The organism is Dyadobacter sp. AC419 (assembly GCF_979253085.1).
Map to the genome: position 1 here is coordinate 173,015 of NZ_CEEDCD010000017.1, position 56,545 is coordinate 229,559.

Consider the following 56,545-nt stretch of genomic DNA (forward strand, 5'->3'; position numbering starts at 1 on the left):
TGTGTTCAGTAAAATGTACATTTGAGGCAAATCACCGTTCGTAGTCAGTGATTTTAAAGCATTATAAGCTGATTTGGACACTTCCGCATTCGGGCTTTTCAGCAAAGCAAACACATTACTAAACTTCGAGCTGGCTTCCCGCGAGGCAATTACATCGATGGCCGCAGCCTGAGCGGAAGCAGGAAGCGCGGGCAATGCCGTGGCAAGCTGATTGACAACTCCTTCACCCTTAATGGTTAGCAAGCTGCTCTTAACTACGGCAACTTCCTCCGCATTTCCGGTTTTCAAAACATTGATCAATGCAGGCAAACTTGCCTCTTGCCCGATTTTTCCAGCTGCCCAAATGGCCGCCATTTTCACTTTCGAGTCTTTTGAAGTCAGCGATTTTTGGATGGCAGGCAATGCATCAGTTGATTTTGCATGTCCGAGCATGGTGATAATCTCAGCCTGCACTTCGGGTTTGGCCTTTTTCATTGCATTCAGCCAAGGCGTTGTGCCGTCTGCCATCAGATATCTTTGTCCAAGCTTCAATGCTGCGGCGCGATATTCCGGGTCTGTGCTTTGCAAGGCGCTTACGAGCACGGGAACAGATTCGCGTTTTTTAATGTCTGAATAAATCTTCAACGCAGCCGAGCGCGTGGGGCCTTGCTTAACGTCAGGCGTGGTTTTGAGCAGCGCTAATGCAGCTTTTTCAGATGCGGCAGCATTGCCGTTTTCAGCCAGCCGGGCAATGTATTTAAGATAAACTGCCGTTGCATCGGATTCGTCGTAATCAAAGTTTGCTTTTTGTGCAGCCGCAAGCAAGATCGGCTCAGAAGAAGCCGCGCCAATTTCAGAAAGTGCATATAAACTCACTTTACGCAAGTTCAAATCTGCATTCACTGCAAACTTTTCAATGGCAGAAGCCGATTCTTTGTAACGGCTGCCGCCTAATGCTTCGATGAGCGCAATCTGCGTACTTTCTGGTGCTCCTTCCAATGCCTGCAACAATGCAGCACCAGCGGCAGGAGAGCCGATTCTGGCTAATGTTCTGGATGCGGGACCGGAAAGTCTTTCGTCTTTTAGATAAGTTTTTAAAACCTCAACGGACTCGTCTTTTCCGACCGTTTGCAGTTGGTAAATCAGGAAATTTTTGCTGTCCGGATCGCTTACTTTGGATAATGCTTCACCATATGCCTCGGCGGCTGTTTTGCGGAAATCTTCTTTTCCGGCCTGAGATGCATAATAGGTAAATCCGCCAATGGCATACTGCACTTTCGTGTTGTCGCCTTTGCCCAAAGGCGTAAGCATGGACGCGATCTGAACGAGTCCTGGTTTTCCCAGCTGACCCAGTTCTTCCATGTTTTTCTTCAATGCGGCTTCGTTCTGAGAAGGAAGTTTGGCCAGCAATGCTTTCACCTTTGTCGTGAGCGCGTCATCGCTTTGCGCCCATGCCTGCGAGATCAACATGCAGAGAGCGAGAATGTTATATAAGTTTCTTTTCATTAATGCTTAGGGATGGAAATGAATGAATGCAAATTTTAAATAAGCCCAATTAAATGGTCCAAGGCCCACGCATGGGTTGGTTAATCAGTCGGTTTGCACCTTCATCGTCAATAAATTCCTGCTTTTCGGGATCGAACTTTAAAGAGCGTCCCAGTCGGAGCGCGGCAAGTCCCATGTTCACGATTGTGCACGAACGGTGGCCGTTTTCTTCGTTAAGCGCGAATTTCTTGCGGTTTTTAACTGCATCCACAAAGTCTGTAACCTGCGGTTCTGGATCCGGGAATGCAGCCAACTTTTTCTCCAAGTCAGGAATGTCTGACTGGAAATTGGGATAAAGCTTGCCCTTCGGGCCTTCTATATAAGCCACTTTTTCGTCTTTTGCTTCGCCATCGAGCACGATCTGGCAGCCATCCGCATAAGTGTAAGTGATTCTGCGCCAAGTTCCCACGGCTTCTGTGTGCTGTTGCGGTGCATCCACTTCCACGCTAACCGGACTTGTATCGTCTTTGCCCAAAAAATATTGGATCGGATCAATGTAATGCTGACCCATATCGCCCAATCCGCCGCCGTCATAATCCCAATAACCACGGAATGTCTGGTGCACACGATGCTCGCTGTAAGGCTTGTAAGGCGCAGGACCGAGCCACATTTCGTAGTCAAGTTCTGCCGGAACGGGCATAGGCGCATTGTTTGTGTTGCCAACCCAATAAAATTTCCAGTCAAAACCCGTGTGCTTGCTAACCGTAACTTTCAAAGGCCAGCCCAGCAAGCCGCTTTGAACAAGCTTTTTAATCGGCTTTACGGGCGTCCGCATGCCGTAAAAATTGTCCTGAAAACGGAACCATGTATTTAATCGAAAAACCCTTCCATGCTGCTGCACAGCTTCCACAAGTCGTTTTCCTTCACCAATTGTGCGGGTCATTGGTTTTTCACACCACACATCCTTACCAGCCCTTGCAGCATCCGCTGCAATGATTCCGTGCCAATGCGGCGGCGTTGCCACGTGCACAATGTCCACTTCGGGAAGCTGGATCACTTCACGATAATCGGAAAAGGTTTTAACGCCTTTGTCGACCATGCTAACGGCAATGTCAAGGTGTTTTTTATCAACATCACAAAGTGCAACGACTTTGGTCCCGGCGTAGGGAATGTGGCCGCGACCCATGGAGCCGGTGCCGACAATGGCTTTGGTAAGCTGGTCGCTGGGAGCAATAAAGCCTTTGCCTAAAACGTGGCGCGGGACAATTGAAAAAGTGGCCAGCGTCGCAAGTGAACCTTTGATAAAGGTCCGTCTGGACGCAGAAGAGCCCGTCTTTTCTTTCATTTGTTAAGGATGTTTAGGAATTAAATTATTAAGTGGTTGGTGAATTTATGACAATAATCGAAATGTAGCAAAGCTGCGTTTCCAATGCGGAACATTAGGCAGTATTTACTTTGGAATGAAATAGTGTTTCTCCTTACATTCCTATAATGTGCTTAAAGCGGGATGTTTCCGTGTTTTTTTCTCGGCCGGACGTCGACTTTATTTTCCAGCATTTCAAATGCGCGGATGAGCTTTTCCCGCGTTTGTTCGGGATAAATCACTTCGTCAATATAACCTCGGTTTGCAGCCAGATATGGGTTGGCAAATTTCTCAGTGTAATCGTCAATTTTCTCCTTCAACTTTTCAGCTGGATTTTCTGCCTGCGCAATTTCACGTTTGAAAATGATCTCAGCCGCACCACTTGCACCCATGACCGCAATTTCAGCCGTGGGCCATGCAAAGTTCAGATCTGCACCAATGTGTTTGGAATTCATCACGTCATAAGCGCCACCGTAAGCCTTGCGCGTGATGACCGTAATGCGGGGAACGGTGGCTTCGCAAAATGCGTACAGCAATTTCGCGCCGTTGGTAATGATGGCATTCCATTCCTGATCGGTTCCCGGCAAAAAGCCAGGAACGTCTTCCAACACCAGCAGAGGAACGTTAAAACTATCACAGAATCTGACAAAACGTGCTGCTTTCTGGCTGGAATGAATGTCGAGGACACCCGCCAAAACGGCTGGCTGATTGGCGACAATGCCAATGCTGCGGCCCGCTAATCTTGCAAAACCGACGACAATGTTCTCTGCAAAATTCTGATGGACTTCGTAGAAACTCTCGCTGTCAGCAATTTCCGCAATGACTTCCCGCATGTCGTAAGGCTGGTTTGCATTGTCGGGAATGATGCCATTAAGCGCTGGGCGTGCCTCGTTTGTGGCGGTGTAAGGAAGCCGGGGAGCGTTTTCTTCACAGTTCTGCGGAATGTAGCTCAGCAGTTTTTTGATGCCAAGCAGACATTCAACTTCATTGGGAGAAACAAAATGGGTTATGCCCGACTTGGTCGCATGCGTCATTGCACCGCCTAATTCCTCCGCCGTAACGGTTTCATGTGTAACGGTTTTGACAACATTAGGGCCGGTGACAAACATGTAACTCGTGTTTTCGACCATTGAAATGAAATCCGTAATCGCAGGAGAATATACGGCACCGCCTGCGCAAGGCCCCATTACGGCCGAGATTTGCGGAATAACGCCGGATGCCAATGTGTTTTTGTAAAAAATATCTGCATAACCAGCCAGCGAAAGCACGCCTTCCTGAATCCGCGCGCCGCCTGAATCATTCAATCCGATCAGCGGAGCACCGTTTTTCATGGCCAGATCCATGATTTTGCAAATTTTTTCAGCGTGTGTTTCAGAAAGTGAGCCACCGAAAATGGTAAAATCCTGGGCGAAAATGTAAACCAGCCGGCCATTGACTTTGCCATATCCGGTCACGACGCCGTCGCCCAGATAATGTTCTTTGTCCAGCCCGAAATCTTTGCTCCGGTGCATGACAAACTTCCCGATTTCTTCAAATGTGCCCTTATCGATCAGCACCATAATGCGCTCGCGGGCGGTTAATTTGCCTTTGGCGTGCTGCGCGTCAATCCTTTTTTCACCTCCACCCAAATCGGCCTCAGCATTTTTACTGTCTAAAAGTTCTTTTTTTGAAGTCGAGGAAGATACTGATCCCATGTAATACGGACGATATGGTTACATTTGTTCTTGTAGAGATTATAAATATAGTGTCATTTTACTGATTCGGGAAATTATTGCAACTTATGAGGCAGATCGGATTGTGCGCGTTCATTTTTGCGGGATTGACATTCATTCTGGCAGGAATTGTGAAAGCGCAGCCGACCGGCGGACGAAGTAAACTTGATTTTCTGCAACTGCCTGCCCAGGCCAAAAGCACCGCTATCGGGGCTAATCATCTGACTGTCTCGGGCAACGATCCTGCTCTCTTTCTTCAAAATCCTGCCTTGCTGGATTCTTCCAAAGCCAATAATGTTTCGGTTAATTTAATGCCTTACCTGGCCGATACGCGGTTTGTAAATGCAGCTTATGCACGGCGGGCTGGCAAATCTGCTGGCGCTTGGGCTGTGGGATTGCAATATCTGAATTACGGAACACTGGTTGAAACGGACGACATTGGGAACGTGATAGGGGAATTCAGGGCGGCGGATTATGGAATTGCTGCTGGCTATGGGCATACAATCGGCGCATTTACCGTTGGCGGGACCATAAAATTTGTCGGGTCTTCTGTTCAATCTTATAATGTAAATGGCTTATCGTTTGACTGGGGTGGCGTTTTCAAGCATCCGCGTCAGGATTTGACGGTTGGTTTTGTGGTCAAGAACCTGGGATTTTTGAAACAGAATTATTCGAGCCTCAGTAACCCGACTTTGCCGCTGGATGTCCGCGCAGGCTTAACATTCAAGCCGCAATATATGCCAATTCGGGTTTCGGTTACGGCGCATCATTTGAACCGGTTTGACATGGTTTACAATGATCCGAACCTCTTTTTTACATATGACAACAGCGGCGTGAAGATCCCAAAAAATGTCGGATTGGCTGAGAAGCTAGGTCGCCATCTTTCCCTCGGCGCTGAGGCGCTGATCCATCCCAATTTCAGGGTTATGCTGGGTTACGATCACTTGCGCAGACAAGAACTGCGACTTGCTAACAAAGGCGCGTTAGCAGGGTTTTCCTTCGGCGCATGGTTGCGGATCAAGCGGTTTGAGGTGGGTTATGGCCGGGCACAATATGTCCCCGGTTTTGGCAGCAGCTCCTTGTCAATTGTGATGAATTTGAAAAATGGATTTGTGAAAGAAGCTGTTAATCCGGCTCGTTAAGCAGGTTTGACGCTTATAAAACCACTTTTCCATGATCCAGTCGCAAGGTTTTCGTAACGCAACTCGGAATTTCGTTGGGATAATGTGAAACGTAAATGAGCGTTCTTTCTGGCGTGTCGCAGATTGCGTCGACCACTGCTTTGAAATATTCGATTGCGTCCGCATCCAAGCCCTGGCAAGGCTCGTCCAGAATCAGCAATGGCGGATTTTTAACCAATGCCCTTGCCAGCAAAACCATGCGCTGCTTGCCTTTTGAAAGTTCTGAAAACTTCTTTTCAATCAATTCGTGCACGTGAAGCAGCCGCGCAACTTCGTGGACCCGCTCGATCTGCGAGTCTGTGAGTTTTTTGAAAAAAACACCAGTGGCATCGAAAAAGCCTGAGGCAATGGTTTTAAACACGCTTGTTTCGCGCGGAAAATACAAATGCAGCTCGGGTGAAACATGGCCGATTTTCTGCTTTATGTCCCAAATCGAAGCGCCTATGCCGCCACGTTTCTTATCAAACAGGTCAAAATCGTTGGCAAAGCGCTGCGGGTTATCAGCTGTAATAATGCTGAGCAATGTTGATTTTCCAGATCCATTCGGCCCGGAAAGCGCCCATTTTTCACCTTTTGCAACTTTCCAGTTCACGCCATCCAGGATCTGTTCTTCGAGATAACGCACCTTTATATTTCTCAGATCAATTGCATTTTCAAAATCGCTATGCGCAGGCTGCCCAAATTTTGCCAGTTCTTGCGCATCAGGTTTTAGGTGATGCGATTCGCTGTGGCCTTGCTTTTTATAAGCATTAATGTCTTGAATGTTAGTCACTTGTCCAGCTTCCAATTCTAGCACGTGCGTGATGCAGCCGGGAATTTCAGAAGCTGTTGTAGCCATAATGATCGTGACGCCGGATGCTGCTAACGCGTTTAGCGCATTCCGTAAAACTTCTCTCGAATGCACGTCCAGACCACTGAATGCATTATCGAGAATCAGAATTTCGGGATTTTTTAATAATGATTTTGCCAAAAGCATCCGCCTCGTTTCCCCATTGGATAATGTTACAAACGGATGGTCGAGCAAGTGCGTGACGGACAGTAATTCTGAAACGCTCTGCAACTCTGCTTCGCTTACGTGCGTTGGGGCCAATTCCACGGAAGCATCATTCACAGTCCCAACAGGTTTGAGCTGATCGGTTAAAATAGCGCGGACCGTCGGAGCGCGCTCGGATTCGTAGGCGTGAAACCGTTGCTGATAATATTCAGCGCCAGCGCTAACAATGCGATTGAATGAGTAATCATTTGAAACAAGCTCAATTGCCTGCCTGAGCGGGGTTTGCAAATTGAAGCTGACCTTTCCTTTTGAAACGGGCCATTTCCCAGAGATGATGTCAAGCAAAATGGTTTTTCCAGATCCGTTGGGCCCAATTACAGCCCAATGTTTGCCTTTTTCAATATCCCAATTTATGTCGGATAAAACAGTTGTATTGTATTTGCGGGCCGAGACGCCCAGAAGAGAAATCATTGTCATAAAAGCACAAAATCATTGAATCGGCAAAGATAACAATGATTTTATGAAGACCTTACTGATGCAATTCCATATTGAATTCCTTCACCATTGCATTGGTAAAGGCTGATAAATCGTCGGTTGTCCTGCTCGTTATCAAGCCGTTATCTGTTACAACTTCCTGATCGATCCAGCGCGCGCCGGCATTTTCAAGATCGTGCTTGATGGAAGCATAAGAGGTTACAATTCGTCCCAGCACCACATCGGCGTCGATCAGAATTTGCGGCCCATGGCAGATTGCGGCTACCGGTTTTCCAGATGAAAAGAAAGACTTTACGAACTCGATTGCACGACTATCCATCCGCAATGCATCCATTCCCATAACACCGCCGGGTAATAATAATGCATCGTAATAATCAGCGCGCGCCAGTGCGAGCGGCACATCCACATTGTGTCTTTCGCCCCAATCAAGATGATTCCAGCCTCTGACAATGCTTTTGTTCGGAGAAATGAGGTGCGTTGTGGCACCTTTCTGATTTAGGACTTTTCTGGGACAGGTCATTTCAACCTGCTCAAATCCATCTGCAACCAGAATTGCAACTTTGCATGAATTTAATGAATGTTCCACGGGATTGGTCTCGAATTAAAGGGTTAGATTATTTAGATAATAAATTGTACAAAAATTATGCCAATTTCCTATCCGTTAATTCCCGTTTGATTTTAAATACAATCGTTGCACCGAAGCCACAGGTGTGGAAATGCGTTTTTAAAAGTGTGATTTGTATAAAAACAAAACGAGCGACATTGCTGCCGCTCATTTGAATATAAAGATTTCTGGATATTAGATTTCCACTCCGCCAACATTTTCGAAGATGAGGTCACCATGTGAATTAAGCTCCATCATGATCACTGAATCCTTGGCAACCTGGCCGCTCAATATGCCTTTTGAAAGCTCATTAAGAATGCGTCGCTGCATCACCCGTTTCAATGGTCTTGCTCCAAATGCCTGATCAAATCCGTCTTCACCGAGTTTTGTAAGCGCTTCGTCGGTCGCATCGAGCGTAATGCCTTGTTCGAGCAACATTTTCTGAATTCCTTTGAATTGAATGTCTACAATTTTCCGGATATTCTTCATAGTAAGCGGCTCAAACAGCACGATCTCATCGATTCGGTTCAAAAACTCAGGTCTTACCGAAGCTTTCAGCAGATCAAGGACAGCCTGTTTTGCTTCTTCCACAACCAATGTATGGTTCCAGCCTTCGTCTTCTGCGAATTTTTCCTGGATAATGTGGCTTCCAATGTTGGATGTCATGATAATGATCGTGTTTTTGAAATTGGCAACACGGCCTTTGTTATCCGTCAAACGGCCTTCATCGAGCACTTGAAGCAGAATGTTCCAGACATCCGGATGACCTTTTTCAATCTCATCCAACAAAATCACACTATATGGTTTGCGTCGAACCGCCTCGGTCAACTGGCCACCTTCATCATAACCCACATATCCCGGAGGCGCACCCACAAGCCTGCTTACTGAATGCCGCTCCTGATATTCACTCATATCGATCCGCACAATCGCATTTTCGTCGTTGAACAGATATTCGGCAAGCGTTTTTGCAAGCTCAGTTTTTCCGACACCGGTTGGTCCAAGGAATAGGAAACTGCCGATAGGGCGTTTTGCATCCTGCAAACCTGCGCGACTCCGGCGCACCGCATCTGCAACCAGTTCAATCGCTTCATCTTGTCCGGCAACGCGGTTATGCAGGTGACTTTCCAGTTGCAGCAATTTCTCACGATCGCTTTGCAGCATTTTGCTAACCGGAATGCCCGTCCATTTTGCTACGACCTCGGCAATGTCTTCCGGCGTAATTTCTTCTTGCATCAGGCTTTGCGAATCCTGCGATTTTTGAAGTTTCGCAAGTTTGCTTTGCACCTCAGGAATGCGTCCGTAACGGATTTCGGCTACTTTTCCAAAATCCCCGGCGCGTTCTGCCTGTTCCGCTTCGAGTCTCAGTTGCTCGCTTTGTTCTTTCAAAGTCCGCACTTCGTTCACCTTGCCTTTTTCATTTTCCCATTGCGCTTTGAGCACATTTCTCTCCTGGCTAAGGTCTGCAATTTCCTTGTTAAGGACTGTTTCTTTATCCTTGTTATTCTCACGACGAATCGCTTCGCGTTCAATTTCAAGCTGCATAATGCGGCGGTTCAACTCGTCCAGCTCTTCGGGAACACTGTCCATTTCGAGTCTGAGTTTAGACGCTGCTTCATCCATTAAGTCAATGGCCTTATCGGGAAGGAACCGGTCGCTAATGTAGCGGTTGGACAATTCCACGGCAGCAATCACGGCATCATCCTGAATCCGGACACCGTGGTGAAGCTCATATTTTTCCTTGATACCACGCAAAATGCTGACCGCATCCGGAATATCTGGCTCATCGACCATTACAGACTGGAACCGGCGTTCGAGCGCCTTATCCTTTTCCATATATTTCTGATATTCCTTCAAAGTCGTCGCACCGATCGCATGGAGTTCACCGCGGGCAAGTGCTGGTTTCAGCAGGTTTGCAGCGTCCATTGCGCTTTCACCGCCACCGCCTGCGCCGATCAATGTATGGATCTCGTCAATGAAAAGGACGATTTCTCCTTCGGAATCGGTCACTTCTTTGATGACTGCTTTAAGCCTTTCCTCAAATTCACCTTTGTATTTCGCACCGGCAATCAAAAGTCCCATATCGAGAGACACAATGATCTTCGATTTTAGGTTTTCGGGCACGTCGCCTTGCACAATCCGTTGCGCAAGTCCTTCAACAATAGCGGTTTTACCAACACCCGGCTCACCTAAAAGGATCGGGTTGTTTTTTGTCCTGCGGCTCAAAATCTGTAAAACCCGCCTGATCTCCTCATCACGGCCGATCACCGGATCTATTTTTCCGGCTTTGGCTAATTCATTTAAATTCTTGCTATAACGTTCCAGCGAACGATATTTAGCTTCTGCATTTTGATCTTTCACGGGGTTATTTTTTCCTCTAAGTTCTTTGATCGCATTAATCAATTCTTTCTCTTTAAATCCTACCTCTTTCATCATGCTCGCTGTGGAATCTTTTCCGCCCAGGATGCCGAGAATTAGTAGTTCAATGCTGATAAATTCGTCGCCGAATTCTTTCAGATAATGCTGTGCTTTGGCACTTGCCGCAGCCATATCATTGCCCAGATAGGGCTGGCCTCCGCTGACACGCGGATAACCGTCTAATATTTTTTCCAGACGTGCATTCAGCACATCAGGACTGATGTTCAGTTTGTTAAGTAAAAACAGGGATGTGTTAGGGTCTTCTTCCAGAATGGATTTGAGCACGTGGCCCGTTTCAATGGCCTGTTGCTGATTTCCCTGAACCATTTGCGCAGCATGCTGGATAATCTCCTGCGCCTTGATTGTATATTGGTTAAAGTTCATGGCGATGATAATTTGTTAACACTATCATGCTTATAAAAAATTACATGCCGGTCTGGGAAACCGGAAATTTTGGCATCAAAAGTTGAGAATTCTAATTTATCGAGACAAAATGTCTTGAATTGAAAGCGGAAACAGCGAAAACTGCATGAAAAAGGGAAGCTGTTGTTGGCTTCCCTTTGCATTAACTATTGAATTTCGATCTGGGTTTTTAACAAATCGTCGAGTGTCTCGCGCCGTCTGATCAGTTTCGGGATTCCGTTGTCAACTAGAACTTCGGCTGGGCGAATGCGTGCGTTGTAATTGGAACTCATCGTGAAGCCATATGCGCCTGCATTCAGGAAGGCGAGTGTATCACCAGGCCTCACCTCGGGCAATGTGCGGTCTGTTGCAAATGTGTCCGTTTCGCAAATGTAACCCACTACATTATAAACTTTTGGCTCGCCGCCAGGATTGGTCAGATTCAGAATGTGATGATATGATCCGTACATCATCGGGCGAATCAAATGGTTCAGCCCGGAATTTACGTGGACGAAGTTCCGCGCGGGATCTTCCTTAACAACTGTGGTGTCTCACGAGTAAATAGCCGGATTCACTCACCAGAAATTTACCGGGTTCAAACCAAAGCTGCAACTCGCGGCCATATTCACCACAGAATTTTGTAAAACGTTCTGAGATTTTCCGTCCCAGCAAATCCATATCCGTAATGGCATCGCCTGGAAGATAGGAAACTTTGAATCCGCCGCCTAAGTCGATGATTTCGAGGTCGGGAAAGTGTTTTGCTGTTTCAAAAAGTATGTCGGCAACCTGTAAAAACGGTTCTGCATCTTTAATGTCAGAACCTGTATGCTGATGCAGGCCAACGATCTTGATATTATATTTTTTAACGACTTCCAGGATTTGATCCAAAAGCAAAACCGAAATGCCAAACTTCGAATCGGCATGCGCAGTCATTATTTTGATGTTTCCGCCGGCCGCAACATTGGGCTTAATGCGGATCAAACAAGGTTTTGTATTTCCATAAGTCTGGCCAAACCATTCAAGCAACGGAATGCTGTCCACATTCACAATCGCGCCAGCATCGACAGCGGTTTTTACTTCCTCAAAAGGCACACCGCTTGGCGTGAAAGTGATCTGGTTTGCCGCATAACCAGCCAGCTTGCCCATTTCCAATTCGCCCGGCGACACAACATCCAGTTCCACGCCAATTTCACGCATTAAGCGCAGAATCGACAAGTTTGTGTTGGCTTTACAGGCGTATTTGATTTTCATATTAATTCCAGCAAAAGCGTGCTGCAACTCTGCAACTTTCCGCTTGATCGTGGCTCCGTCATAGACGTAAAGCGGGCTGCCGAATTGTTCAATTAACTGATGTGGATCGATTCCTTGGATGTGATATGTATTTTGCTCCGAAAGTTGCATGGGCAATGAAATGGATTGTCAATAAATCAATGTAGGGTGTTATTTGCAGTATTTGTCAAGATATGTTTCCATTTCCTGTTGCAGCGTCTGCGCTTCTTTTTTTGCTTTTGCGGCGAAATCTGTGTCACTGCTGGCGTAGATAATGCTGCGCGATGCATTGATCAAAAGTCCGCAATGCGCATTCATCCCAAACTTGGAAACTTCTTCCAGATTGCCGCCCTGCGCACCAACGCCGGGCACTAACAAAAAGTGATCCGGAACGATTTCACGAATTTTTTGCAATTCCAGCGCCTGCGTTGCGCCAATTACATACATCATGCGATCCGCTCCCGCCCAGGATTGCGATATATGCAGCACATGTTCGTAAAGCTCCGTTCCCAGTGAATCAATCCGTTGAAAATCAGTGCTTCCTGGGTTTGAGGTTAATGCAAGCAGTATAACCCATTTGTTTTCAAATTCAAGAAACGGAATTACCGAATCGCTTCCCATATAAGGCGCGACAGTTACAGCATCGAAGTCGAGGCCGGAAGCCGACGGGTCAAAAAACGTCCTTGCGTAAAGGCCGGACGTGTTTCCGATGTCGCCTCTTTTTGCATCTGCAATGGAAAAGTGCGTTTTGGGAATGTATTCAAGTGTTTTTTGCAAACTTTCCCATCCTTTTGCCCCGGACGCTTCGTAAAAGGCAGTGTTGGGTTTGTAGGAAACACAAAAATCCGCGGTGGCATCAATAATCTGTTTATTGAATTCAAAAACCGGATCCGGATGGCTTTGCAAATGGGCAGGGATTTTCCTGATATCTGTATCCAGTCCTACACACAAGTAGGATTTTTTCTGGGAAATTTGTTCAAAGAGCGCTTCGTAAGTCATGAATTCGGAAATAATGCGCCGAAATTACAACCTCTATCAATAGATTCATAAATTTGTCTGAATATTAAGACATCCCATATAACCAATAGAAACATTATTTCCATGCAAATTCGAGAAACGTCCATTGCCGGTTTAGTTGAACTTACCCCACGTGTTTTTAACGATGAGCGTGGAATGTTTTTTGAATCTTATAATGAGCAGATTTTCAAAAGCTTAGGCTTGCCAACCAATTTTGTGCAGGACAATCAGTCTTTTTCAAAAAAAGGCGTTGTAAGAGGCCTGCACTTTCAAAAAGCTCCTTTTGCGCAAGGAAAGCTGGTTAGGGTTATTTCCGGTAAAGTGCTGGACGTGGCCGTTGACATTCGCCCTGAATCACCAACATTTGGAAAGCACGAAATATTTGAATTGAGCAGCGAAACAAATAATATCGCTTACATTCCGGAGGGTTTTGCACATGGATTCGTAGCGCTCGAAGACTCAATCTTTTCTTACAAATGCACGAACATTTATAACAAAGAATCCGAATCAGGCATTTTGTGGAATGACGAGGATCTGGCAATCAACTGGGGCGTTGAAAATCCGATCGTTTCAGAAAAAGACATTATTCTGCCCACTTTCAGATCACTTTTCGGCGACCTGAAAAACAGTTAATTATTTCTCAAAAAGCTCTTCCAGCGCCTTAGAAGCAACTTTTTTAGCGGAGTTTGGATTTTGCCCGGTAATAAGCCTTTCATCCATTTCAATGAATTCCATAAAAGGAATCATTGATTTGGTGTAATGCGCGCCGCGTTCTTTCAGCTTGTCTTCCAAATGATAAGGCACTTCACTGACAAAGCTCATGAGTGTTTCCTCCACATTCGAAAACCCGGTAACATATTTGTCCTGAATAAGCCAGGAACCGTCTGAAAGCTTCACATTTAGCAGGCCGCAGACACCGTGGCAAACGGCTGAGACCATTCCATTCCGCTCGTAAATCTCTTTTGTGATTTGTTGTAATGCAGTGTTTTCGGGGAAGTCCCACATTGCGCCGTGTCCGCCAGTGAAGTAAATCAGGCGATAGTCAGTTGAATGCACATCGGCAGGCGCGAGTGAATTTTCCAGCTTGGAACGGAAAGTTGCGTCCTCCCAATATTTTGCATTGCATTCATCTTTGAGATCGACGCTGCGTTCATCCAGCGGAATTTTTCCTCCCAACGGACTTACAATGTCCATCAACACTTTGCGTTTGCTCATGACATCGTAGAAATAAGTCAGTTCGCTTAGCCATAAACCAGTCTTACCTGATTTGGTCGGAAATGTTTCGTGGTTGGTGCAAACGATCAGGACTTTCATACAATCTACCGAAGTTACTGGCAGAAAGATAATATAAAATCGCAGTAGTTTCCAGCGTTCGGGAATGTTGCGGCTTAATTGAGCAGCTGATTTTTATAAGCGAAAGCAACTGCTGCCGCAGTGCTTTTGGTTCCTGTTTTTTCCAAAACCCTTAACCGGTGACCCTCAACGGTGCGCACGCTGATGAAAAGTTTGTCACTGATTTCTGCCGTAGAAAAACCGTCGCATATGAGTTGAAGCACTTCTTTTTCCCTTGAAGAAAGGGCAACATTAGCGGCATTTGGGAAAAAAGGATGCTTGTTAACCTGGCGGGTCACCATTTTGCGGTGCATGGCTTTGGAAACGAAGTCGTTGTAGTAAAATCCTTCTTCGTCTACGCGCCGGATTGCTTTTTCGACTTCATCCGGGCTTGTATCTTTTAATAAATAACCCTGAACGCCTTTTTCAAGCATGTGGATCACAAAACGATCTTCGTTGTACATGGAGACCACAATGACTTTAATGTTCGGGAATCTTTCAAATGCAGCTTCCGTGGCCTGAATTCCGTCCATAACCGGCATCTGGAGATCCATGAACACAATGTCCGGTGTGTTTGCAGGCAAGCGGTCGAGCAATTCCTGGCCGTTTGCTGCTTCTAATACAAATTCGAAATCCGGAATGCCACTCAGCATAGAGATAAACCCTTTTCTGAATAATTCGTGGTCGTCGGCAATTCCAAGTTTTAAGGTTTTCATAAGTTTACTAAATGTTCACGCGCTCGCGGCGGAATGGGTGCAAAGGTTCTGGTTTGCTGTCTGAAATCGCAACCATTGGGATTTGTGCAAATGCACATGAGCCGCCTTTTTCGGGTTTTTCGTATTGGACAGTTCCATCAACAATGGCGAGTCGGCTTTCAATTCCCAGCAATCCTAATCCGGCGAGATTATTTTCTTTTATTTTTTCAGGATCAAATCCAACCCCGTTATCGATTACTTTCAAGCCGATCATGTCATCATTGATTTCCAGGCGAATGTCAATTTTAGAGCAGCTGGCGTGCTTGATCGCGTTATTGACCAATTCCTGCATAATGCGGTAAAGCGTAAGTTCAAGCTTTTGGCCCTGGCGGGGGAAATCCTCTGTATTAGCCTGAAATGTAATGGCGAGATTGTTATCTTCTTCCAATTTATGGATAAATTCTTCGATGGCTTCTATAAGTCCGAAGCGTTCCAATGTTGTAGGCACGAGATCCCGTGTGATCCTTCTGACATGTAAAATGGTTTCTTCAACGAGCGACTGCGACTTTTTCATGATCTGGTCTTCTTTCTCGTTGCCCGAATTGCCAACCATTTTGCCGAGTTGGTTAAGGCTTAATTTGGTTAGCGAAAGCATTGTCCCGATGTCATCGTGCAGATCCTGGGCAATGCGGCGTCTTTCCGTTTCCTCAGAGTTCAGGGCAGTGTCAAGCAGCAGGCGATTGTAATTTTTTTCAATGTCACTGATCCGTTTTTCTTCTTCGAATCTCCGTTTCTGATAGTACATCACGAACGAGATCAAGCAAAATGCCATCGTCAGCATCGCCAGTGAGGCCACGAGTAACGCCCATTTTAACTCTTCACTGTTTTGCATAATCTGCTGCCGAAAAATGATAAATACCAACGCTAATAAACAAGGCACACACGATTTCAAAAATGGTGGGAATGGTTTCGGTTATGCCTAAATCAACCAAACTATTCCAAGTGGCCGTATAATGTAAGACAGGGGCAATAAAAATAAAGCTTGAATAGTATAAAAGTAAACCCGAGCACACCCAGAAAAAGGGGAAAGTCAGCAGGTTAGGGATTTGTAAAGACTTTATTATTTCATAAAAGAACAATAAAATGAGCGTAATAATTAGAACGCCCTCCACTGTTTTTGCAAATAAAACTGCCCTGTGATTATACAAGTCTGTGATTTCTGAATTTGAATTAAAAATGTCCCAGATTGTAAAAATCAGAAACCCAATCATCGAAGCAATCAAGCCCTTTTTAAATAACGGGGAGTTAAACTTGAAGTAGAACATTCCGCTCAGCATTGCGTAATTAATAGGAATTCCGAGATTAAAAAGTATAATGTTGTTTTCACGTCTTGCGGCTGCACGAAGCATTAAAATGTCGATAATGAGCTTGGCAATTAAATAGAATAACAACAGCTTAAACGACGGATCCCGATATGCTTTCCTGATTATAATAAGTGTTATCGGTAATAGTGTGATGAAAACTGCAACGCTTCCGAGTGGATTTCTTGAACAATATGATAGGTATATTTCAAGCATATAGTGTGTGTTTTATTGGTGCCTAACATTGGCTTGGGCAAAGAGGACCGCCTGTCATGACCTCCTTTTGTGCAGGCATATCTTTTAAACCTCCCAATTGCGCGCTTCTGATAATGTCATTGCCGTCTGCGTCAACTGGAACAAGCACGAGGCGGGAAGTTGGTTTTAAGTTTCCACGACCCAGTGCGGCTTTCTCGGCAAGTGTGTCATCTTCTTCGTCCGTCAAGCCGTAATACATGCGGAAGCCTACGCAATTGTCTCCATGCGAACGGATTAGCTCATTAAATGTGTGGATTCCAAAAAATTCTGCTTTCACATAATTCTCACCGCGGGACATAATATCGCGTTCTCTTTTTTGGAACGGGGCAGTGATAAGTAACGCTTTTTCTGCCGAGATCAGCTGGCCTTCTTTGCCTGTAAATTTCCGTGATTCCATAAACTATTTTAATGAATTAAAGAATTTCCTGTTACTTGTAAATGTAGCCACGGGGCATCTGATCACCAAGCAGATCGCATTGTATTGAGTAAACGGTTTAGTTGTAATTATCTGTTTTTCAGGTTGTTTATAGAATGTTGTCAAGACAAAACACGTAATATTACCTATGACATCGAGGAGTATTACGAAGCGGACTGTCGCGCGTTACGTGAAAGAAAAATCGGGGATAATCACGCTAAAATCAGAAGAGGAGTGAACATACATTTGTAAAGCGTTAAGGGAAATCGTTCAAAGGATTTTTCTGAAAAGATTAAAGGGTTAGGTTAACATTCGAAAGCCGTGAGGGAAATCCTTCACGGCTTTTTTAATATCTTGCTTTTTTCAAAATGCTGAGAATGAAACCAACCATAACCATCGAATACTGCCCGAAATGCGGCTGGCTTTTGCGCGCTGCCTGGATGGCGCAAGAGCTGCTCACTACTTTTACGGACGATCTGCTGGCAGTAACGCTTGTTCCTTCGGAAGTTGCGGGGCGCTATATCATCAGTTTCAATGACGATGAATTATGGGACAGGAAGCGCGAAGGCCGTTTTCCGGAGCCAAAAGAGATCAAACAACGCATCAGGGACAGGATTGATCCCGAACGCAGCCTCGGACATTCTGATCGGAAATAAGGCATTAAGGGGGTGAATAGGACAAAATGTCGCTCTGTGTAGACATACAACTGCAACTTTGGCACCTCTCATCAATGCTTATTTTATCTGATAACGCGGCATAATACTACTAATGTGCCGGTGTGTGCTTTAAACACCGTTTTTGTAGAATCGGGACTGGGGAGTGCTCTCAATATTTTTAGAGAAAATAATCTTTGGCACGTAGTTTTTCGTTAGTCTTTTAAACTTGTGAATCTTAAACGCGATAGCTATGGAAAGCAAACTGAAAATACCCCAGGAAATGTTGATGAATATTGATTTTATCAACACAATCAATGGTGGAATGAGTGAGCCCGCTATAAAGCTTGATAGAGGATCGGACGGTTTTGAAGTTGTTGTGAAGGTTCCAGGCATCGAGGTTGAAGATCTTCAATTGGAAGTAGTGAAAGGAAAAAAGAATTCGAACAATCTTAAACTATTTCACTTGTTGCCCATATTTTCTCAGGAGAGTCTGTCCGATGAAGAGCAGTGGAGAACAGTACGTTTCATCAATACATTCGTTATACCCGACGGGGTGGATGTTGAGCATATAACTGCAAAGTATGACGACACTTTGCGTCACCTTGTTTTATTTTTACCTTACGGAAACGAACAAGGCGATTACCACAGAAAGGTAAATATTGAGCGCTGGTAACAGCTAATTTGTACTAAAAAAGGTCACCCGGCAGTTACAACTGTCGGGCTTTTTTTATGTGTCTTTGTTAAAATTTCTTTTTAAAAAACGAAAATATATTCAGTTGGAGCTTATGAATGAAGCACATGCAAATGAATAATGATCAAATTGTATCCATCCAATAGATTATATTAACATAAAGTAAAGATTTGTGTTTTTAGTAAAAAAAGGAGTTGCATATCTGTATCTTAGCTTTCGTATTTTATATATTACTCCTCCAATCTCAACGTTATGAAAAAATCAAATATCTTCGCTTACATCGAGCTCACTAAACTCGTGGAAGAGCTAAAAGCTTCCAGTTCTTCGGTTCAGCTCAAACAAAAATTAAAATCCCAATCTGCATATTTTAATATCATTGAGCCCAGATATTTTTCTGAAAGCCTGATTAATGACTGGGAAGGGATTCTTAGCCTGATCAAACAAAAGGGCGTTAAAGTCAACGAGGAAGGGAAAGTTATTTCCAATGCAGTGAGCAACACAATTGATCACCTTTCGGACAGAGAATGTGAGGTGCTGGTGGATAAAGTTTATACACTTTATGACCAGGTTAAGCGCGAATTTCAATAATTTAAAAAAAGCGGCTCAGGGTATATCCGAGCCGCTTTTCGATGGCAGGCATGTCAACATTAATTGACCGTGCCGCCGTTCCAGACTTCTTTTCCAGGCTGAACAAATGCAAGGCTTCCGTCTTTGTCTTCCGCCATCAGGATCATTCCGTGACTTCCCAGCCCCATCATTTTTCGAGGTGCGAGATTAGCCAGATACAGCACTTGTTTGCCAACAACTTCCTCCGCTGAAAAATGTTCTGAAATTCCGCTCAGCACAGTCCGCTGCTCAATGCCTATATCGACCAATAACTTCAAAAGCTTTTTGCTCTTTGGAACATTTTCAGCCGCTACGATCGTCGCAACGCGGATATCCATTTTGCCAAAATCATCATATTGAATCTCTGATTTTATGGGCGTAACCGTTTTTCCTTCCAGTTCATTCATGCGTTTTGCGTCGTGCAGTTTTTGGATTTGCTTTTCAATAACATGGTCTTCGATTTTCTCAAAAAGCAACTTGGCTTCTGAAACCGGTTGCCCTGGTGCCAGCAGATCAGCGTTTCCTGCATGTGACCAGGTTATATTCTCCATCCCGAGCTGACTCTGAATTTTCGCCGCCGTAAATGGAAGCACTGGCTCAGAAACAATTGAAAGTGTTGCTGAAATCTGCAATGCGATATTCAAAATCGTGTTAACGCGCTCCGGATCAGTTTTGATCGCATGCCATGGCTGCGTTTCGGCCAGATATTTATTTCCAAGTCGTGCAAGATCCATGATCAGCGTTAATGCTTCCCGGAAACGATAAGTTTCCAAAGATTCAGCAATGCGTGCTGGAAAATCCGCCAGATCTTTCAAAACTGTTTCGTCAATTTCCTGTAATGCGCCTTTTGCCGGCACTTTGCTGTCACAAAATTTCTGCGTCAGGACCACCGCGCGGTTAATGAAGTTACCGTAAATGCCGACGAGTTCGCTGTTATTTCTGGTCTGAAAATCTTTCCATGTAAACTCACTGTCTTTCGTTTCAGGCGCATTGGCAGTGAGCACGTAACGCAGCACATCCTGCTTGTCGGGAAGTTCTTCCAGATATTCGTGCAGCCAGACTGCCCAGTTCCGGGAAGTTGAAATTTTATCACCTTCAAGGTTCATGAATTCGTTTGCAGGCACATTATCAGGCAAAATGTAATTGCCTTCCGCCATCAGCATTGCGGGGAAAATGATGCAATGGAAAACAATGTTATCCTTTCCAATGAAATGCACGAGCTTGGTTTCGCCATCGCCATCCGGCTGCCACCATGTTTTCCAGCCCTCATCTGTTCCGTTTTTCTGGATGAGCCAATCTTTCGTTGCGGAAATGTATCCGATAGGCGCTTCAAACCAGACATACAAAACTTTGCCTTCCGTGTCTGACAACGGCACGCTGATTCCCCAGTCGAGGTCGCGCGTCATAGCGCGGGGTTTCAAGCCATCCTTTAGCCAGGATTGACATTGACCAAAAACATTGGTTTTCCATTCAGCATGGGCGTTGATATAATTTTCAATGTCCGGCTGCATTTTATCTAATGGCAAATACCAGTTTTTTGTCGCTTTAAGTATTGGTTTCGCACCGGAAAGCATTGAGCGCGGATCTTTCAATTCCAACGGGCTTAATGTGGAGCCGCAGCGCTCGCATTGGTCGCCATAGGCATTGGGATTGGCACACACGGGACACGTTCCTACGATGTAACGATCTGCCAAAAATTGGTCGGCCGTTTCGTCATAATATTGCTCCGTAGTTTCTTCGATGAATACATTTTTGTCGTATAAATCTTTGAAAATCTCCTGGGAAGTCTCGTGGTGAACCGATTTGCTGGTTCTGGAATAAATGTCAAAAGAAATGCCCAGATCCTTAAATGAGGCGTCTATTTGCGCATAATATTTATCAACAACCTGTTGCGGTGTAAGTCCTTCTTTTTTTGCCCTGATCGTGATCGGGACGCCATGCTCATCTGTTCCGCTAATAAATGCAACGTCCTTACCCTGAGCACGTAAGTAGCGAACGTATATATCTGCCGGTATGTAACAGCCAGCCAAATGCCCAATGTGAATGGGGCCATTGGCGTAGATCAGCGCTGCGGTAACCGTATATCTTTTTGGATCGGAAATGGGCATCTTGAGAATGGGTAATATAAATAGGTTAAAACGCAAAATTAGCAAAAACGCTTTCAGAACCGGGAGTTTGCCAAAGTGTAGGTAAAATTTTATAACTTAAATCATTAATGCTTCATCCATTTCAAGGTTCGAACATGAAAACATACATGTACAAAAGGCTTTTAATGTTATCGCTAATGGCAGCAGCGGCTTTCGGGTGCACGAGCGAGCGGGACGTTGATTCGCAAAAGGAACAGAAACGCTATTATTTCACATAAGCAAGCGAAGGCAGCAATGCCAGGCCTGATCCGGAAGATGAAAGAGAAGCCAGAAACGGTTCAGGGAGATTTGAGAGCGGATTTTGTGGTTGAGCTCAATGAAATGGATGATTTTTCTCCGAGAATAGCAAAGCTTGAAAAGTATCTGCTTGAAATAGAAAGTCTGTGAAATTTTGTTTTAGAATGACGTGCCCTTTTCGAATCTTCACGATTTGAAAAGGGTTTTTGTTGTTATGCAGTGAATTCATTTTTTTACAGCCAACTTTGACCTCGACTATTTGTTTTAGTAATTATGAAAATCCTCATTACAGGAGCCACGGGTTTGGTAGGAAGCGCAACGGCGAAGAAATTTCTTTCAGAAAATCACGAAGTCTTTGCATTGTTCCGGGCTGGCTCTGACCGCAGTTTGCTCGCCGATATTGAATCAAAAATTCATTGGATTGAAGGTGACATTCTGGATATCAGCTCATTGGAGCAGGCTTTCGTGAATATGGATTTCGTCGTGCACACGGCTGCGGTGGTTTCCTTTATTCCCAAGGACCGCAAAATGATGTATAAGGTTAATGTCGAAGGCACTGCTAATGTTGTAAATGTCTGCCTTAAACATAAGATCGGTAAGCTTTGTCACGTCAGCAGCATTGCCGCAATCGGTCGGCCGGATTCGCGTAAAGTTGTTCCGGGACATGACATTACATTGGATGAAAATCACCGCTGGGAAGATTCCCCCGAAAATTCAGAATATGCTAAAACCAAACATTTGGCAGAACTCGAAGTGTGGCGCGGGATCGCGGAAGGACTGAATGCGGTCATCGTAAATCCGACCTTAATCCTCGGAGAAGGCGATTGGCAGAAAAGCAGCACGCAGATTTTCAAATATGTTTACAACGAAAAACCTTTTTATACAGAAGGAATTGCCAATTATGTAGATGTGCAGGATGTCTCAGAAATCGTTTACAAACTGCTGCTTTCTGATATCACCGGCGAAAGATTTTTACTGAATGCGGGAAGCATTTCTTACAGAAATTTGTTTAATACTATCGCCGATGCAATGCACAAAAAGCGGCCGACATTTCAGGTGGGCGCAGGGCTGGCGGGAGTGATCTGGCGTTTCGAAGCGGTGCGGACCTGGTTACTGGGAACAAAGCCGCTTATTACAAAGGAAACGGCACAATCCGCTGCCAGAATGATCAGTTACAACAACGAAAAAGTGACAAAAGCGCTTGCTTACCGGTTTCGGCCCATTGAGCAAACGGTTGCCAGGGTCAGTGAAAGTTTGCTTGGCAAGATTTGAATTACGATAATTTATTTTATAACTTTCTTTTATTAATAGTGGTGCGTTAGCCCTCAAATCTAACCTGACGGTTTGTATGATGGAGAAAAATTTTGGGGAAAGAAAGGATTATATGAAAGAAACATTGCTCAGGTTTGAAAGAATGCTTAAAACAAGTGAGCCGGTTTTTTTTGATTTGGATACTTATGAAAAAGTAACGGTTCACTACATTGAAAAAGGAGATTGGGACAAGGCTTACAAAGCCTGTGAGTTAGGTTTGTCGGATTATCCTTATTCGCTGGACCTGCTTTTAAATATGGTTCAGCTTCATGCCAACCGCGGCGAGCACGAGCTAGCACAGGAAATTCTCGAAAGAGCATCACTTTTTCATCCTGGCGACGTTGAAATCTCTTTTATGCAGGTTGCGATTTCCAATATGATGGGTGAGTTTGAAGAAGCCATCGAAGTCTTGGAAAACCTTTTGCAGCGTGTAGAAGATCAGGATGAGATTTATTTCCAGATAGGGCAGACTTACCAAAACTGGGGTAAGTATGAAGAGGCGATCAAGTTTTATAAAAAATCGCTTCGCAATAACCTCAACAATGAGAGCGCATTATACGAGCTCGCACATTGCCTCGACTTGGTTGGTCAGCTCGAAAGTCATCTCGATTATTATAACGAGCTGGTTGACCGCGATCCGTTTTCGCACCATGCCTGGTATAATCTCGGCATTGCATTCAGCAAATTGGAGCGTTACGAGGATGCGGTTAATGCTTACGAGTACGCAACATTGGTCAAAGACGATTTTGCTTCGGCGTTTTTTCAGCTGGGCAATTCGTACATGAACCTCGAAAAATATGAGGATGCGAAGGAGCAATATCTGCGTGCAATTGAGCTGGAAGGGGAACAGCCTGAAACATGCTGCTGCCTGGGAACGTGTTACGAAAAGTTGGGTGAATACGAAACGGCGATAAAATATTACCGCCAGACCGTAAAGCTTGACAAGCAGTGGGACGATGGCTGGTATGGGCTGGGAATCTGTTTCAGTGAACTGGGACGCTGGTATGAAGCCGTTGGTTTTTTGCGTAAAGCCATTCAAATCACAGAGCTTAACCCGGATTACTGGCTTGCGCTTGCCGAAACAGAATTCAAGGTTGGCAATGTCATTTCAGCATTCGAAGCATTTGAAAAAGCTGCGGAAATAGAGCCGTCCAACCCGGATATCTGGTTGAAATGGTCGCATGTGCTGTTTGAACAAGGCAATTACGTGCGTGCGTGCGATCTTTTGCAAGCAGCCATTGATGAAATGCCGGAAGAAGCGGACTTATATTACCGCATGGCCGTTTATCAGATCCATGCAGGAACATATCGGGAAGCATTGTTGAATCTGGAAACTGGCTTAACACTTGATTACGATGCACACGTGCAGCTTTTCGACTTTTTCCCTGATTTGGAAAAACAGAAAGCATTGTTCCGAATCATTGAGCAATACAGAGATAAATAACTCAGCCAAGATTTTTGTATAAATCAACAAGCTGAGCAGCGATATGCTGGCCTGAAAACTGACTAATATGTTGTTTTCCGGCCGCTGCAAGATCGGTTCTTAAATGGGCATCAGTAATCAGTTTTCTTAGCTGCTTGCTGATGTCTTCTTTTTGATAAGGATCTGCATATAATCCTCCCGGGCCACCAGCTTCTTCAAGGCATGAACCCTTCGCAGCCAACACCGGTGTTCCGCTGTGCAATGCTTCCAAAATAGGAATACCAAATCCCTCATAAATAGATATGTAAGCAAAAATAGATGCTTGCTGATAAAGCGCTGGTAAATGTTCGGTAGGAACATTATTCAGGATCTTAACCCTATTTTCAAGTTTCAAATTCGCAATAGTTTCCTTGATCTTTGGCAGATATTGAGTTGGTTTTCCAATCAAAATAAGCTCAAATTCATCATTATTTGCGTCGGCAAATGCTTCCACCAGTCTGTGCTGATTTTTCCGCTCTTCCAATGTTCCCACGCAGAGGACGTAAGGTTTCTGAATGTTGTAAAGCGCAGTGATTTCTTTTCGTTTTTGCTCGTCAATCGCCAGCTTGAAAATGGGATTGCAATCCTGGTAAATGACCTCGATCTTCTCATTATCAAACGTGGTAAAGTTCAATCAAATCACGTTTGGTCTGCTCGCTGATGGCAATAACGCTGTCGGCGCGTTTACAGGCTGACTGGAATTTATGTCTGTAAATAAGCCGGTCAATCGGCTTGAAGAGATGGGGAAGCCGCTCGAAGATCAGATCGTGAATGGTCACTACTGAGCGGATCCCGGCTTTTTCAAGTCCTTGCGGCAGCTCATTGCTCAATCCATGAAACACATTGATCTCGTCTTGGGAAAGTTGCTTTGTTATGGACGAATAACGCCAGTATGCAGAGAGTTTTTTGTCAATAAATTGCCTCGGCATCCTGATCGCCTCTTCGGGAAATCCGAGAAATAATTTTGCGCGATTTTTGGGCGTGTATGCCAGATAAGCATTTTCTATTTCATGCGTTTGCAGGGCATTAAGCACAAAGCGACTGTAATTTCCAAGTCCGGTCTTATTCGCAAAAGCTCTTTTGGCATCAAATCCAATACGCATAACGGGTGCTTTTCAAGGGTTTCAGAGCAAAAGTCTGTAATTTTGTGGATACCACCGAAAATTATTGGTGCCTATTTTGTGTTCAAAAGGAATGAAGAGAGATAACGTCCAAAAACAGGGTAACCCTAAAAATACCACACTATTACCAACCGAAGAATATCAGTTACATACGCTTGCAAATGGCATTCGCATCGCGCATAAGCAGGTTCCGTACACGCAGATCGCGCATTGCGGGATCATGTCTCGACATTGGCAGCCGAGATGAAATGCCGCATCAGCAAGGTTTGGCGCATTTTTGGGAGCATATGGCTTTCAAAGGAACCGAAAAGCGCAGTTCTTACCACATTATCAACAGGTTGGAGAATGTTGGCGGTGAGCTTAATGCTTACACCACCAAGGAGAAAATCTGTTTTCACGCTTCGGTTCTCGACGACCATTTTGAGAAGGCAATGGACCTTTTGGCCGACATTACTTTTCATTCCGTGTTTCCGGAAAAGCAGATTGAGCGTGAACGGAATGTGATTTTGGAAGAAATGTCGATGTACATTGATTCGCCGGAAGACGCTATTCAGGATGATTTTGACCAGCTAATTTTCCCGAACCATGCTTTGGGAAATAATATATTAGGCACAACCGAAACCGTAAGTTCTTTCGGAAAAGCGGATCTGATGCAGTTTATTAATGATAACATTGACACGGAAAGGATCGTCGTTTCATCCGTAAGCAGGTTGCCGTTTTCAAAAGTGATCCGGGTTGCGGAAAAATATCTTGGAAATGTTCCGCACCGGAAAACGTCACGCATCAGACAAGCGCCGTCGACTTACTCACCATTAAATCAACAAAAAGAACGCTCGATTTCTCAGGCACAATGTGCGATGGGACAGCCGGCATATGCATTGCTGGACGATAGAAGGTTGCCATTTTTCATGCTTGTTAACTTGCTGGGCGGTCCGGGAATGAATTCGCGCTTTAATCTTTCCTTGCGTGAAAAATATGGATTTGTGTACTCGATTGAAGGAAATTACACGCCTTATCTGGACACAGGTTTCATGGGGATTTTCTTCGGAACAGAACAAAAGCAGTTGAATAAAAGCATTTCCCTCATCCATAAGGAGCTGAAACGCATTCGCGAAGTGCCTTTGTCCGTATTGCAACTGCATCAGACCAAGGTTCAGTTAATGGGTCAGCTTGCTATGTCGGAGGAAAGTAACATGAGTTTTATGTTAATGATGGCAAAGAGCCTGCTGGACACCGGACGCGTGGATACATTGCCTGAAATCTTTTCTGAAATCGAGCAAATTACCGCATTACAGTTACAAGAAATCGCGCAGGAAATGTTCAAGGAGGAGAATTTCAGTTACCTGACTTTTCTCCCCGAAGACTAAGCGCGGCTAAACCTGCGCTTCGGCTTTTTCTTCTGCTCTGTAATATAATGTTGAAGCATTCTCCGGCCGAAGGACAGATTTCGCAGCCTGATGAATGTCATCTGAGGTTAGGTTTCTGATGATTTCCGCATCTTCATTAGCCCATTCCACGTTGCCTGCATTGGCGGCAAATGCCAGGTTCATAGCGCGGTTAAGCAGCTCGACTTCTGAAAACGCAAGTGACGCTTCTGATTGGTTTTTGACCTTTGTCACTTCTTCATCAGTGGCGCCATTGGCAACGATTTCCTGTAAAATTTCATTTACAGCCTTATCCGCATCTTCCAGCGTAACATTCGGGTTGAGATTGCCTTTGATCAAAAGTAATCCCGGATCAAGCGAAGAAGTAACACTGGCGCTGATGCTGTTGAAAAGCGATTTGTCTTTCAGCAAACTTTGATAGAGCCTCGAAGATTTTCCGCGGCCGAGAATGTCGCTCAGCAAATCAGTGGCATAAAACCCTTGTTCATATCTGCCCGGCATGTGGAAAACTTTGATCAAAGAATTCAAAGGAACGGCTGCGGATGTCTCCAAATGTCTCGCCTCATTTTGAAGCGGTTCTTTTGGGATATTTCTGTTGTAAGCAGGTCCGGAAGGAATGTCACCGAACCATTTTTTAGCAAGTTCGAGCACTTGTGCCATTTTCACAGCGCCTGCAACCACCATTACCGCATTGTTAGGCCTGTAAAAACGGAAGAAAAAGTCCTGCACGTCATCCATTGTCGCTCTTTCAATGTGGTCAATGTCCTTACCAATTGTGGCCCAGCGGTAGGGATGGCTTTTATAGGCCAATGGTCTTAATTTGAGCCACATATCACCATAAGGCTGGTTGAGATAGCGCTGTTTGAATTCCTCAATCACCACTTTTCGCTGCACTTCCAGCACATTGGGATCAAAAGAAAGGCTCATCATTCTATCCGATTCGAGCCAGAAAGCCGTTTCTATATTATCAGCTGGTAATGTAATGTAGTAGTTTGTAATGTCGGGCGAGGTAAATGCATTGTTTTCACCACCCACATTTTGAACTGGAATGTCGTAGCTCGGAATGTTTTTGGAGCCGCCAAACATTAAGTGTTCGAAGAGGTGGGCAAAGCCCGTCCGTTCTTCATCTTCGTCCCGAGAACCTACATTATAAAGGATATTTACGGCAGCCATTGGTGTTGAAAAATCTTCATGAACAAAAACCTTCAGGCCATTATCCAGGACAAACTGCTCGTAACGAATCATAATATCAATGAGTAAGATAAATTTTTTTAGAACCTGCCAATTTAGCTGGTGGCAAAGAACCCGTCCAGATGTTTTCGGGTTACTAACAAAGCTAATGTTCCGGTGCGGTTCCTCCAAACCATTTCGAGTTTATAGTAAAACCTATGCAAATTTCACTTCGCCTGCTTACTTTTTTTGCCTTTCTGTTCTTCCCGCTTTATTCGCCGGCGCAGTTGTTAAACGATCCTGCGACTATCAAAAATGTTCAGAACAGTTTGGATAAAATTTACAATTACGAGTTCGATGAGGCCCAGGTGATCATTGCGCAGGTCGAAAAAAAATATCCGAATCATCCCGTTTCGCATATTCTGGATTCATTTATCCTGTTCTGGAAATATCTGCCAATCAAGGATAATCCTGCGAAATCGAAGGAATATCTGCAAAAGCTCGATCAATGTCTGGAATCGATCAACAAGAAATACGGTAAGAACAGCCTTGATCCTGAGGCGGTGTTTTATACAATGGTCGCCCGTGGTTACATGGCGATGATTTATAATTACAAAGGTGAAATGATGAATGCGGCAGGGGGAGAGGAAAGAAGGCGTATAATGCATTCGTTGAGGGCCTGAAACTGATCAACAAAAACCCGGAATTTTACTTCACTTCGGGCATGTATAATTACTATGTTGAAGTTTATCCCGAAGAACATCCGATGGTGAAGCCGCTGCTTATGTTTTTCAAAAGCGGTGACAAGGCATTAGGCTTAAAGCAGATCGATAATGCGACGAAAGTGGGCACGATCACACGAGCGGAGGCTAATTTCTACATTTCACACATTTATCTCAAATACGAATCCAAGCCTGAGAAAGCCGTTTTTTACACGGATAAGCTAACCGCGCTTTATCCAAAAAATCCGCTGTTCCTGATGAAGAATGTTGAATCGCTGCTGCTTTCAGGAAAATATGACCAGGCAGGAAAGGAACTGACGGCATTGAAGAAATACACCACAGGATTTTACCCGGTTTCATGGCGTACATTTCAAGGGTTATTAGAGGAAAAACATCAAAAAGACGATGCCTCGGCACAACGCGAATATTTAGCGGCACTCAAAACGCCGTATGATGACCAGTACACCAAAGAATATCATGCTATGGCTTACGCGGGTCTGGCCCGCATTGCAGCCAGGGCTGGAAACAAAAGCAAGGCCAAAGATTATTACAAAAAGTGCTTAGGGAAAGCGGAATACCGGTCTGTTATCAAAGAAGCGAAAGCATTCAAATAACGGCTATTTTGGAAAGAGGCTTTTGTCCAATCCTGGAATGATCTTCAAGGCATTCTTGTAATAAAGCTTTTTCAAAACCTCGTCCGATAAGCCCATGCCATACATTCTCCAGAATGCATGGTATTTTTTGTGATAGGGGAAATATTCGTCTTCTGTCTCTAAAACCCTGAAATAGGTCGCATACTCGGCAGGAACCCAGCTGTCTTTTCCAAACAAAACGCGGTCCTGATATTTATCAAAAAACTTCTTCGCTGCACGCGGCTGACGTCCCAGTTCTGCGATTACCGCTCCGATTTCAACATACATGTTCGGGAAAACCACCATCAGGCTGTCTAGCTTTTTCAGGTTGTTGGGATACCAACCCATATGCGCGTTGATGAAAATGGTTTTGGGGTTACTGCGGAAAATGTGATGTTGTTCAGCGATGAGAGAGTCAAATGGAACGGGATCATTAGCTCCGCGGCGACGGCCTGGATGTGTCTTTAATTCGAGCCAGCGCTCATTATAACGATCCATCGGGTCCCAGAAAGACGGAACATCAGCGGTGTGAATCAACACGGGGATGCCTAATTCGCCGCATTTTTTCCAAACGGGCTGCAAACGCTTATCGCTCACCGCAACGCGGTTTCCTTTATCATCCTTAATGCCGCTGAAACCTAAACTTTTGTAAATTTTCAGGCCCTTCGCGCCCATTTTTACATCTTCTTCCAGTTGTTTCACTGCCTTAGCGGACCAATCGGTGTCGCCAAATCCTTTGAATTGCAGATTGGTAAAAACGGCAATGCGCTTCGGCTCGTTTTTAGCCACATTTTCCAGCGAACCCTTTAATGTAGCCGTTCCTTCACTCCATTCTTGAGACCAGCCTCTTCCACTCAAATTGACCATAATGCCCATATTAAGGCTGTCCATCTGCTTCACCAATGCTTTTAAATCCTGCGTCGGCATCTGATATTGATGGTTATGCACGTCGATAAACGGGAATTTGGCTCTCCTCGTAATATGCTCTTCTACTTTTAATGTCGAAATGGGATCGTACTCTTCAAAACCAAGCGGTTCGGTAAGCTGACCGCCCTGCTGCGCGCATGCACTTTGACTGAAACCAACGAATAAGGAAAGGGCAAGGAGAATTTTTTTCATGAAAAATAAACTTTCAAAGGTTAGATTCAGGGATCTTGTCGAATGGGAAAGCACCGGGTAAAATATAGCAAAGCAACACAATGCGCGGCGATTCCTTCCGCTCTGCCTACAAAACCAAGATGTTCAGATGTGGTTGCTTTTATCGAAATGTCTGCTTCGGGAATTTGGGTAACTGCGGAAAGGCAGCTTTTCATTTCAGGAATGTGTGGATTGAGTTTTGGGTTTTGCAAAACGACTGTGACGTCAACATTGCCAACTTCGTAACCCTTTTCGCGGATCATTTCCATGACTTTGGCCAGCAGAAGTTTGCTATCCACGCCTTTCCATTGCGGGTCTTTATCGGAGAAGTGATAACCGATGTTACGCATATTGGCGGCGCCTAAAAACGCATCGCACATAACGTGGCAAACTACGTCGGCATCGGAATGTCCCTTTGCGCCGTGTGTGTGCGGGATCAGAATCCCACCTAGCCAGAAAGGTCTGCCTTCTTGTAATTGATGCACATCATAACCCTGGCCAACGCGAAACGGAAACATGAATATAATTTAGTAATTGAGGAACGCAGTATTTTGTGGTTTTTAGTAAGTGTGATTACCTGGCTTTAAGGATGTCGATATCCTGCCGCATTAAGGCCATTTCTTTGTCGCTCCGATCAAAGCGATTCATCATCGCTTCAAACAGATTGTTCAGCCCTTGTTTAGTCGACATGTTTTCCTTTAGATAGGCCACGTCGGTTTTCAACACTTCAATGTCAGTCGAGTTCTTTCTGACAACTTTTGTCAGATCAAGCATGCATTCCTGAAGAACGTTCTGACCATGTTGCAGCAAAATTTGATTCTCTTGCAGCTGCACCTGACCGCCTCCTAAGCGAAGCTGACCGCCTTTTAACTCTAAGTAACCAAGTTCCAGCCTTTTCTGACCGTCCTCCAATCTGCTTTGACCATGTTCGAGCCTGTCTAAACGCATTAGATTTTCGGCCATCAGCTCTTCGAGGTTCCCGATCCTTTCTCTGTCTTTCATGATAATGTATGTAGTTGATTTTTTTCAAATATATACAAACAAGCCGGAAGATCACATTGTGATTTCCGGCTTGTTTACGAAATCTGCAAAGGCTACTTTACTTGATGGATTTCAGTTTTTAATTTTTGTATTTCCTGTTCCTGGTTGATCGCTTTGAAATAATAGTAAAGCCCGGCGATCAAGAATATTTTTGATAAAATAAACACTGCAATAAATGCAGGCCGCCAAAACTTGTGCACCTTGATATGCGTGTCGTTAACTTCTATATCCAGATATTTCCGGTCTTCCTCTGCGGCCTTTTGTCTGAAATTATGCTTTTCTTTTCTCTGTGATTCTCTGCTGCGAAGATGAATAATGTCACGCAACCCGTTCGGGGGCAATACGGCAGAGCCATCAAAATAACGCGTCATATCTGTCTCAATGTCAACCAGATAATCTGCAAGCTCGTGATTTTCTTCAATCATCTGCTTCACCAATTGCTGTTCCTCTTTGTTGGTTAATCCAAGCAAATGTGCTTCGAGAATACCACTTTCAATAAACTCCTGTGCTTCCAATGTGTGTTCAGATTTTTACGCGTTACGATAAAGTTTGAAAAATTCATGAAATGAACGAAGAACCTCAGATTTTGATATATTCAGTTTGCTGGCAACTTCTTCCGGTGCTGAACCCCTGGCGAAAAGACAATTCAAAAATTTGCTCAGGAGATGAATCCATCGACACATAATTTTCCGAAGCCGGAGCAATGGACATGAGCTTTCGCTTGGCTTCAACGGCTTGCGCACGGGCCAGTTTGATAATGCAAACCGCATACGTGAACGGATAACTGTTGCATGCCTGCAATTGAGGTGATGAAAACACACTAACCAGCACTTCCTGGGCTAGGTGAACTTGCGGTAAAATTTGTAAAATGATACCATAAGCCATTGCCCCGTACTTGTCATAAACTTCCAGGGAAGTCAAATTGCCATGCTGTTTAGCCACAGTTTGGCGGTCTGATCCGTTTTTAATCGGCTCTAACTCATTCATATTATAATTAATTAAAACTATAATTATTGGTTGTAAAACGGCGGGTTGTGCGGTATACCAGCTCCTAAATGCGACTGGTTATAGATGTATCTATTGTAAATTTAATAGAATAACCTTGTAAACTACTATATGTTACTGAAAAACTAATTCTATCCTTGGCATCCACGCGGTTCCATAAAAAACTCCCGGCGATAAATATCGTTCTCAATCTGCTGCGAAGCAAATCAAATCAGCAATGAAAAATTTGTAATCGCTGAAAACCAAGCTGTGGAGCTTCTGAAAGTATTTTCAATGTTTAACTTTGTAAAATGAAAAAAGAAATAGCTGTAATTTTTGACATGGATGGCGTCATTGTCCATACCAATCCTTATCATTCAATGGCTTTCCGCGAGTTCTTTTCCAAGCGGAACCTTTCCCCCACAGATGAAGACTTTGCCGATCATATGTTTGGCAAAAGTAACAGTTACATTCTCAGCCATTTTTTGCAGCGCGTAGTGGAAGGCGATGAGCTTTTGCAATTGGAAGATGAGAAAGAAAGCCTTTTCCGGAAAATTTATGAGCCTTACATTGATCCTATCGAAGGTTTTGTTGATTTCATCAGCGAGCTCGTAAACAACAATGTGAAACTGGGCGTTGCCACTTCAGCACCGCTTGCTAATCTGGAACTTGTGATGAGCAAAGTGCCGGTTAGAGTCCATTTAGGCTCTGTTATGGCAAGTGAAAATGTTAAAAAACACAAACCAGATCCGGAAGTTTATCTTGCAAGTGCCAAAAATCTTGGTGTTGAACCGGCGGATTGCGTTGTTTTTGAGGACTCTTTTTCAGGTGTTACAGCCGCTTTAAACGCCGGAATGCGCGTTGTGGGTGTGCTGAGCTCGCATGCGAAGGAAGAGTTGCCTCCCTGCAACCTTTACATTAATAATTACAGGGAGATTTCTTTCCTCGACATCCAGGCTCTTTTTGAATAATTAAAGTACGGCCGCGCCTCTGACCTGCACATCGTACGCACCAGTTAAAACTTGCCCGTTTCTTTTTACTTGAAGAAAAATCCGGTAACGACCGTCCTTCGGGAATGCATAGGGAAATGAGATGCGGTTGCCATGCTCCATGCCCATCATGCCGGTTTCGTCCACTTCGTACATGCCCATTTCGGTCATTAAGAAGATTTCCCGTTCATCTGTCGACATTGCTTTTAGCTTCGCCAGATAACGGTCAATGCTGTCGCGAAACATGATAGGGGCCGGTATTTTGGCGACTACTGCCGTGTCTGCAATGCGGTCTTTGAAAGTTTGCTCAGCGGCCATGGCAAATGTGCCGGTCGGATGCAGGTGAATGTAAACCGAGCCATCCGAACGAACCACGGCCACATGTCCTGTCATTCCCAGATAAGGTTCAGGCAGACAAGCGCTGCCATCAGGGTTGAAAAACTCAAATGTAAGCTGATAGGGCTTTCCGGCCTCCAGCGGTTTGTTTGACTGGCCTTCCCAAACGGCATAGGAGCCGTCTTTAAAAACTGTTTTGGTGCCAGGCTTTCCGCAAATCACCACATTGGCGTCATAAGGAATGCGGCCGGGCCCGTCCATCGGATCGGTAACAACATAAGTGTCCTCTTCCGCAGTGACTGACAAAGTTTTCAGTTCGGATTTTTGTTCCGGAATGTTGAGGGTGTCGACAATGGTTTCTGCAAAACCGGAATGCTGAACGATATCATTATAGACAAGATATTTACCGGCAGGCAACTTTGGCAAAAAAGCTTCAAAAGTGGTGCTATCCTTGCGTTCAGGATGAATGTGCGCAAATGCATCCAACCCGGGAATCCTGACCAGAAACGTATGCATGAGCTTTCCATGATCCGGAATGAGCTTGCTTAGCATGCTGCCACGGCGTTGTGCGTGCCAGCCTGTCGTGTCTATTTTAAGCTGGAAAAGTCTCTGATTATTAGGTTGGAGGATTATAGCATTGCCTTTGGTGGGTTTGTAAAGCCATTCTTTATACTCGGCTGCCCAGCTATCCCACCAGCTGCTGCCTCCGTATAATATGAGCCCGCAAAGCACCGTGGCAATTCCCATATTCATCCAGCGCTTCTTTTTCTGCACTAGCGTTAATGTTGCCCCCGGTTTCAATATTGCGTCACTTACGCTGGCGCCGATGGTCGTGATCATGAGCAGGAAGAGCAAAACGCCTAAAATGCTCAGACCAATTCCCAGTTCTTTGGGCATTTCACGCTCAGCGGTGGACACCGCCACAATCGGGACGATCAATTCTCCTTTTCCCTTGTCGCCTTCAAGCTGAATCTGTGCGCTGGACGAGCCCCATTCCATGAGCCAGACAATGCCTTCAAACTGCCCGGTTTGCTCCGCAACCCGTGTAAGTTCGTCAGGTGAAGGCGCGCCTTTGTCGCCGGAATAGAAATAGATTGGTCTTGCGGAAATCTTGGTAACATTGCCGTTTTCAACAAAAACAGTGATTTTAGCGGTGCCCGGAATGACGTCCGGCGGCTGAACGCTTACCAGAACTTTGTACGGACCGGCTTGTCCCTGCATTTGGACGCCTGCGCTTCCGACGTGTGCATAAGCAGTCAAACTGACCGCGAAAAGCATTATGGTTAATAGAAAATTTTTCATCGTTGAATTTTATGCATCCAGTTTCCCCAAGCCAAACCAATCCGCGTCGAGATCAAACTCGCTACCAAAGCAATTCCAAGTCCTTTTATTAAATCAGGTGTCGATTCCAGCATCCAAGGGCCATATTTGTAACGATATTCCCAATCCGGGCTGTTTCCGAAATACCAGTAATGACTCCCGAAAAACCAGTTGCGGGCATAAGGTGATTCCATCAGAAATCCGCCAAAAAACCATTGGCATAAAAAGAAAACGGCGAGGAAACTGACACCCATGATTGCTGCTAACTTCCAGTCATTCAGGTAACCAAACCTATGCCGCAAAAAATCGAGGACAATGGCGGGAATGATCAGCAGCAGCGGAAACTGAAAACCCTGATAATGATCAATGTGGTTTAAAATCGGTCCTAACTTCGGTTCAGCGGGAAATAAGGGGATAATCCAAAGTGTGGTGAGCATTAGCAATGTATAAATCCCCGTCGAGGCCGTAATGGCCCATTTGTGCCGGACTGCTTTGCCAACTGCCATAAGCAAAATGGGAAAAGCTGCTCCTGAAAAAATATACATGCTTGATCGATGCATCCGCATGCGGCCAAGTTCCTCGGAAAGTAATGTGTACCAAATCGTTAGCAAGAATCCGGCTGACAATGCAAACAGCCAGAAAAGGGTTTTATCTAAAATTTTCTTATTATTCAAATCAACATTGTCACCTAGTTTAAGCTGATTTTTGACAGCGACAACGCTGATCATTGCGCCAAACTGAATGCCGATGATGCCCAGGATCAGGACTGTATGCGGTGGAGAAAGAATCGTTACGTCTAACCCGTAAGTGTTATGCCACCAATCGTCAAAAGGTGCAGACGTAAGCATGGCCAGTGCGCCCCAGACGCAAAAAAGAGAGCCTAACGAACTGTAAAAAAAGCCCCAGATTTTCACACTGGCCGCTTTTTCAATATCACTTCCCCAAAAGGTTTTTCTCAAAATTTCAAACCCGGAAAATAACCCTGCGACAACCGCTCCAAGATAAATCACCAGGTGCGGCGGCGATAAAAGTCCGTCGCGTCCAATGCTCATATGCCAGCAAATGTCCCAGATAAGACCCGTAATGACACAAAATGAAGCAAAAACAGTTGCGTAAATGTAAACAGGAACGGAAGGGCTTGCCTGAATGGGAATCACCCGGCCGCCAATCCCGGGCGGTGGGCCTATCGTCGTATCCATCATGGTGTGAAAGGATTTTAAACTTTAAGATAGTCTTTATACTGCAAATCAGACAGCTAAGGCTTTATTTTCCCCTATGCAGGCAAAAGAAATCGGATCCGGAATGTGTGAACGGTCAGAACGGGCGCATTGCTTTTACAAATCGGCCCTTGAAATAATTGGAAAACAGATTGTCTTCGCGGACGCCGCGGGATGTAGACGCGTGGATGAACATGATTTCTTCACGGTTCCGCACGTCCGTAACAATACCAGCGTGAGATACATAACCTTCTTTTCCAGCTTCCGGGACAAAGAAAAGCCAGTCGCCGGGCTTAATGTCTTCCAGCTTGCTTACTTCCTGGCCAAACTCTGACTGCTGCCAGGAAATGCGCGGCACTTTTACACCGATTTCTGAATAAACGGAGCAGATTAAGCCCGAGCAATCAATGCCGTTTTTATCATTTCCACCGGATCGGTAGGGCGTTCCGGAGTAAGTTCTTGCCACTTCAACCACTTTGGGGACGGCTGTTGCGGGCACACTTCCGGGACGGCTGTATGTTGGTTTTGATGCTGTTGTGGGTTTTCTTGCGGGTGTCCTGGCTGGCGGTTTGCGGGTTGCTGTGCTGCGCGACTTGCTATAACGATTAGAAGCCGAACGATCGGGTGTTTTGCGAAGCGTGTCACAAGCAAAGAGCATTAGCGACAAAATGAGGGTGCAAATCGTGAAGTTCAGGAATCGGGCAATTTGCTTCTTCATGCGTAAGCTTTCTGTTAGTAACGATACTTTTATCAAAATTAGTAAAGATTTGTGAAGCGGATTAAGCGAATAACAGCAGAAAATGTAGTTTTGTTGTGTTGTTATTACATCCAAATTTTATTCGCTCCTAATGAAAATAATTTGTGTCGGCAGGAATTACACTGAGCATATAGCTGAATTAAATAACGAAAAACCGGACGCGCCCGTCATATTTCTGAAACCGGAAACGGCGCAGATCCGGGCTGGCGAACCATTCTTTTATCCAGATTTTTCCAAAGACATTCACTATGAAGTGGAGCTTGTGGTGAAGATTAACCGCGTTGGTAAAAACATTGAAGAACGTTTCGCACATAAATATTACGATGAAATTGGCGTAGGCATTGACTTCACTGCCAGGGACTTACAATCGGAGTTGAAAAGCAAGGGCTTACCATGGGAATTGGCCAAAGCATTCAATGGCTCGGCGCCGGTTTCAGAGTTTGTTCCAATATCGGATTATGAGGACATTCAGAATCTGAATTTCAGTCTGGATGTTAATGGTGAAACGCGGCAGAATGGTAATTCTTCCATGATGCTTTACCGCATTAATTACCTGATTTCTTTCGTCTCCAAATTTTTTATGCTCAAAAAAGGTGACCTGATATTCACAGGAACACCAAAAGGAGTGGGTCCCGTGCAGATTGGCGATAAGCTTACCGCTTCCATTGAGGGCAAGAAGATGTTGGAATTGTTCGTTAGGTAAGCCGTCATCATACACTTCTTTTTCATGCAAGATCATTTCCGGGCGATAGCGCGTATCGGCTTACTATTTTCGGGGTTAATGGGTTTATTGTTTTCTGCCCATGCCCAAACCCAGACTTATCCCAAAGGCTATTACCAATTTCCGATCAGACCCGGCCTCGCTAATTCACTCGCGGGCGGGCTTGGGGACCTGCGTTCCAATCACTTTCACGCGGGGCTAGACATTCGTACAGGAGCAAAGGGAAGGATTGAATGTGTATGCCGCCGCCGAAGGTTATGTTTACAAAGTGGCCGTGCAGCGCAGCGGTTATGGCAATGTGATTTTCTTGCGGCATCCCAATGGTCAGACTTCTGTTTACGGGCATTTGCTCAAATTCAGCGAAGCGCTCGCCACTTATGTCCGCGACGAACAATATAAAAAGCAGACTTTTGAAATCGATCTTTTTCCTGAACCGGGCCGGTTTACTTTTAGAAAAGGAGAGATTATAGCGCTTTCGGGCAAACACGGGCGGTTCGGCTGGGCCACACTTACACTTCGAGATCCGCGATTCCAAGGATAACTTTCTTAATCCGCTTTACTTTGGTTTTAATGAAATAAAGGACGTTACGCCGCCAAAATTTGTAAATCTGGCGATCAGGCCACTGGATATAAATGGTCGGGTAGGAGGCCAGTTTGACAGAAAAGTGTATGCGCCGGTGAAATTGAAAGACGGTTCTTACAGGCTGGCTGACACGGTTTCGGCAACGGGCATTATTGGCATTGATATGGTCGCACATGACCAGATGACGGGCACCGGTTTTCGTTATGGACTGCAATGCATTGAGATCAAAATGGACGGAGCCGAAGTATTTTCCTACAACATTGAGATCTTTCCCAATTCGGCCACCAGGGATTATAACAATCTGATCGATTACGAAACGGAGCAAAAAACCGGGCAGCGCTATCTTAAATGTTATGTTCCAGATGGCAATGATTTCAATTTATATAAGACCAATGCGATCAAAGGAAAGCTCAACATTGCGGACACATTGCTGCATGAAGTGCGGATCAAAATCACGGATTCCTATGAAAACGCTTCGGAACTGAGCTTTACGATCAAAGGTGAACCGCAAAATCCGGAGCTTCCGGCTTATGATGTGGAAGTGAATCCGGAATACATTCAAACGGATGTACAGGAAAATACACTGGTGGTGAAAGCGAAATATTATCGCAGCGCCATTCCATTCGCGACATTCTACTCCGAAGGGAAAGAGGTTAAAAAGGAACCTGATTTTTATGCAAGTGAGGCAGCCGTTTTTCTAACTGATCTGCGAAAATACACCCCGGATTCAGTCAAGATCGGTAAAACGACGGTAAAAACATATTTGAGAACACAGGTTTTGCCCGGCGTTGCTTCCCGATATGAGGGTGACAAATGGGCCGTTGATTTCCGCAACACAAGCATTTTTGACACATTGTTTCTCACCGGTCAGCGCAACTTCAATGCATTGACGATCAGCAATCGTGGAACGGCCTTGAAAGACTACATTTCTGTCTCCTTTACGCCTGAGAATGTTCCAGAGAATAAGGAGAAAACGAAGATTTATCGCTACCTGGATGGTTATTATAGGTTTTTGGGTGGAACCTGGGTGGAAAATGAGATCAAGTTTGACACCAGAGAGTTGGGGACATTTGTTATCCAGTCGGACACAGTCCCACCCAAAGTGCGGCTTACCGAAGCAAGCACAAGACGGATCACGGGCTTTATCGGCGACGCGACTTCCGGGATCGATAATTATAAGGCGCTCGTGAATGGTGAGTGGGTGCTGTTGAACTTTGATTCCAAAAAAGGTTTTATATGGTCAGAGAAGCAGGATGAAACGAAACCCTTTGAGGGCGAACTGACGTTGGAAGTGACAGATAGGGCAGGAAATAGTACTATCTTGCAAGTGGAATTAAAAGATCCGGTCGTTGTCCGGAAAAAACCGAAAAAACGAAAAAGATAAGCGTATGGGACTTCAGGTAGGCGATCCAGCCCCCGCATTTATAGCAAAAGATCAGGACGGAAAAGAAGTGAAACTTTCTGATTTTAAAGGAGAAAAAGTCATTCTTTACTTTTATCCAAAGGACGATACGCCCGGTTGTACGGCGCAAGCTTGTAACCTTCGCGACAATTACGATGTGCTTTTGAGCAGAGGTTATAAAGTGCTCGGCGTGAGTGTCGACGATGAAAAATCGCATCAGAAATTTATCAAAAAATACAACCTGCCATTTCCGTTATTAGCCGATACGGACCAGAAAATCGTGAATGATTACGGTGTTTGGGCCCAAAAGAAGACATTTGGCCGCGAGTACATGGGGATTATCCGGACTACGTTCGTCATTGATGAAAACGGTGTGATCCAAGAAGTTGTTCAGAAAGTGGATACGGAAAATCACACTGATCAAATTCTTAACAAAAGTGAATAATAAAGAGTCACTTAGAAAGCTGTAATAGCCTGACATTTACACTTCGGAAATACAGGCTTTTTGAACGTATTTGTAATAGAAAATCGATAAAAATGGAAATTGAACAACTAGAAAAAGTAGCCTCACAAGTTCGCAGGGACATTGTCCGCATGGTACATGGCTGCCAGTCCGGACACCCGGGAGGATCATTGGGCTGCACAGAATTGCTGGTCGCCCTTTATTTTGAGCGGTTAAAGCTGAAAGAACAGGATGGTAAGCCGGTTTTTGACATGAATGGTAAGGATGAGGACCTTTTCTTCCTTTCCAACGGACATATTTCACCGGTTTGGTACAGCACGCTTGCCCGCAGAGGATATTTCCCTGTTGAAGAAATGGCTACTTTCCGGAAGCTCGATTCCCGTTTGCAGGGTCACCCTACTACGCACGAACATTTGGAAGGAATCCGCATTGCTTCCGGCTCACTGGGACAAGGCATGTCGGTTGCGATCGGTGCTGCACTTGCTAAGAAGCTGAATGGCGATAAAGGATTGGTTTATGTGCTGATGGGCGATGGCGAGCAGCAGGAAGGCCAGGTTTGGGAAGCAGCAACATTTGCTCCGCACCACCAGGTGGACAACCTTGTTGCTTTTATCGACTTGAACGGTCAGCAAATTGACGGCCCGACTGTTAAGGTTATGAACAACCGTGATTTGGGCAAAAAATACGAAGCATTCGGCTGGGAAGTGATTTCTATCGAAGAGGGAAACGATATGGCAGCAGTGCTGAAAGGTCTTTACGAAGCAAAAAGCAGACTTGGACACGGCAGACCGATAATGGTTTTGCTGCATACAGGAATGGGTTTTGGTGTTGATTTCATGATGGGCAGCCATAAGTGGCACGGCGTAGCGCCTAATGATGAGCAACTTGCGGCAGCGCTAGGCCAGTTGGAAGAAACTATGGGAGACTATTAATTATACAAAATGAAAAAATACACCTTCACTGAGAAGAAAGATACACGTTCGGGCTTTGGTGCCGGAATGCATGTTTTAGGCCAGCAAAATCCAAACGTGGTTGCGCTTTGTGCTGACCTTGTAGGTTCCCTTAAACTTGAACCATTTATAAAAGAAAATCCGGACCGTTTTATTCAATGCGGTATTTCGGAAGCCAATATGATCGGTGTTTCTGCCGGCTTGACCATTGGCGGTAAAATCCCTTTTGCAACAACATTTGCCAACTTCGCTACGGGTCGCGTTTATGACCAGATCCGTCAAAGCGTAGCATATTCGAATAAAAATGTGAAAATCTGTGCATCACACGCAGGTTTGACATTGGGAGAAGACGGTGCAACACACCAGATCCTGGAAGACCTTGGCATGATGAAAATGTTGCCAGGCATGACTGTCATCAACCCTTGCGACTACAACCAGACAAAGGCTGCAACGATCGCAATCGCTGATTATGAAGGGCCGGTTTACCTGCGTTTCGGACGTCCTGTGATTCCGGTTTTCACGGATGCGGATCAAAAATTCGAGATCGGTAAGGCGTGGATGGTGAATGAAGGAACGGACGTAGTATTTTTGCGACAGGCCATATGGTGTGGGAAGCGATCCAGGCGGGTGAACTTCTGGAAGCAGAAGGCATTAATGCTGAGATCATTAACATTCACACGATTAAGCCATTGGACGAAGAAGCGATTCTGAAATCTGTTGAGAAAACGGGCTGCGTAGTAACTGCTGAGGAACACAACCGTATTGGTGGTTTGGGAGACAGTGTTGCGCAGGTTTTGGTTAAAAATAAGCTTGTTCCACAGGAATATGTGGCAGTGAATGACAGCTTCGGCGAAAGCGGAACGCCAACACAGCTTATGGAGAAATACGGCTTGACAGCGAAACACATTGTGGAAGCTGCTAAGAAAGCGATTTCTAGAAAATAATTTCAAATATTGGAATAAAACGGACGGTAACCCTGTTCGGATTCACTGAGTCTTGCCGAAGGTTAAAACGATGTTTTACTTTTGGCAAGACTCAAGTTTTATTTGCCCTGAATGTAAAAATGAACTATTATTGACTTGTGTTGATTCGATAATTATGCGCAAGTTCAATTGGTAAATGGCTTGGTTCGGGGTCGCGCAACAGGTTAGTACTCATTAAATGTCTGACGAAGAATTAATATCCCTTTTTGAAAATCCCGAAACGCGCAGAAACGCTTTCAGTCAGCTGGTGCGCAAGTATCAGCAAAAAGTATATTGGCTGGTGCGGAAAATGGTTGTCGATCATGATGATGCGAATGATATCACACAGGATGTTTTTATCAAAGCCTGGACAGCGCTGAAAATTTCAGGGGAGATTCTAAATTTTACACCTGGCTTTATCGCATTGCGAGTAATGAGGCTATTAATTTTCTCAACAAAAAAAGAAAGCGCTTTTTCATCTCCATCAATGATGTAGAAAGTGAGCTGAGTGAGAAACTGGAAGCAGATCCACTTGTAAGCGGCGACGCGATCCAGCTGAAATTGCAGAAGGCATTATTAAAATTACCAGAAAAGCAGCGGCTCGTTTTTAACCTGAAATATTTTGAAGAACTGCCTTATGAGGAGATTTCTGAGATCACCGGCACGTCCGTGGGAGCGCTAAAAGCTTCATATCATTGGGCTTCAAAAAAAATTGAGGATTATTTAAACGAAACGGATTAAACTATTTGCAACTAGTTCGGTCAAACATTTACAAAGAAGGAAATATAAATTATCATGGATAACAAGAGAATACGGTTGGACGATCTAAAAAAGGAAGTGCCTTTTTCGGTTCCTGACGGCTATTTTGACAAATTGCCGCAGATAATCCAATCGAGGATCCCGTCCGAACCCGTAAGAAAGCCCGTGATAGGGTGGTCGTGGCAAAGGTCATTGGGACTTGTGTCTGCTATGGCCCTGATCCTCGTGTTAGTGTGGGTAACCGTTCCGGAGCGGCAGGGATCGCTGGGGCAGGAGCCTTTGAGTGGTGTAAGCAATGCATCAATTATCAGTTACCTGGAAGACCAGGATATGAGTTATTACGATTTGAGCGAGCATAAAGTTGTTCAAAAAGCTTTCGATACAGATTCAACAGTGTTATTTTATCTGGACGGATTAGAAGACGATGTGCTTCGCCAGCAATTACAAGAATCGATCTCGGGAACCGAGACGATCTGACCCTAACATTAAAAGAAAATGAACTTACAACTTATTACCCGACATCGGAATTTACTGGTTATAGCTTTCCTGGCATTGTTTTCCATCACAACCGCAAGCGCACAACGGAAGTCGGAAGAAGAAATAAAGCGGATTCAGGATGCCAAAGTTGCCATTATCACCAACCGGTTGAACCTCACACCGGAGCAGTCGAACAGGATTTTGGCCGGTTTACAATCGAGTATTCTCAAAAACGCAGAGAAATCCACCGTGCGCAACGGAAGATTATCAATGATAAGAAAGCAGAAGGGCAAACGGACGAGCAAGTCTTGAATAACCTGAAAGAAGTGCAGGAGCTGCGTCAAAAGGAACTTGATCTTGAAAAAGAATATCAGTCACGATTCCTGAAAGTGATTACAGCAAGCCAGGTGATTGAGTTATATAAGGCTGAGCGGACATTTAACGATATGCTCATTCAGCGCCTGAAAAATAAATAAACACATTACAATTTTAACCTGCTTCGGCTTATTACAAATCATATCCCATTGGTTGGCTTCGGCCGATTATGGGATTTTTTTTATAGCAAAAAGGCCGGATTTTCCGGCCTTTTTGATTGATATGCTAATTTCTGATTAGTGACCACCAACCACTTCCACTCCGCTGATTCCTTTGGTTTCCACTTTAATGTTCCGCAAAGGAGCGGCATGTTTCTTGAAATCCTGAATAATCTCCAGGACGTCATAATCAATATTCATCGACTTGCTGCCGTCTATAATGACCGTGGCGTTATCGGGTAAATTTTCCAAAGTCGCACTAATGCTTCCTTTGTTAAGGAATGTCACTTCTTCCGACAAGATGAGCGTGATTATTTCGCCATCTCTGTGCTTCTCTTTCACATAATGGTAAGAATGTTTGTAGTTTTTACTTAGGATAAAGTAAATCGCTACAACCATCCCGATTGCGATCCCTTTCAGCAAATCTGTGCTGAGAATGGCAATAATGGTCACGATGAAAGGAATGAACTGCTCTTTGCCAAGCTTGTACATGCCCTGGTAAAGTGAGAACTTCGAAAGCTTGTAACCCACAAGCAGCAAAACTGCAGCAAGTGACGCCAGTGGAATGAAGTTCAGAAGCGTCGGGATAAACAATGCCGAAAGCAGCATGATCGCGCCATGCGTAATGGTGCTCATCTTGGTCCGGCCACCCGAGTCAATGTTAGCAGAACTACGCACAATCACTTGTGTAATTGGCAATCCGCCGATCAGACCAGACGTAATGTTACCAACTCCCTGCGCAATAAGCTCGCGGTTCGTAGGCGTGCTTCGCTTGTAGGGATCCAGTTTGTCTGTGGCTTCCACGCACAAAAGTGTTTCCAAACTCGCCACTATGGCCAATGTTACGGCAATGGTGTAAGTTTCCACCCGGGTAATCGCTGAGAAATCCGGGGTCTTGAAAAAGCTGAAAAACTCACTCGCGTTGGATGCAACTGGCAACTGAACCAAATGGTCACCACTTAGCGCCCACGCAGGCATCACTTTGGAAAATAGCAGGTTAAGCAATATTCCACTAATCACCACAAAAAGAGCTCCCGGGATAAACCGGAAAAGCGCAAAACGTTTCATAAACGGACGCTCAAACAACATCAACATGGCCAGTGAAGCCAGCGAAATGATGATGGCTCCCTGTGCTGCTATATTTAACTGCATTGAAGAGTTCTGTGAAGGTGTTTTGTCCATCCTTTTGGTCAAATGCCTCATCGCCCATAAAGTCTGCATCGTAACCGAATGCATGTGGTATTTCCTTCAATATGAGGGTTATACCAATGGCGGCGAGCATTCCTTTAATTACGGATGATGGAAAGTAATAGCCAATGATCCCGGCCTTTAAAAAACCTGCAATGACCTGAATGACACCGGCTAACACCACCGCAAGCAAAAAAGCTTCAAAGCTTCCCAATGTATCGAGGGCATTCAGTACGATCACGACGAGCCCTGCGGCCGGACCTGCAACCCCCAACGAGGAGCCGCTTATCGCACCCACCACAATTCCTCCGATCATCCCTGCGATTATACCCGAGAATAAGAGGTCTGACCGCCCGGTTGAAGCGAGGGCTACGCCAAGACATAAGGGTAACGCAACCAGATAAACGACCAGCCCGGCAGGGACATCATACTTAAGGTTGGAGAATATATTATTTTTATCTGCTGACATACGATTGCTTCGAATAAATCAATTTGAAATCAAAATCTGATACGCTATCAGGCAAGAGGAGGAGTTTCCATCCGATATACATTTTCCATATCATCAGCACTGTCCATGCTGATATTAAGATCCTGCAGAATACCGGTTCCAACCGCGTACACAACTCCATGAACCTGTAATGGCTTGTTGTTTGCCCACGCGTTTTGCACGATTGACGTTTTGGCAAGGTCCATAACCTGCTCAATCACATTGAGTTCAACAAATCGGTCTGTTCTTTTTTGCATGTCTTCAATGCTGTTCAGCTCATCCTGATGAAGTCTGTACACATCTTTGATATGCCTCAGCCAGTTGTCGATTAGGCCAACTTGCTTATTGCCCATTGCAGCAGCAACGCCACCACAGCCGTAATGACCGCAAACGATAATGTGTTGAACACCAAGCACATTCACAGAATAATCGAGCACGCTTAACATGCTCATATCTGTATGAATGACCATGTTGGCAATGTTGCGGTGTACGAAAATGTCGCCTGGCATTGTGCCCGTCAGGGCGTTGGCAGGAACGCGGCTATCTGAGCAGCCGATCCAAAGGAATTTTGGGCTTTGTCCGCTCGCTAATTTGGAGAAGAATTCCGGATCTTGCTCGTTTGTTGCATCGACCCATCTTTTATTGTTTTCAAACAGTTGGTTGTATGACCTGATCATGATTTTTTGAAGTAATTATTTGAATAGGAGAACCTGGAAGACACGCCTGTCGGAACGGTTAATACACGCATCCGCAGGAGCATCAAGCTCACGAAATAAATAATGCAAGAAAAATCAGATCAATTCGGGTGGCGGCGAGAGCAGCTTGAGGCAGATTTCGTTTTGAAAGCCGGCAGAATAAGAGAAAGTATTTTTGAGAGGGATTGATAAAACGAATTTATCAAACTGTACGGAGTGAGAAATCAACAACTGATCGTCGTTGATTTTCTCAGCTTCGGTTTTTTCATTATCACATGTGCCGGTGTCGCAAACCACAGAAGACTTTTCTTTACACAGCAAAAGGCTAGCTAAATCTGTGGTTCTACAGATTAGGAAGGCCGTGAGCAGTATAAGGCAAAGTGTCTTTAGCAATGTGTAAAAGATTTGGTAAACGTTACTTATTTAATTCTCCAACCTTTTTCATGATTTTCCAACCAGCGCCCAACCAAAAAGGCTGAACCTAAAAGGACAATATAAAAAACGATCATTATAATAGTCATTCCCATAAAAAAGCAATTTAGACCCGACTTAACGTTAACAAAATTAAATAAAAAAAGTCTCCGGCTGACGATAAACTAAAAAAATTAAAGCACTCCTTTTGTCGACGGCATGAAATCCAATGCTTTTAAATCACGTCGAACGGCCATTTTTATTGCGTTCGCGAATGCTTTAAAAATCGATTCGATCTTATGATGCTCATTGTCACCCGTCACTTTAATGTTCAGATTTGACAGCGAAGTGTCTGAGAATGACTTGAAAAAGTGAAAGAACATTTCCGTCGGCATTTCCCCGATTTTCTCTCTTTTGAACTCCGCATCCCAAACAATCCACGGTCTTCCGGAGAAATCAATAGCCACTTGCGCAAGTGCTTCATCCATCGGCAGGAGGAAGCCATAGCGGCTTATTCCACGCTTGTCGCCGATTGCCTGGCGATAAGCGTCTCCTAATGCAAGGGCTGTATCTTCAATGGTGTGATGTTCGTCAATGTGCAGGTCACCATCTACTTTAATCGAAAGGTCTGCACCGGAATGTCTTGCCAATTGGTCGAGCATATGGTCGAAAAATCCGAGGCCGGTGTGAATGTCGGACCGGCCGCTTCCGTCCAGGTTAAGCTCTACTTTAATCTGCGTCTCCTTTGTATTTCTTTCAACCGAGGCTGTTCTTGAAGGCAATTTTAAATGTTCGTAAATCGCGTCCCAATCCGTGGAAACGTAACTTACAACGGACTTCATTTCGTCTGAAATGCCTGCTTCGGGTGTTGTTTCCGCAATTAATATCGCTTTTGAACCCAGGTTAACTGCCAGTTGCACGTCGGTAAGTCTGTCGCCGATTACGTAGCTGTTTGTCAAATCGTATTCCCCGGAAAAGTATTTGGTTAGCATGCCTATTCCCGGTTTTCTCGTTGGCAAATTGTCTTCGGGAAAGCTGCGGTCTACATGAATATCAGCGAAATGAATGTTTTCTGCTGCCAGGATATGAAGCATTTTATTATGAGCGGGCCAGAAAGTGGATTCCGGAAAAGAATCTGTTCCCAATCCATCCTGATTTGTTACCATAACCAGCTCGTAATCTGTCTCTTCTGCAATTTTACGCAGACAAGATATTGCTTTTGGTAAAAATTCGAGTTTTTCTAGAGAGTCAACCTGAAAATCGGTCGGGGGTTCGACAATGATCGTTCCGTCGCGATCAATAAATAAGACTTTTTTCATTCAAGGATTTTAAGGATAATGTTCATCAAGAGCAACAGCCCGTTCTCTTATCGCTGCAAAGTTCGCAAACTAAGTGGAATTGAAAAGATTTAAAGCATTCAATAGCGCGCAATGTGCCCAAAAGCGTTGCGATAAATCGTAACTTTGCATTTAAAATTTCGTCAAAAGCAATGTTTACAGGAATAGTTGAATCGCTTGCAGAAGTTGTAAAGATCGATTCAGAAGGCACTAATAAGACTTTTTCATTCAGATCGCCGATCACCCATGAGTTCAAGATCGATCAGAGCGTGAATCACAACGGGGTTTGTCTGACTGTTGTTGGAATTGAAAATGACATTTACCGGGTTACGGCCATTGAAGAGACGCTGAGCAAAACCAATTTAGGTGCGTTGCAAATCAATGATAAAGTGAATCTCGAACGTTGCATGCCAGCCAATGGCAGGTTTGACGGGCACATTGTGCAAGGCCACGTGGATCAGACCGGCATTTGCAAATCCATTGAATCCCGTGACGGAAGCTGGCTTTTCGACTTTGAATATGATGCCTCAGCGGGAAATCTTACCGTGGAAAAAGGCTCAATATGTATCAATGGCGTGAGTCTGACCGTTTTTAATTCAGAAGAAACTTCGTTCAGGGTTGCTATTATTCCTTACACGTATGAATTTACCAATTTTCACAGTCTGAAAGTGGGGGATAAGGTAAATCTGGAATTTGACATTCTTGGCAAATACATTAAGAGAATTCTTGGCTCGTATACATTGTAGTATATTGGCATCCTGAAATATTACGTTTATTTTTACCCGTCTATAAATTCGCGCATCAAGTAAATACATGGCCAAAATAAGTACACAGTCCAGAACGGATCTTTTCATTCATATCGGAATTATAGTCTCACTGCTTTTGGTGCTTTTCCTGGGATTCTTTTTTGTTTATCTGCCATTTACAACCAATCATGGCGAAGCTGTAACGATTCCCGATCTTAAGAAAAAGAATGTACAAGAATTAGAGGAGTTTCTTGAAAGTCGCGACCTGCGTTACGAAGTTGACTGCACGTTCGTCGCCAATGTTCCTCCTTTAACGATCATTTCGCAATATCCATTGCCGGGCTCAAAAGTGAAAGAGGGCCGTAAAATATATGTGACAGTTTCGTCTCGCACAGCGCCTTTAATCAAAATGCCTAAGCTTACAGACATGACGCACCGCAGTGCGCAAATGTTGCTTAAAAGTGTTGGCTTGGAGGAGGGAAACATTTCATATGTGCCTGATATGGCGCAAAATGCGGTTTTGAAACAAATGTATAATGGTAAGGAGATTTTGCCAGGACAAGCCATTGCTAAGGGGTCGAAAATAGACTTGGAACTCGGTGAAGGACTTGGAACAGCACAATTTGAAGCTCCGTCTGTATTGGGATTACCATTGGATGAGGCCAAAATAGCGCTGATTGGCGCGGGGTTGAAAGTAGGGCAGCAAATGGAAATTCCAGCCGAGGAAGGGCAGGCTGCCGGAACGGTTGTCAGACAAAATCCGGACGCTGGAAATAATGTAAGAATTGGAGACGTAATCGATCTCTGGATAACACCACAGGCAGTTGAATCAACTGGGAATGAAACGATATTACCCGAGCAGTAAACACTTTTGTAATTATAACAGACGTATAATTCTGACATGGCTGCTGGTGCTTTTTCAGTGTCAGCTGCTATATGCCCAACTGAAACTTGTGCCGCTTCACGGGGAAAACTTCGAGGAAGATTTGAATGAGCAGAGTGCATTACGCACGGAAGCGAGTTTGAATCTTCCTTTTTTTGATGATTTCTCTACGACCACAAACGGTTCTCCGAACATTAAAAACTGGCTGCCGGGAAGCGGGGTTTACATTAATAATACGCTTACCAATGCCCAGCCGTCGCTCAATATTGCCACATTTGACGGCCTCAGTGCCAATGGGACGCCTTATAATCTGGTCAATCCGTTAAATCAGAATTTTACTGATACACTTACTTCTCAGCCGATTAACCTGGCCAGCCGTACGGCTGCTGATTCAGTTTATCTGAGTTTTCATTGGATGGCAAAGGGTTTGGGAGAACTGCCTGATTCGAGCGATTACTTTCAATTGGAATTTTTTAGCAGAGACAATGGCTGGGTTACGGTTTGGAAACAAGATGGATACAAGCTGGATACGGTTTATAAAAGGCAGTTTGTGAAAATTTCCGATGCGGCTTATTTGCATGATGCATTTCAGTTCCGTTTTAGGGCTTACGGCAGAAATTCTGGTTATTATGACACGTGGCATCTTGACTACATTTATCTGAATTCCAAACGGTCTGTTAGGCAGCCATACATTTTTGATGTGGCGGTCAGAAAACCGATAACGCCTTTTTTGAAAAAATATACGGCCATGCCACTTCGGCAATATCGTGCAAATCCGCAGGCCGCCATTACAGATTCGGTGCGGACGGACGTTGTCAATAATTTTAACAACTTCAACATTCTGACAAGCACTTTTACGATAACAGACGCTTTGCGAGGGACCCAATATTTTAAGAACATTCAAAGATCCATTTACGTAGAAGCATTGAAAGGCAAAGCATTAGCTGTAAAAACGGTGCCTTTTACGATCAATAATAATCTCGACATCCTTAAACTGGTCAGTAAATTTGTGGTAACAACAACGGATACGATTCCAGGGGTCAATTTGAAGACAAATGATTCGATCGTTTCCCGCACGGACTTGACCGATTATTATGCATATGACGATGGAAGTGCAGAATATGGTGTGCAGGTAAACCAGAAACTGGGCCGGGTTGCAGTTCGTTACACGCTTGCAAAACCGGACACGATTGGGGGCGTAAGGCTTGCCATGGTGCAATTTAATAAGGACATTGCCGGGCAGGGTTTTACCATTCAAATTTTCAGTAACAAAAATGGAAAGCCGGATAAAATGTTAGCGCAGAGATCCATTGCTGCGCGATATCCGTCACGCCGCAACGGTTTTATTGACTATGCATTCAGCAGCTCCGTTGCTGTTCCCGACACATTTTATGTCGGCTGGCTTCAATTGAATGAGCAACCGGTTACTGTTGGATTCGACAGGAATTCAATGTTAGGAAAAGATGTAGTCTTTTATAATTTGGGGACGGAGTGGTCCAGGGAAACGAGTTTGAAAGGCAGCATTATGATCCGGCCATATTTGGGAAAAAAGGCAGCAGGCATTGTAACCGGAAACGAGCCGATCAATGCTGATTCTGGACATTTTTTTCCAAATCCTAATAAAGGCATCATTCATTGGGACTCGCCTTCGCTAAAACTGATCGAAATTTTTGCATTGGATGGCAGCTTACGAAAAAGTATAATGCCTGCAAAAGATCAAAAATCGGCAGAGATAGGCAGCCTGTCTGACGGAATTTATATCATCAAATCGTCCGATGGGAAACGATCTTTTTCTCAAAAGATGTTATTTGTCCAATAGTTTGTAAATCAAAACAGAGAAAACATGGATATCACAGTTCAAGAGCTGAAAGAGCGCCTAGACAAAGGCGAAGACCTGCATTTTTACGACGTGCGCGAAGAGCATGAGTATGAAGAAGATAACCTCGGCGCGAAGCTCATTCCATTAGGCGATCTGCCGGACCATCTTGACGAGCTGGAACCGTTGAAGGATGAGGAGATCATCATTCATTGTCGTTCGGGTGCTAGAAGCGGAAAAGCCGCTCGTTTCCTGGAATCACAAGGATTCTCAAATGTAAGAAACGTTACTGGTGGCATTTTGGCTTACCGTGAACTGGAAGATTAAAAATATAAAACGGAGCTTGTCATTCAATGATGAGCTCCGTTTCATTTACGTGTGCCTGATCGCTCCTGCACATATTTTAAAATAGCTTCGTAATCGTTTGGGTGAAACCATTTAAAATTTCCCTGGTGCCGGAACCAGGTCAACTGGCGCTTCGCATAACGTCTTGAATTTTGCTTTAACAGGCGAATCATTTCTTTCTCGTCATATTCGCCGTCCAAAAATCCGTAGACTTCCTTATATCCGACCGTTTGCAATGCGTGATGCGACCTGAAAGGCGCAAGGGCTATCGCCTCGTCCACAAGTCCGTCATTTAGCATTATATCCATTCGCTGATCAATGCGGTCGTAAAGCTCTTTTCTATCCCGGTCCAATGCAATCAATATTTGTTGAAAAGGCCGCTGCTGCGTGTTTTTTAGTTGATATTGACTAATAGGCGTTCCTGTTGTGTAAAACACTTCCAATGCTCTTACAACACGTTGTGGATTCGCGATCTCCGGTGTGGCGGCAAATGCAGGATCAATGCTTGCCACTTCTTTCTGCATTTCGGCTAGGCCCTTTTCATGAAGTTTGCTTGTAAGCGCTTCCCGCAAGCCTTCCGATGGAGCTGGGAGTGCGTCCAGTCCTTCCGATACGGCCTTAATGTAGAATCCTGATCCACCAGTCATCACGACTTGGTCGTGCGTTTCAAACAATGTTTCCAGCAGCTTCAAAACGTCCCGCTCGAAGTCTCCGGCGCTGTACACTTCTGAAATGGAGTGTGAGTTGATAAAATGATGCTTAACCTGAGCGAGCTCCTCCTGGGATGGCTTGGCTGTTCCAATGTTAAGCTCTCTAAACAATTGCCGTGAATCCGCGGATATGATTTCGGTGCCTAATGCTTTTGCTATCTGAATTGACAATGCAGTTTTTCCGACCGCAGTTGGTCCTGCTATGATAATCAGTTGTTTGTTTCTGCTGTCAGGCATTTTGAGATTATTGTCAATTGGGAAAGGTTGCAAATTTACATATCAAGCAATTGTGCGCACTACTTTTTTGTCATATTTAGGCATGCGCTCCTTTTCGCTTTTTTAATCTTTAACATGCATGCAGGATTAGTAATTTTTTTTGTATAATTTATGGGAAAAACGCCCTTGTTCTCGTCAAACTGGAATCGGCCAGCGTACTAACTCTTACAGTTTTCATTCACATTTTCAGTTCACAATCTAACCATTATCAATTATGTTGAAAAAATTATTACTATTTGCCTGGATCGGATGCATGGTCGCGATGATGGGTTGCGAGGGCAAGCAGGGCGAAGTGGGGCCAAAAGGTGATACGGGAGCAGCAGGGCCAGCCGGTCCGGCAGGACCCGCGGGACCAGCTGGTCAAAACGGGACAGGCGCTGGTGGGGGAGCCATCATTATATCTTCCGGCGCAGCTGAAACCGATACTACTGGCGGATTTATTACTGGTATACCAGACTTAACACCTGAGCTAGATAGCGTGCTGCAATCTTCTGCGATATTGGTTTATATTAAATCAGGAGGAGTGTATTGGCCACTTCCGGGTTTAGTTGTTTTCGGCACCGGAACTAACCAGACAGCGAGTGAATTCACTTTCGTTCACGGAATTCAGGAAAGTACATTTTTTGTGGAGCTGTTTCAGCGCGGGTGGTCAGAAGATGGTGACGATGCACCGGACAGGGAATTTGAAGACGTTCGCATTGTTATCATCCCTGGAACAATTGCTGACGGCAGACTTGACGCTGAAATCCTTAAAAGCTACGAAAAGACCATTGCAGCTCTGGGCTTGACCGAAGAGAAGAATATGAGAATCGGAAAAAGACTGAAAGTGGGATTTGCGAAGAAGTAAAAAACACTGACAACAAAAAAAGGTTATCCATCTGGATAACCTTTTTTTGTTGTTCAACTGTGAGATTAATATTCCCAAAGTCCGTGTTCCAATTCCATTAACTCTTGCTCGTAGTTCAGAGACTTGATAAGGGCTTCTTTTTGGCCGTTATAGATGTCCAAGAACGCTCTGTCATTTGCGTTCGAGTATTTTGTAATACGACCGTAAAACAAGCGCAAATCGAAAGCATCTGCAAGATTTTTGTTCTGAGCAGTGTTATGCGTATTGTACCAGATATATTTCTTAGGATCGCTTCTGAATAATCTTTCCACATCTTTATAACGGAAAGACGCAACAGGCAATTCAAGACCAGTAGCAGTTTGTTCTGACGGAAGGATGATCGTCAAAGTCTGGATATCATTATACAAACGAGATCTTTTCTTATCGAATGTCCAATCTTCCTTCACTTCCAGAATGCTTAATTGCTCAGGGAAGTATTCTTCTTCGGTTGCTGCAACCTCGGTTTGGAATGTTGTATCCACTTTTGGTTGCTCAACTACTGGCGGCTCTTCTTTCGCTACCTGATTTTTTGAACCCTTTTTAGAAGATTTTTTCTTTCGGAGGACCCCAGCCATCGTCTTCGGCAGCTGCCTCAGGTTTGGTATCTTTCTTTGTATTACCCCAGCCATCATCAGCTGTTGCAGCCTGCTTAGCCGGATCGGTTTTAGGTTTTGCACCCCAACCGTCATCAGCAGCTTTCGCAGGTTCACCAAAACCAGCTGCAAGTTCTTCCGCAGATAATCCGGCAGTTTGATTTGGTATCAGAATGCGCTGATGTAATTCATCACCGGTAATTTTCGTAGCGCATGAGTCATTGGTATAAGCGTCAATCAACCCCGCTTTCGCAGCGTCCAGCAGGTAACGTGTGATCTCATTGTTTTTGGAGAACATCGAAACGTTCTGTTTTTCTTTAAGATCGACCCTTCTCCAAAGCGTTCTTTTCATCAAAATATCACCCTCAGCAATCGGGCGTGATGAAAATTGATTTGCTGTGGAATCTTCTTTCTCCTGAGCAAAGGCAGCGCCTGTTCCCAGTGACAAAGACAGTAATGACCATGCAATCGTTTTTCCGTTCATTCTTCTCATAACATACATAAGGTTGTAGTGCCCAATCAACGATTAAAATTGACGAATTAGTATAGCGTTACCTGACGAGTTTGGTTACCCATTTCGACTTCGCTAATTGCTCCTTTAAAATTCTGACGTTCAACTTTCAAAATTGAGATCACATAGCGGTCGCCCGGCTGTGCTTGTTGTGCCAGTGACGAGATAGAACCGCCACCACCATTTAGTGTAACACCATTGATACGGCGATTTCCGCGAGCCAATGAAATTTCAACTTGCGACACTCTGAATCTTGCATCTTCCGGGGAAAAGTTCTTGAAACTTTCGTCAGGAACAGCAACAATTTGAATGCTTCTTGCACCGGATGCAGGAGCTCCTTTTCTTTCATCAAATGGTGCACCATTCACCCGCACTTCGATGGAAGGCTTAGGGACACGATTTACACGGAATGGCTCAGATCCAAGAACGTTTCCGCCATTGCTAACCGTAATGTTCAGCTGCGCTTTGCTCGGAACAATCGTGAATTTACCTTTTTGACCGCTGTTGATAATTTCTCCACCGTCAGTAGAGAAAGAAGGTGCCCAAAGCGCTCCTAATGCAGGGCTTTGAATGCTCAGTTTATTTGCGCAACCCAAATATAATGGAGGCAATGTTCCTGTCTCAATTTGGTAAGAAGGCTTCACCACGAAGTATTCCTGATTCATCGTGTAAGTTGTGTCTCTTCCAGATGGGGTAGGGATTGTAATGCGGGCTTGTAATTCTTTACGAACAATTCCTTCTGCATTATAACCACCGCCCTGAGCCGTAAATTCAATCATACCCACACCATTTTCGACTTTAACAGGCGAGCCGTTCAAGCTCATGCGTGGCGTAATACCAGAAGCAGAAGCTGCGATAAACATTTGTCCTTTAAACTTCGTACCAGCTACAACGGTTTTTGCATCAGCACTAACCATTGCAAGAACCCTGTCAAATTTAACGTCAGCAGCACCGACTTTGCTTGCGAGATAATTCAAAACTTCACCTTCCATACGACGGATATCAGTTTGCTTTTGGCTTAAAACTGCCAATGCAGCTGCTACCGGAGTAGATTCAAAGTTTAGTTCTGCGAAATCTTTGTTTCTCTGCTCCTTGTTGCCTTTAACGCCTGGATCGTCACGTCCGTCCATGGCAAGCATACTGGAATTTATTAGGAGACAAATTATTTAGTTGTGTAGTGTAAGCATTCAGTCTTTCTTTCAAGTTGTATGCCTTACCTTTTTTACCAGTCGCAATCATCAGTTCAGCAACTTTGGCTTCTTCCTGAGGATTTTTAATTCCACCCTCCTCATTGAATCCGCCACCCGCTTTGTTAATGATCTCCTGTTTTAAAGCATTGATCTCATTGGTAACATCGGCTGTAAACTTCCGAACTTCGTCGGCTTGCTTAATTACCGCAACATCCGCAGAACGGTTTCCCGCTTTTTCAACCGCTGCTTTAATTTTAAGTACAGTTTCCTGGTTTATTTTATTAGCTGCTCCGGAGGATAGTTCCAAAGAATTGTTCAGAAGAATGAATTTTTCTACGACGGCTGAACTGACCTGCAATGCGAGCATTGCAGTAAGTACCAGGTACATCATGCCAATCATCTTTTGACGGGGTGTTTCTTTTCCACCTGCCATATTGTTCAGTAATCAGTTATCAGTGATTGAATAATTTAGTGATAACAAACAGTTAATAATTCTCAGAAGGATTTACTATATGCTTGCTAATCCGGTCTTATGCATTTGTACCACGCATGGCAGTCAGCATATTACCATAAATGCCATTTAAAGACGAGATATTTGTCGTCAGGCTTAGACATTTCATTTTTAAATACTTGTGATTCCTTGGTCGCATCAGCCATGTTTTCCATTGCAGTTGTAAGGTTGCCATAGAATGCATTCATCGCTTTCAAGTGTTTCGTTGTGTCTTG

At 44.6% G+C, this 56,545-nt stretch carries 56 protein-coding genes and 6 pseudogenes (2 of these 62 cut by a window edge); 28 read left to right on the forward strand and 34 right to left on the reverse strand.

Translation table 11 applies throughout. From position 1 onward, the window contains the following. From AC0IYG_RS11035 to AC0IYG_RS11045, 3 genes are all read right to left on the reverse strand, one after another. Nucleotides 1-1,485, reverse strand: partial view of a 3-keto-alpha-glucoside-1,2-lyase-like domain-containing protein gene (locus AC0IYG_RS11035; protein ID WP_471711132.1) — the start only. The gene continues 1,950 nt to the left of window position 1, outside the view; only the first 1,485 of its 3,435 coding nucleotides appear in the window; its start codon is at nt 1,483-1,485; its stop codon lies beyond the left edge, outside the window. Between the two features lie 49 nt (nt 1,486-1,534). Then, complete coding sequence (locus AC0IYG_RS11040) at nt 1,535-2,809, reverse strand: Gfo/Idh/MocA family oxidoreductase (protein ID WP_471711133.1); 1,275 nt, start codon at nt 2,807-2,809, stop codon at nt 1,535-1,537. Between the two features lie 152 nt (nt 2,810-2,961). Continuing rightward, complete coding sequence (locus AC0IYG_RS11045) at nt 2,962-4,521, reverse strand: acyl-CoA carboxylase subunit beta (protein WP_471711134.1); 1,560 nt, start codon at nt 4,519-4,521, stop codon at nt 2,962-2,964. A gap of 86 nt (nt 4,522-4,607) precedes the next feature. On the opposite strand from AC0IYG_RS11045, the gene porQ reads away from it, so the two are divergent. Next, nucleotides 4,608-5,681 (forward strand): type IX secretion system protein PorQ, encoded by a 1,074-nt coding sequence (gene porQ, locus AC0IYG_RS11050; RefSeq protein WP_471711135.1) that lies wholly within the window; start codon nt 4,608-4,610, stop codon nt 5,679-5,681. Nucleotides 5,682-5,694: 13 nt separating this feature from the next. On the opposite strand, the gene AC0IYG_RS11055 is transcribed toward porQ, so the two are convergent. From AC0IYG_RS11055 to pyrF, 5 genes and pseudogenes are all read right to left on the reverse strand, one after another. Then, a complete protein-coding gene (locus AC0IYG_RS11055) occupies nt 5,695-7,185 on the reverse strand; it encodes an ATP-binding cassette domain-containing protein (protein WP_471711136.1) in 1,491 nt (496 codons plus the stop codon). A 58-nt stretch (nt 7,186-7,243) separates the two neighbouring features. Continuing rightward, entirely contained in the window at nt 7,244-7,795 is a 552-nt protein-coding gene (locus AC0IYG_RS11060) for a type 1 glutamine amidotransferase domain-containing protein (RefSeq protein ID WP_471711137.1), read from the reverse strand. A 213-nt stretch (nt 7,796-8,008) separates the two neighbouring features. Next, complete coding sequence (gene clpB / locus AC0IYG_RS11065) at nt 8,009-10,612, reverse strand: ATP-dependent chaperone ClpB (protein ID WP_471711138.1); 2,604 nt, start codon at nt 10,610-10,612, stop codon at nt 8,009-8,011. Nucleotides 10,613-10,797: 185 nt separating this feature from the next. Beyond that, nucleotides 10,798-12,031, reverse strand: a pseudogene (gene lysA, locus AC0IYG_RS11070) (diaminopimelate decarboxylase). A 39-nt stretch (nt 12,032-12,070) separates the two neighbouring features. After that, nucleotides 12,071-12,898 (reverse strand): orotidine-5'-phosphate decarboxylase, encoded by an 828-nt coding sequence (gene pyrF / locus AC0IYG_RS11075; RefSeq protein ID WP_471711139.1) that lies wholly within the window; start codon nt 12,896-12,898, stop codon nt 12,071-12,073. A 102-nt stretch (nt 12,899-13,000) separates the two neighbouring features. Between pyrF and rfbC the strand changes: the two genes are divergently transcribed. Further along, nucleotides 13,001-13,549, forward strand: a complete 549-nt coding sequence (gene rfbC / locus AC0IYG_RS11080) for a dTDP-4-dehydrorhamnose 3,5-epimerase (protein WP_471711140.1) — start codon at nt 13,001-13,003, stop codon at nt 13,547-13,549. Here rfbC and AC0IYG_RS11085 read toward each other — a convergent pair whose 3' ends face one another. From AC0IYG_RS11085 to AC0IYG_RS11105, 5 genes are all read right to left on the reverse strand, one after another. Continuing rightward, complete coding sequence (locus AC0IYG_RS11085) at nt 13,550-14,230, reverse strand: type 1 glutamine amidotransferase domain-containing protein (RefSeq protein WP_471711141.1); 681 nt, start codon at nt 14,228-14,230, stop codon at nt 13,550-13,552. 74 nt (nt 14,231-14,304) lie between these two features. Then, on the reverse strand, nt 14,305-14,964 hold the full coding sequence (locus AC0IYG_RS11090; RefSeq protein WP_471711142.1) for a response regulator transcription factor: 660 nt from the start codon (nt 14,962-14,964) through the stop codon (nt 14,305-14,307). A gap of 7 nt (nt 14,965-14,971) precedes the next feature. Then, entirely contained in the window at nt 14,972-15,835 is an 864-nt protein-coding gene (locus AC0IYG_RS11095; protein WP_471711143.1) for a sensor histidine kinase, read from the reverse strand. Beyond that, nucleotides 15,822-16,280 carry a hypothetical protein gene (locus AC0IYG_RS11100; protein WP_471711144.1) on the reverse strand — a complete coding sequence of 153 codons (459 nt, stop codon included), beginning with the start codon at nt 16,278-16,280 and terminating at the stop codon, nt 15,822-15,824. The genes AC0IYG_RS11095 and AC0IYG_RS11100 overlap by 14 nt, the downstream gene beginning before the upstream one ends. 262 nt (nt 16,281-16,542) lie before the next feature. Continuing rightward, complete coding sequence (locus AC0IYG_RS11105) at nt 16,543-16,956, reverse strand: hypothetical protein (protein ID WP_471711145.1); 414 nt, start codon at nt 16,954-16,956, stop codon at nt 16,543-16,545. 395 nt (nt 16,957-17,351) lie between these two features. Between AC0IYG_RS11105 and AC0IYG_RS11110 the strand changes: the two genes are divergently transcribed. The 3 genes from AC0IYG_RS11110 (at nt 17,352) to AC0IYG_RS11120 (ending at nt 18,909) form a co-directional block, all read left to right on the forward strand. Beyond that, nucleotides 17,352-17,630 carry an Rdx family protein gene (locus AC0IYG_RS11110; RefSeq protein ID WP_471711146.1) on the forward strand — a complete coding sequence of 93 codons (279 nt, stop codon included), beginning with the start codon at nt 17,352-17,354 and terminating at the stop codon, nt 17,628-17,630. Nucleotides 17,631-17,880: 250 nt separating this feature from the next. Beyond that, the gene (locus AC0IYG_RS11115) at nt 17,881-18,303 is read left to right on the forward strand and encodes an Hsp20/alpha crystallin family protein (protein ID WP_471711147.1); all 423 of its coding nucleotides are present in this window, start codon (nt 17,881-17,883) and stop codon (nt 18,301-18,303) included. Nucleotides 18,304-18,573: 270 nt separating this feature from the next. Beyond that, nucleotides 18,574-18,909, forward strand: a complete 336-nt coding sequence (locus AC0IYG_RS11120) for a hypothetical protein (RefSeq protein ID WP_471711148.1) — start codon at nt 18,574-18,576, stop codon at nt 18,907-18,909. A 59-nt stretch (nt 18,910-18,968) separates the two neighbouring features. On the opposite strand, the gene metG is transcribed toward AC0IYG_RS11120, so the two are convergent. Beyond that, nucleotides 18,969-21,035 carry a methionine--tRNA ligase gene (gene metG / locus AC0IYG_RS11125; RefSeq protein WP_471711149.1) on the reverse strand — a complete coding sequence of 689 codons (2,067 nt, stop codon included), beginning with the start codon at nt 21,033-21,035 and terminating at the stop codon, nt 18,969-18,971. Nucleotides 21,036-21,169: 134 nt separating this feature from the next. On the opposite strand from metG, the gene AC0IYG_RS11130 reads away from it, so the two are divergent. The 4 genes from AC0IYG_RS11130 (at nt 21,170) to AC0IYG_RS11145 (ending at nt 24,066) form a co-directional block, all read left to right on the forward strand. Continuing rightward, nucleotides 21,170-21,292: a hypothetical protein gene (locus AC0IYG_RS11130; protein WP_471711150.1), complete on the forward strand. Its 123-nt coding sequence runs from the start codon at nt 21,170-21,172 to the stop codon at nt 21,290-21,292. Between the two features lie 37 nt (nt 21,293-21,329). Next, nucleotides 21,330-21,461 (forward strand): hypothetical protein, encoded by a 132-nt coding sequence (locus AC0IYG_RS11135; RefSeq protein ID WP_471711151.1) that lies wholly within the window; start codon nt 21,330-21,332, stop codon nt 21,459-21,461. 123 nt (nt 21,462-21,584) lie between these two features. Further along, nucleotides 21,585-22,583, forward strand: a complete 999-nt coding sequence (locus AC0IYG_RS11140) for an SDR family NAD(P)-dependent oxidoreductase (RefSeq protein WP_471711152.1) — start codon at nt 21,585-21,587, stop codon at nt 22,581-22,583. A gap of 76 nt (nt 22,584-22,659) precedes the next feature. Next, a complete protein-coding gene (locus AC0IYG_RS11145; RefSeq protein ID WP_471711153.1) occupies nt 22,660-24,066 on the forward strand; it encodes a tetratricopeptide repeat protein in 1,407 nt (468 codons plus the stop codon). A 1-nt stretch (nt 24,067) separates the two neighbouring features. Here the strand turns inward: AC0IYG_RS11145 and AC0IYG_RS11150 are convergent, their stop codons facing one another. Both AC0IYG_RS11150 and AC0IYG_RS11155 read right to left on the reverse strand, forming a co-directional pair. Continuing rightward, nucleotides 24,068-24,718, reverse strand: coding sequence for a glycosyltransferase family 4 protein (locus AC0IYG_RS11150; protein ID WP_471711154.1), 651 nt, complete (start codon nt 24,716-24,718; stop codon nt 24,068-24,070). Continuing rightward, the gene (locus tag AC0IYG_RS11155; protein WP_471711155.1) at nt 24,699-25,187 is read right to left on the reverse strand and encodes a glycosyltransferase; all 489 of its coding nucleotides are present in this window, start codon (nt 25,185-25,187) and stop codon (nt 24,699-24,701) included. The genes AC0IYG_RS11150 and AC0IYG_RS11155 overlap by 20 nt, the downstream gene beginning before the upstream one ends. Before the next feature lie 91 nt (nt 25,188-25,278). Between AC0IYG_RS11155 and AC0IYG_RS11160 the strand changes: the two are divergent. Next, nucleotides 25,279-26,572, forward strand: a pseudogene (locus tag AC0IYG_RS11160) (M16 family metallopeptidase). A gap of 6 nt (nt 26,573-26,578) precedes the next feature. Here AC0IYG_RS11160 and AC0IYG_RS11165 read toward each other — a convergent pair. Next, the gene (locus tag AC0IYG_RS11165) at nt 26,579-27,835 is read right to left on the reverse strand and encodes a M16 family metallopeptidase (RefSeq protein ID WP_471711156.1); all 1,257 of its coding nucleotides are present in this window, start codon (nt 27,833-27,835) and stop codon (nt 26,579-26,581) included. Between the two features lie 143 nt (nt 27,836-27,978). On the opposite strand from AC0IYG_RS11165, the gene AC0IYG_RS11170 reads away from it, so the two are divergent. Continuing rightward, nucleotides 27,979-28,443: a hypothetical protein gene (locus tag AC0IYG_RS11170; RefSeq protein WP_471711157.1), complete on the forward strand. Its 465-nt coding sequence runs from the start codon at nt 27,979-27,981 to the stop codon at nt 28,441-28,443. 41 nt (nt 28,444-28,484) lie between these two features. Continuing rightward, nucleotides 28,485-29,096 (forward strand): tetratricopeptide repeat protein, encoded by a 612-nt coding sequence (locus tag AC0IYG_RS11175; RefSeq protein ID WP_471711158.1) that lies wholly within the window; start codon nt 28,485-28,487, stop codon nt 29,094-29,096. A 3-nt stretch (nt 29,097-29,099) separates the two neighbouring features. Here the strand turns inward: AC0IYG_RS11175 and AC0IYG_RS11180 are convergent, their stop codons facing one another. The 5 genes from AC0IYG_RS11180 to AC0IYG_RS11200 form a co-directional block, all read right to left on the reverse strand. Then, nucleotides 29,100-30,233, reverse strand: a complete 1,134-nt coding sequence (locus tag AC0IYG_RS11180; RefSeq protein WP_471711159.1) for an amidohydrolase family protein — start codon at nt 30,231-30,233, stop codon at nt 29,100-29,102. A gap of 26 nt (nt 30,234-30,259) precedes the next feature. Then, nucleotides 30,260-30,769 (reverse strand): 2-C-methyl-D-erythritol 2,4-cyclodiphosphate synthase, encoded by a 510-nt coding sequence (ispF, locus tag AC0IYG_RS11185; RefSeq protein ID WP_471711160.1) that lies wholly within the window; start codon nt 30,767-30,769, stop codon nt 30,260-30,262. Between the two features lie 55 nt (nt 30,770-30,824). Then, the gene (locus AC0IYG_RS11190) at nt 30,825-31,253 is read right to left on the reverse strand and encodes a hypothetical protein (RefSeq protein WP_471711161.1); all 429 of its coding nucleotides are present in this window, start codon (nt 31,251-31,253) and stop codon (nt 30,825-30,827) included. 92 nt (nt 31,254-31,345) lie between these two features. Continuing rightward, nucleotides 31,346-31,807, reverse strand: a complete 462-nt coding sequence (locus AC0IYG_RS11195) for a hypothetical protein (RefSeq protein WP_471711162.1) — start codon at nt 31,805-31,807, stop codon at nt 31,346-31,348. A gap of 64 nt (nt 31,808-31,871) precedes the next feature. After that, entirely contained in the window at nt 31,872-32,279 is a 408-nt protein-coding gene (locus AC0IYG_RS11200) for a hypothetical protein (protein ID WP_471711163.1), read from the reverse strand. Nucleotides 32,280-32,587: 308 nt separating this feature from the next. Here AC0IYG_RS11200 and AC0IYG_RS11205 point away from each other — a divergent pair, with 308 nt between their 5' ends. Then, entirely contained in the window at nt 32,588-33,247 is a 660-nt protein-coding gene (locus AC0IYG_RS11205; RefSeq protein WP_471711164.1) for an HAD family hydrolase, read from the forward strand. Here the strand turns inward: AC0IYG_RS11205 and AC0IYG_RS11210 are convergent, their stop codons facing one another. From AC0IYG_RS11210 to AC0IYG_RS11220, 3 genes are all read right to left on the reverse strand, one after another. Next, nucleotides 33,248-34,903, reverse strand: coding sequence for a hypothetical protein (locus AC0IYG_RS11210; protein WP_471711165.1), 1,656 nt, complete (start codon nt 34,901-34,903; stop codon nt 33,248-33,250). It lies immediately after the preceding gene. Next, entirely contained in the window at nt 34,900-36,120 is a 1,221-nt protein-coding gene (locus AC0IYG_RS11215) for a hypothetical protein (RefSeq protein WP_471711359.1), read from the reverse strand. The genes AC0IYG_RS11210 and AC0IYG_RS11215 overlap by 4 nt, the downstream gene beginning before the upstream one ends. A 115-nt stretch (nt 36,121-36,235) precedes the next feature. After that, complete coding sequence (locus AC0IYG_RS11220; protein WP_471711166.1) at nt 36,236-36,856, reverse strand: C40 family peptidase; 621 nt, start codon at nt 36,854-36,856, stop codon at nt 36,236-36,238. A gap of 130 nt (nt 36,857-36,986) precedes the next feature. Between AC0IYG_RS11220 and AC0IYG_RS11225 the strand changes: the two genes are divergently transcribed. The 10 genes and pseudogenes from AC0IYG_RS11225 to AC0IYG_RS11270 all read left to right on the forward strand — a co-directional run bounded on the left by AC0IYG_RS11225 (nt 36,987) and on the right by AC0IYG_RS11270 (nt 43,688). Next, on the forward strand, nt 36,987-37,598 hold the full coding sequence (locus AC0IYG_RS11225; RefSeq protein ID WP_471711167.1) for a fumarylacetoacetate hydrolase family protein: 612 nt from the start codon (nt 36,987-36,989) through the stop codon (nt 37,596-37,598). Between the two features lie 253 nt (nt 37,599-37,851). After that, entirely contained in the window at nt 37,852-38,157 is a 306-nt protein-coding gene (locus AC0IYG_RS11230) for a M23 family metallopeptidase (protein WP_471711360.1), read from the forward strand. Between the two features lie 136 nt (nt 38,158-38,293). Then, complete coding sequence (locus AC0IYG_RS11235) at nt 38,294-39,583, forward strand: hypothetical protein (protein WP_471711168.1); 1,290 nt, start codon at nt 38,294-38,296, stop codon at nt 39,581-39,583. A gap of 4 nt (nt 39,584-39,587) precedes the next feature. After that, the gene (gene bcp / locus AC0IYG_RS11240; RefSeq protein WP_471711169.1) at nt 39,588-40,046 is read left to right on the forward strand and encodes a thioredoxin-dependent thiol peroxidase; all 459 of its coding nucleotides are present in this window, start codon (nt 39,588-39,590) and stop codon (nt 40,044-40,046) included. A gap of 92 nt (nt 40,047-40,138) precedes the next feature. After that, complete coding sequence (locus AC0IYG_RS11245; protein ID WP_471711170.1) at nt 40,139-40,996, forward strand: transketolase; 858 nt, start codon at nt 40,139-40,141, stop codon at nt 40,994-40,996. A 9-nt stretch (nt 40,997-41,005) separates the two neighbouring features. After that, nucleotides 41,006-41,958: pseudogene (locus AC0IYG_RS11250) on the forward strand (transketolase family protein). A 217-nt stretch (nt 41,959-42,175) separates the two neighbouring features. Further along, nucleotides 42,176-42,717 (forward strand): annotated as a pseudogene (locus tag AC0IYG_RS11255) (RNA polymerase sigma factor). A gap of 54 nt (nt 42,718-42,771) precedes the next feature. Continuing rightward, nucleotides 42,772-43,212: a hypothetical protein gene (locus AC0IYG_RS11260; RefSeq protein ID WP_471711171.1), complete on the forward strand. Its 441-nt coding sequence runs from the start codon at nt 42,772-42,774 to the stop codon at nt 43,210-43,212. Between the two features lie 18 nt (nt 43,213-43,230). Next, nucleotides 43,231-43,524, forward strand: a complete 294-nt coding sequence (locus AC0IYG_RS11265; protein ID WP_471711172.1) for a hypothetical protein — start codon at nt 43,231-43,233, stop codon at nt 43,522-43,524. Then, entirely contained in the window at nt 43,521-43,688 is a 168-nt protein-coding gene (locus AC0IYG_RS11270) for a hypothetical protein (RefSeq protein WP_471711173.1), read from the forward strand. The genes AC0IYG_RS11265 and AC0IYG_RS11270 overlap by 4 nt, the downstream gene beginning before the upstream one ends. A 135-nt stretch (nt 43,689-43,823) precedes the next feature. On the opposite strand, the pseudogene AC0IYG_RS11275 reads toward AC0IYG_RS11270, so the two are convergent. The 3 genes and pseudogenes from AC0IYG_RS11275 to hisB all read right to left on the reverse strand — a co-directional run bounded on the left by AC0IYG_RS11275 (nt 43,824) and on the right by hisB (nt 47,845). Continuing rightward, a pseudogene (locus tag AC0IYG_RS11275) lies at nt 43,824-45,402 on the reverse strand (SulP family inorganic anion transporter). A 47-nt stretch (nt 45,403-45,449) separates the two neighbouring features. After that, entirely contained in the window at nt 45,450-46,097 is a 648-nt protein-coding gene (can, locus tag AC0IYG_RS11280; RefSeq protein ID WP_471711174.1) for a carbonate dehydratase, read from the reverse strand. A gap of 623 nt (nt 46,098-46,720) precedes the next feature. Then, nucleotides 46,721-47,845, reverse strand: coding sequence for a bifunctional histidinol-phosphatase/imidazoleglycerol-phosphate dehydratase HisB (gene hisB / locus AC0IYG_RS11285; RefSeq protein WP_471711175.1), 1,125 nt, complete (start codon nt 47,843-47,845; stop codon nt 46,721-46,723). A gap of 170 nt (nt 47,846-48,015) precedes the next feature. On the opposite strand from hisB, the gene AC0IYG_RS11290 reads away from it, so the two are divergent. The 4 genes from AC0IYG_RS11290 (at nt 48,016) to AC0IYG_RS11305 (ending at nt 51,635) form a co-directional block, all read left to right on the forward strand. Beyond that, the gene (locus tag AC0IYG_RS11290) at nt 48,016-48,609 is read left to right on the forward strand and encodes a riboflavin synthase (protein WP_471711176.1); all 594 of its coding nucleotides are present in this window, start codon (nt 48,016-48,018) and stop codon (nt 48,607-48,609) included. A gap of 67 nt (nt 48,610-48,676) precedes the next feature. After that, a complete protein-coding gene (locus AC0IYG_RS11295; RefSeq protein ID WP_471711177.1) occupies nt 48,677-49,474 on the forward strand; it encodes a PASTA domain-containing protein in 798 nt (265 codons plus the stop codon). A gap of 46 nt (nt 49,475-49,520) precedes the next feature. Further along, complete coding sequence (locus AC0IYG_RS11300) at nt 49,521-51,311, forward strand: T9SS type A sorting domain-containing protein (protein ID WP_471711178.1); 1,791 nt, start codon at nt 49,521-49,523, stop codon at nt 51,309-51,311. 24 nt (nt 51,312-51,335) lie between these two features. Then, entirely contained in the window at nt 51,336-51,635 is a 300-nt protein-coding gene (locus AC0IYG_RS11305; RefSeq protein ID WP_471711179.1) for a rhodanese-like domain-containing protein, read from the forward strand. Nucleotides 51,636-51,676: 41 nt separating this feature from the next. Here AC0IYG_RS11305 and miaA read toward each other — a convergent pair whose 3' ends face one another. Then, nucleotides 51,677-52,600 carry a tRNA (adenosine(37)-N6)-dimethylallyltransferase MiaA gene (miaA, locus tag AC0IYG_RS11310; protein ID WP_471711180.1) on the reverse strand — a complete coding sequence of 308 codons (924 nt, stop codon included), beginning with the start codon at nt 52,598-52,600 and terminating at the stop codon, nt 51,677-51,679. 253 nt (nt 52,601-52,853) lie between these two features. Between miaA and AC0IYG_RS11315 the strand changes: the two genes are divergently transcribed. Next, the gene (locus AC0IYG_RS11315) at nt 52,854-53,486 is read left to right on the forward strand and encodes a hypothetical protein (protein WP_471711181.1); all 633 of its coding nucleotides are present in this window, start codon (nt 52,854-52,856) and stop codon (nt 53,484-53,486) included. Nucleotides 53,487-53,551: 65 nt separating this feature from the next. On the opposite strand, the gene porN is transcribed toward AC0IYG_RS11315, so the two are convergent. The 5 genes and pseudogenes from porN to porL form a co-directional block, all read right to left on the reverse strand. After that, entirely contained in the window at nt 53,552-54,100 is a 549-nt protein-coding gene (gene porN / locus AC0IYG_RS11320; RefSeq protein WP_471711182.1) for a type IX secretion system ring subunit PorN/GldN, read from the reverse strand. Next, on the reverse strand, nt 54,066-54,611 hold the full coding sequence (locus AC0IYG_RS11325) for a hypothetical protein (protein WP_471711183.1): 546 nt from the start codon (nt 54,609-54,611) through the stop codon (nt 54,066-54,068). The genes porN and AC0IYG_RS11325 overlap by 35 nt, the downstream gene beginning before the upstream one ends. A 47-nt stretch (nt 54,612-54,658) precedes the next feature. Further along, complete coding sequence (gene porM, locus AC0IYG_RS11330; RefSeq protein WP_471711184.1) at nt 54,659-55,768, reverse strand: type IX secretion system motor protein PorM/GldM; 1,110 nt, start codon at nt 55,766-55,768, stop codon at nt 54,659-54,661. Next, nucleotides 55,746-56,210 (reverse strand): hypothetical protein, encoded by a 465-nt coding sequence (locus AC0IYG_RS11335; RefSeq protein ID WP_471711185.1) that lies wholly within the window; start codon nt 56,208-56,210, stop codon nt 55,746-55,748. The genes porM and AC0IYG_RS11335 overlap by 23 nt, the downstream gene beginning before the upstream one ends. Nucleotides 56,211-56,349: 139 nt before the next feature. Continuing rightward, nucleotides 56,350-56,545 (reverse strand): annotated as a pseudogene (gene porL, locus AC0IYG_RS11340) (type IX secretion system motor protein PorL/GldL) (it continues 622 nt past the right edge of the window).

Excerpts from the sequence above, each read along its gene's own strand:
- AC0IYG_RS11040 (WP_471711133.1), bottom strand. The coding sequence starts at position 2,809 with ATGAAAGAAAAGACGGGCTCTTCTGCGTCCAGACGGACCTTTATCAAA.
- AC0IYG_RS11045 (WP_471711134.1), bottom strand. The coding sequence starts at position 4,521 with ATGGGATCAGTATCTTCCTCGACTTCAAAAAAAGAACTTTTAGACAGT.
- porQ (WP_471711135.1), top strand. The coding sequence starts at position 4,608 with ATGAGGCAGATCGGATTGTGCGCGTTCATTTTTGCGGGATTGACATTC.
- AC0IYG_RS11055 (WP_471711136.1), bottom strand. The coding sequence starts at position 7,185 with ATGATTTCTCTTCTGGGCGTCTCGGCCCGCAAATACAATACAACTGTT.
- clpB (WP_471711138.1), bottom strand. The coding sequence starts at position 10,612 with ATGAACTTTAACCAATATACAATCAAGGCGCAGGAGATTATCCAGCAT.
- pyrF (WP_471711139.1), bottom strand. The coding sequence starts at position 12,898 with ATGACTTACGAAGCGCTCTTTGAACAAATTTCCCAGAAAAAATCCTAC.
- rfbC (WP_471711140.1), top strand. The coding sequence starts at position 13,001 with ATGCAAATTCGAGAAACGTCCATTGCCGGTTTAGTTGAACTTACCCCA.
- AC0IYG_RS11085 (WP_471711141.1), bottom strand. The coding sequence starts at position 14,230 with ATGAAAGTCCTGATCGTTTGCACCAACCACGAAACATTTCCGACCAAA.
- AC0IYG_RS11090 (WP_471711142.1), bottom strand. The coding sequence starts at position 14,964 with ATGAAAACCTTAAAACTTGGAATTGCCGACGACCACGAATTATTCAGA.
- AC0IYG_RS11095 (WP_471711143.1), bottom strand. The coding sequence starts at position 15,835 with ATGCAAAACAGTGAAGAGTTAAAATGGGCGTTACTCGTGGCCTCACTG.
- AC0IYG_RS11100 (WP_471711144.1), bottom strand. The coding sequence starts at position 16,280 with ATGCTGAGCGGAATGTTCTACTTCAAGTTTAACTCCCCGTTATTTAAA.
- AC0IYG_RS11105 (WP_471711145.1), bottom strand. The coding sequence starts at position 16,956 with ATGGAATCACGGAAATTTACAGGCAAAGAAGGCCAGCTGATCTCGGCA.
- AC0IYG_RS11110 (WP_471711146.1), top strand. The coding sequence starts at position 17,352 with ATGAAACCAACCATAACCATCGAATACTGCCCGAAATGCGGCTGGCTT.
- AC0IYG_RS11115 (WP_471711147.1), top strand. The coding sequence starts at position 17,881 with ATGGAAAGCAAACTGAAAATACCCCAGGAAATGTTGATGAATATTGAT.
- AC0IYG_RS11120 (WP_471711148.1), top strand. The coding sequence starts at position 18,574 with ATGAAAAAATCAAATATCTTCGCTTACATCGAGCTCACTAAACTCGTG.
- metG (WP_471711149.1), bottom strand. The coding sequence starts at position 21,035 with ATGCCCATTTCCGATCCAAAAAGATATACGGTTACCGCAGCGCTGATC.
- AC0IYG_RS11130 (WP_471711150.1), top strand. The coding sequence starts at position 21,170 with ATGAAAACATACATGTACAAAAGGCTTTTAATGTTATCGCTAATGGCA.
- AC0IYG_RS11135 (WP_471711151.1), top strand. The coding sequence starts at position 21,330 with ATGAAAGAGAAGCCAGAAACGGTTCAGGGAGATTTGAGAGCGGATTTT.
- AC0IYG_RS11140 (WP_471711152.1), top strand. The coding sequence starts at position 21,585 with ATGAAAATCCTCATTACAGGAGCCACGGGTTTGGTAGGAAGCGCAACG.
- AC0IYG_RS11145 (WP_471711153.1), top strand. The coding sequence starts at position 22,660 with ATGATGGAGAAAAATTTTGGGGAAAGAAAGGATTATATGAAAGAAACA.
- AC0IYG_RS11155 (WP_471711155.1), bottom strand. The coding sequence starts at position 25,187 with ATGCGTATTGGATTTGATGCCAAAAGAGCTTTTGCGAATAAGACCGGA.
- AC0IYG_RS11165 (WP_471711156.1), bottom strand. The coding sequence starts at position 27,835 with ATGATTCGTTACGAGCAGTTTGTCCTGGATAATGGCCTGAAGGTTTTT.
- AC0IYG_RS11170 (WP_471711157.1), top strand. The coding sequence starts at position 27,979 with ATGCAAATTTCACTTCGCCTGCTTACTTTTTTTGCCTTTCTGTTCTTC.
- AC0IYG_RS11175 (WP_471711158.1), top strand. The coding sequence starts at position 28,485 with ATGTATAATTACTATGTTGAAGTTTATCCCGAAGAACATCCGATGGTG.
- AC0IYG_RS11180 (WP_471711159.1), bottom strand. The coding sequence starts at position 30,233 with ATGAAAAAAATTCTCCTTGCCCTTTCCTTATTCGTTGGTTTCAGTCAA.
- ispF (WP_471711160.1), bottom strand. The coding sequence starts at position 30,769 with ATGTTTCCGTTTCGCGTTGGCCAGGGTTATGATGTGCATCAATTACAA.
- AC0IYG_RS11190 (WP_471711161.1), bottom strand. The coding sequence starts at position 31,253 with ATGAAAGACAGAGAAAGGATCGGGAACCTCGAAGAGCTGATGGCCGAA.
- AC0IYG_RS11200 (WP_471711163.1), bottom strand. The coding sequence starts at position 32,279 with ATGAATGAGTTAGAGCCGATTAAAAACGGATCAGACCGCCAAACTGTG.
- AC0IYG_RS11205 (WP_471711164.1), top strand. The coding sequence starts at position 32,588 with ATGAAAAAAGAAATAGCTGTAATTTTTGACATGGATGGCGTCATTGTC.
- AC0IYG_RS11210 (WP_471711165.1), bottom strand. The coding sequence starts at position 34,903 with ATGAAAAATTTTCTATTAACCATAATGCTTTTCGCGGTCAGTTTGACT.
- AC0IYG_RS11215 (WP_471711359.1), bottom strand. The coding sequence starts at position 36,120 with ATGGATACGACGATAGGCCCACCGCCCGGGATTGGCGGCCGGGTGATT.
- AC0IYG_RS11220 (WP_471711166.1), bottom strand. The coding sequence starts at position 36,856 with ATGAAGAAGCAAATTGCCCGATTCCTGAACTTCACGATTTGCACCCTC.
- AC0IYG_RS11225 (WP_471711167.1), top strand. The coding sequence starts at position 36,987 with ATGAAAATAATTTGTGTCGGCAGGAATTACACTGAGCATATAGCTGAA.
- bcp (WP_471711169.1), top strand. The coding sequence starts at position 39,588 with ATGGGACTTCAGGTAGGCGATCCAGCCCCCGCATTTATAGCAAAAGAT.
- AC0IYG_RS11245 (WP_471711170.1), top strand. The coding sequence starts at position 40,139 with ATGGAAATTGAACAACTAGAAAAAGTAGCCTCACAAGTTCGCAGGGAC.
- AC0IYG_RS11260 (WP_471711171.1), top strand. The coding sequence starts at position 42,772 with ATGGATAACAAGAGAATACGGTTGGACGATCTAAAAAAGGAAGTGCCT.
- AC0IYG_RS11265 (WP_471711172.1), top strand. The coding sequence starts at position 43,231 with ATGAACTTACAACTTATTACCCGACATCGGAATTTACTGGTTATAGCT.
- can (WP_471711174.1), bottom strand. The coding sequence starts at position 46,097 with ATGATCAGGTCATACAACCAACTGTTTGAAAACAATAAAAGATGGGTC.
- hisB (WP_471711175.1), bottom strand. The coding sequence starts at position 47,845 with ATGAAAAAAGTCTTATTTATTGATCGCGACGGAACGATCATTGTCGAA.
- AC0IYG_RS11290 (WP_471711176.1), top strand. The coding sequence starts at position 48,016 with ATGTTTACAGGAATAGTTGAATCGCTTGCAGAAGTTGTAAAGATCGAT.
- AC0IYG_RS11295 (WP_471711177.1), top strand. The coding sequence starts at position 48,677 with ATGGCCAAAATAAGTACACAGTCCAGAACGGATCTTTTCATTCATATC.
- AC0IYG_RS11305 (WP_471711179.1), top strand. The coding sequence starts at position 51,336 with ATGGATATCACAGTTCAAGAGCTGAAAGAGCGCCTAGACAAAGGCGAA.
- miaA (WP_471711180.1), bottom strand. The coding sequence starts at position 52,600 with ATGCCTGACAGCAGAAACAAACAACTGATTATCATAGCAGGACCAACT.
- AC0IYG_RS11315 (WP_471711181.1), top strand. The coding sequence starts at position 52,854 with ATGTTGAAAAAATTATTACTATTTGCCTGGATCGGATGCATGGTCGCG.
- porN (WP_471711182.1), bottom strand. The coding sequence starts at position 54,100 with ATGGCTGGGGTCCTCCGAAAGAAAAAATCTTCTAAAAAGGGTTCAAAA.
- AC0IYG_RS11325 (WP_471711183.1), bottom strand. The coding sequence starts at position 54,611 with ATGAGAAGAATGAACGGAAAAACGATTGCATGGTCATTACTGTCTTTG.
- porM (WP_471711184.1), bottom strand. The coding sequence starts at position 55,768 with ATGCTTGCCATGGACGGACGTGACGATCCAGGCGTTAAAGGCAACAAG.
- AC0IYG_RS11335 (WP_471711185.1), bottom strand. The coding sequence starts at position 56,210 with ATGATGTACCTGGTACTTACTGCAATGCTCGCATTGCAGGTCAGTTCA.